The sequence below is a fragment of the Nocardia nova NBRC 15556 genome (assembly GCF_001613005.1).
GTDB classification, from domain to species: Bacteria; Actinomycetota; Actinomycetes; order Mycobacteriales; family Mycobacteriaceae; genus Nocardia; species Nocardia nova.
In genome coordinates this window covers 1-42,848 of the sequence record NZ_BDBN01000084.1, presented here as the reverse complement: position 1 = coordinate 42,848, position 42,848 = coordinate 1, and the positions used below count along the sequence as shown (strand labels likewise).

Annotated in this window: 48 protein-coding genes and 1 pseudogene; 18 read left to right on the top strand and 31 right to left on the bottom strand. The window is 69.0% G+C overall.

The genetic code is table 11. The features are described from left to right. Window positions 1-874, bottom strand: an 874-nt coding sequence (locus NN2_RS28435; RefSeq protein ID WP_169812459.1) for a phosphatase PAP2 family protein, incomplete at its 3' end; no start/stop codon positions are given. A gap of 104 nt (window positions 875-978) precedes the next feature. Between NN2_RS28435 and NN2_RS28430 the strand changes: the two genes are divergently transcribed. Further along, entirely contained in the window at window positions 979-1,680 is a 702-nt protein-coding gene (locus NN2_RS28430; RefSeq protein ID WP_169812458.1) for a TetR/AcrR family transcriptional regulator, read from the top strand. Between the two features lie 12 nt (window positions 1,681-1,692). On the opposite strand, the gene NN2_RS28425 is transcribed toward NN2_RS28430, so the two are convergent. Next, a complete protein-coding gene (locus NN2_RS28425; protein ID WP_063017459.1) occupies window positions 1,693-2,124 on the bottom strand; it encodes a hypothetical protein in 432 nt (143 codons plus the stop codon). Between the two features lie 181 nt (window positions 2,125-2,305). Here NN2_RS28425 and NN2_RS28420 point away from each other — a divergent pair, with 181 nt between their 5' ends. Next, window positions 2,306-3,829, top strand: coding sequence for an MFS transporter (locus tag NN2_RS28420; RefSeq protein ID WP_063017457.1), 1,524 nt, complete (start codon window positions 2,306-2,308; stop codon window positions 3,827-3,829). Between the two features lie 20 nt (window positions 3,830-3,849). Here the strand turns inward: NN2_RS28420 and NN2_RS28415 are convergent, their stop codons facing one another. From NN2_RS28415 to NN2_RS28405, 3 genes are read right to left on the bottom strand one after another with little or no spacing between them, the layout of a single operon-like run. Then, on the bottom strand, window positions 3,850-4,080 hold the full coding sequence (locus NN2_RS28415; protein WP_063017455.1) for a CDGSH iron-sulfur domain-containing protein: 231 nt from the start codon (window positions 4,078-4,080) through the stop codon (window positions 3,850-3,852). Further along, on the bottom strand, window positions 4,064-4,714 hold the full coding sequence (locus NN2_RS28410; protein ID WP_063017454.1) for a HemK2/MTQ2 family protein methyltransferase: 651 nt from the start codon (window positions 4,712-4,714) through the stop codon (window positions 4,064-4,066). Before NN2_RS28410 ends, NN2_RS28415 begins: the two co-directional genes overlap by 17 nt. A gap of 27 nt (window positions 4,715-4,741) precedes the next feature. Then, window positions 4,742-5,752, bottom strand: coding sequence for an iron-containing redox enzyme family protein (locus NN2_RS28405; RefSeq protein ID WP_063017485.1), 1,011 nt, complete (start codon window positions 5,750-5,752; stop codon window positions 4,742-4,744). Between the two features lie 205 nt (window positions 5,753-5,957). Between NN2_RS28405 and NN2_RS28400 the strand changes: the two genes are divergently transcribed. From NN2_RS28400 to NN2_RS28385, 4 genes are all read left to right on the top strand, one after another. Next, window positions 5,958-6,602 carry a flavodoxin family protein gene (locus tag NN2_RS28400; protein WP_051755157.1) on the top strand — a complete coding sequence of 215 codons (645 nt, stop codon included), beginning with the start codon at window positions 5,958-5,960 and terminating at the stop codon, window positions 6,600-6,602. A gap of 499 nt (window positions 6,603-7,101) precedes the next feature. Beyond that, complete coding sequence (locus NN2_RS28395) at window positions 7,102-7,365, top strand: hypothetical protein (RefSeq protein WP_063017452.1); 264 nt, start codon at window positions 7,102-7,104, stop codon at window positions 7,363-7,365. A 31-nt stretch (window positions 7,366-7,396) separates the two neighbouring features. Continuing rightward, on the top strand, window positions 7,397-7,954 hold the full coding sequence (locus NN2_RS28390; protein WP_063017451.1) for a type 1 glutamine amidotransferase domain-containing protein: 558 nt from the start codon (window positions 7,397-7,399) through the stop codon (window positions 7,952-7,954). 16 nt (window positions 7,955-7,970) lie between these two features. After that, window positions 7,971-8,597: a UdgX family uracil-DNA binding protein gene (locus NN2_RS28385; protein ID WP_063017449.1), complete on the top strand. Its 627-nt coding sequence runs from the start codon at window positions 7,971-7,973 to the stop codon at window positions 8,595-8,597. Between the two features lie 99 nt (window positions 8,598-8,696). Here the strand turns inward: NN2_RS28385 and NN2_RS28380 are convergent, their stop codons facing one another. Together NN2_RS28380 and NN2_RS28375 are read right to left on the bottom strand one after the other, a co-directional pair. Further along, the gene (locus NN2_RS28380) at window positions 8,697-9,842 is read right to left on the bottom strand and encodes an acyl-CoA dehydrogenase family protein (RefSeq protein ID WP_063017447.1); all 1,146 of its coding nucleotides are present in this window, start codon (window positions 9,840-9,842) and stop codon (window positions 8,697-8,699) included. Between the two features lie 152 nt (window positions 9,843-9,994). Then, window positions 9,995-10,801, bottom strand: a complete 807-nt coding sequence (locus tag NN2_RS28375; protein ID WP_051755243.1) for a lysophospholipid acyltransferase family protein — start codon at window positions 10,799-10,801, stop codon at window positions 9,995-9,997. On the opposite strand from NN2_RS28375, the gene NN2_RS37885 reads away from it, so the two are divergent. Further along, entirely contained in the window at window positions 10,785-11,027 is a 243-nt protein-coding gene (locus tag NN2_RS37885; protein WP_169812457.1) for a hypothetical protein, read from the top strand. The two genes, NN2_RS28375 and NN2_RS37885, sit on opposite strands and share 17 nt — an antisense overlap. A 44-nt stretch (window positions 11,028-11,071) precedes the next feature. On the opposite strand, the gene hflX is transcribed toward NN2_RS37885, so the two are convergent. The 5 genes from hflX to NN2_RS28350 all read right to left on the bottom strand — a co-directional run bounded on the left by hflX (window position 11,072) and on the right by NN2_RS28350 (window position 16,239). Next, window positions 11,072-12,673: a GTPase HflX gene (gene hflX / locus NN2_RS28370; protein WP_082857335.1), complete on the bottom strand. Its 1,602-nt coding sequence runs from the start codon at window positions 12,671-12,673 to the stop codon at window positions 11,072-11,074. A 94-nt stretch (window positions 12,674-12,767) separates the two neighbouring features. Beyond that, window positions 12,768-13,649 (bottom strand): diaminopimelate epimerase, encoded by an 882-nt coding sequence (gene dapF, locus NN2_RS28365; RefSeq protein ID WP_063017480.1) that lies wholly within the window; start codon window positions 13,647-13,649, stop codon window positions 12,768-12,770. 66 nt (window positions 13,650-13,715) lie between these two features. Continuing rightward, the gene (locus NN2_RS28360; protein ID WP_245658900.1) at window positions 13,716-14,513 is read right to left on the bottom strand and encodes a TrmH family RNA methyltransferase; all 798 of its coding nucleotides are present in this window, start codon (window positions 14,511-14,513) and stop codon (window positions 13,716-13,718) included. A 44-nt stretch (window positions 14,514-14,557) separates the two neighbouring features. Continuing rightward, entirely contained in the window at window positions 14,558-15,481 is a 924-nt protein-coding gene (gene miaA / locus NN2_RS28355) for a tRNA (adenosine(37)-N6)-dimethylallyltransferase MiaA (RefSeq protein WP_063017443.1), read from the bottom strand. Continuing rightward, the gene (locus tag NN2_RS28350; RefSeq protein WP_063017441.1) at window positions 15,478-16,239 is read right to left on the bottom strand and encodes a class III extradiol ring-cleavage dioxygenase family protein; all 762 of its coding nucleotides are present in this window, start codon (window positions 16,237-16,239) and stop codon (window positions 15,478-15,480) included. The genes miaA and NN2_RS28350 overlap by 4 nt, the downstream gene beginning before the upstream one ends. A 198-nt stretch (window positions 16,240-16,437) precedes the next feature. Between NN2_RS28350 and NN2_RS28345 the strand changes: the two genes are divergently transcribed. Together NN2_RS28345 and NN2_RS28340 are read left to right on the top strand one after the other, a co-directional pair. Further along, window positions 16,438-17,946 carry a DUF349 domain-containing protein gene (locus NN2_RS28345; RefSeq protein WP_063017439.1) on the top strand — a complete coding sequence of 503 codons (1,509 nt, stop codon included), beginning with the start codon at window positions 16,438-16,440 and terminating at the stop codon, window positions 17,944-17,946. A gap of 91 nt (window positions 17,947-18,037) precedes the next feature. Beyond that, window positions 18,038-18,439, top strand: a complete 402-nt coding sequence (locus tag NN2_RS28340) for a nitroreductase family deazaflavin-dependent oxidoreductase (RefSeq protein WP_063017479.1) — start codon at window positions 18,038-18,040, stop codon at window positions 18,437-18,439. 12 nt (window positions 18,440-18,451) lie between these two features. On the opposite strand, the gene NN2_RS28335 is transcribed toward NN2_RS28340, so the two are convergent. Both NN2_RS28335 and miaB read right to left on the bottom strand, forming a co-directional pair. Next, a complete protein-coding gene (locus tag NN2_RS28335; protein WP_063017477.1) occupies window positions 18,452-19,033 on the bottom strand; it encodes an Rv2732c family membrane protein in 582 nt (193 codons plus the stop codon). Between the two features lie 138 nt (window positions 19,034-19,171). Beyond that, window positions 19,172-20,818 (bottom strand): tRNA (N6-isopentenyl adenosine(37)-C2)-methylthiotransferase MiaB, encoded by a 1,647-nt coding sequence (gene miaB, locus NN2_RS28330; RefSeq protein WP_245658901.1) that lies wholly within the window; start codon window positions 20,816-20,818, stop codon window positions 19,172-19,174. A 297-nt stretch (window positions 20,819-21,115) separates the two neighbouring features. On the opposite strand from miaB, the gene NN2_RS28325 reads away from it, so the two are divergent. The 4 genes from NN2_RS28325 (at window position 21,116) to NN2_RS28310 (ending at window position 24,414) form a co-directional block, all read left to right on the top strand. Continuing rightward, entirely contained in the window at window positions 21,116-21,844 is a 729-nt protein-coding gene (locus NN2_RS28325) for an amino acid ABC transporter ATP-binding protein (RefSeq protein ID WP_063017471.1), read from the top strand. Window positions 21,845-21,929: 85 nt separating this feature from the next. Next, window positions 21,930-22,760, top strand: coding sequence for a glutamate ABC transporter substrate-binding protein (locus tag NN2_RS28320; protein ID WP_063017437.1), 831 nt, complete (start codon window positions 21,930-21,932; stop codon window positions 22,758-22,760). 65 nt (window positions 22,761-22,825) lie between these two features. Further along, the gene (locus tag NN2_RS28315; RefSeq protein ID WP_063017436.1) at window positions 22,826-23,512 is read left to right on the top strand and encodes an amino acid ABC transporter permease; all 687 of its coding nucleotides are present in this window, start codon (window positions 22,826-22,828) and stop codon (window positions 23,510-23,512) included. Continuing rightward, window positions 23,509-24,414, top strand: coding sequence for an amino acid ABC transporter permease (locus NN2_RS28310; RefSeq protein ID WP_063017434.1), 906 nt, complete (start codon window positions 23,509-23,511; stop codon window positions 24,412-24,414). The genes NN2_RS28315 and NN2_RS28310 overlap by 4 nt, the downstream gene beginning before the upstream one ends. Before the next feature lie 217 nt (window positions 24,415-24,631). On the opposite strand, the gene NN2_RS28305 is transcribed toward NN2_RS28310, so the two are convergent. The 6 genes and pseudogenes from NN2_RS28305 to NN2_RS28285 all read right to left on the bottom strand — a co-directional run bounded on the left by NN2_RS28305 (window position 24,632) and on the right by NN2_RS28285 (window position 29,420). After that, window positions 24,632-24,832, bottom strand: coding sequence for a DUF6186 family protein (locus NN2_RS28305; RefSeq protein ID WP_063017432.1), 201 nt, complete (start codon window positions 24,830-24,832; stop codon window positions 24,632-24,634). Further along, window positions 24,829-25,239 carry a hypothetical protein gene (locus tag NN2_RS28300; protein WP_063017430.1) on the bottom strand — a complete coding sequence of 137 codons (411 nt, stop codon included), beginning with the start codon at window positions 25,237-25,239 and terminating at the stop codon, window positions 24,829-24,831. Before NN2_RS28300 ends, NN2_RS28305 begins: the two co-directional genes overlap by 4 nt. 37 nt (window positions 25,240-25,276) lie before the next feature. Next, window positions 25,277-25,741, bottom strand: coding sequence for a RecX family transcriptional regulator (locus NN2_RS39230; protein ID WP_255404286.1), 465 nt, complete (start codon window positions 25,739-25,741; stop codon window positions 25,277-25,279). Between the two features lie 150 nt (window positions 25,742-25,891). Next, window positions 25,892-26,539: pseudogene (gene recX / locus NN2_RS39010) on the bottom strand (recombination regulator RecX); the annotation flags it as partial. A 585-nt stretch (window positions 26,540-27,124) separates the two neighbouring features. Next, the gene (gene recA, locus NN2_RS28290; RefSeq protein ID WP_025351561.1) at window positions 27,125-28,168 is read right to left on the bottom strand and encodes a recombinase RecA; all 1,044 of its coding nucleotides are present in this window, start codon (window positions 28,166-28,168) and stop codon (window positions 27,125-27,127) included. 217 nt (window positions 28,169-28,385) lie between these two features. Next, the gene (locus tag NN2_RS28285; protein ID WP_245658899.1) at window positions 28,386-29,420 is read right to left on the bottom strand and encodes an Lrp/AsnC family transcriptional regulator; all 1,035 of its coding nucleotides are present in this window, start codon (window positions 29,418-29,420) and stop codon (window positions 28,386-28,388) included. A gap of 96 nt (window positions 29,421-29,516) precedes the next feature. On the opposite strand from NN2_RS28285, the gene NN2_RS28280 reads away from it, so the two are divergent. After that, complete coding sequence (locus NN2_RS28280) at window positions 29,517-30,926, top strand: MFS transporter (protein WP_063017427.1); 1,410 nt, start codon at window positions 29,517-29,519, stop codon at window positions 30,924-30,926. Window positions 30,927-30,956: 30 nt separating this feature from the next. On the opposite strand, the gene NN2_RS28275 is transcribed toward NN2_RS28280, so the two are convergent. From NN2_RS28275 to pgsA, 10 genes are all read right to left on the bottom strand, one after another. Next, complete coding sequence (locus NN2_RS28275; protein ID WP_063017425.1) at window positions 30,957-31,430, bottom strand: nuclear transport factor 2 family protein; 474 nt, start codon at window positions 31,428-31,430, stop codon at window positions 30,957-30,959. Between the two features lie 67 nt (window positions 31,431-31,497). Beyond that, window positions 31,498-31,692 carry a DUF3046 domain-containing protein gene (locus NN2_RS28270; protein ID WP_030513212.1) on the bottom strand — a complete coding sequence of 65 codons (195 nt, stop codon included), beginning with the start codon at window positions 31,690-31,692 and terminating at the stop codon, window positions 31,498-31,500. 46 nt (window positions 31,693-31,738) lie between these two features. After that, window positions 31,739-32,902 (bottom strand): glycosyltransferase, encoded by a 1,164-nt coding sequence (locus tag NN2_RS28265; protein ID WP_063017423.1) that lies wholly within the window; start codon window positions 32,900-32,902, stop codon window positions 31,739-31,741. A gap of 108 nt (window positions 32,903-33,010) precedes the next feature. After that, window positions 33,011-33,721, bottom strand: a complete 711-nt coding sequence (locus NN2_RS28260; RefSeq protein ID WP_063017421.1) for a PIG-L deacetylase family protein — start codon at window positions 33,719-33,721, stop codon at window positions 33,011-33,013. A gap of 158 nt (window positions 33,722-33,879) precedes the next feature. Beyond that, window positions 33,880-34,053 carry a hypothetical protein gene (locus NN2_RS37880; RefSeq protein ID WP_030513209.1) on the bottom strand — a complete coding sequence of 58 codons (174 nt, stop codon included), beginning with the start codon at window positions 34,051-34,053 and terminating at the stop codon, window positions 33,880-33,882. Between the two features lie 203 nt (window positions 34,054-34,256). Beyond that, window positions 34,257-35,747, bottom strand: a complete 1,491-nt coding sequence (gene pspM, locus NN2_RS38770; protein ID WP_245658898.1) for a phage shock envelope stress response protein PspM — start codon at window positions 35,745-35,747, stop codon at window positions 34,257-34,259. A gap of 33 nt (window positions 35,748-35,780) precedes the next feature. After that, a complete protein-coding gene (gene pspA / locus NN2_RS28245) occupies window positions 35,781-36,593 on the bottom strand; it encodes a phage shock protein PspA (protein WP_030513206.1) in 813 nt (270 codons plus the stop codon). A 219-nt stretch (window positions 36,594-36,812) separates the two neighbouring features. Beyond that, window positions 36,813-37,184, bottom strand: coding sequence for a helix-turn-helix domain-containing protein (locus NN2_RS28240; protein ID WP_030513205.1), 372 nt, complete (start codon window positions 37,182-37,184; stop codon window positions 36,813-36,815). Window positions 37,185-37,331: 147 nt separating this feature from the next. Continuing rightward, window positions 37,332-37,868: a CinA family protein gene (locus NN2_RS28235; RefSeq protein ID WP_372453198.1), complete on the bottom strand. Its 537-nt coding sequence runs from the start codon at window positions 37,866-37,868 to the stop codon at window positions 37,332-37,334. Further along, window positions 37,865-38,527: a CDP-diacylglycerol--glycerol-3-phosphate 3-phosphatidyltransferase gene (pgsA, locus tag NN2_RS28230; protein ID WP_227463066.1), complete on the bottom strand. Its 663-nt coding sequence runs from the start codon at window positions 38,525-38,527 to the stop codon at window positions 37,865-37,867. The genes NN2_RS28235 and pgsA overlap by 4 nt, the downstream gene beginning before the upstream one ends. Window positions 38,528-38,646: 119 nt before the next feature. Between pgsA and NN2_RS28225 the strand changes: the two genes are divergently transcribed. From NN2_RS28225 to NN2_RS28210, 4 genes are all read left to right on the top strand, one after another. Then, window positions 38,647-39,189, top strand: a complete 543-nt coding sequence (locus tag NN2_RS28225; protein ID WP_030513202.1) for an amino-acid N-acetyltransferase — start codon at window positions 38,647-38,649, stop codon at window positions 39,187-39,189. A gap of 17 nt (window positions 39,190-39,206) precedes the next feature. Further along, window positions 39,207-39,509 carry a YciI family protein gene (locus NN2_RS28220; protein ID WP_063017419.1) on the top strand — a complete coding sequence of 101 codons (303 nt, stop codon included), beginning with the start codon at window positions 39,207-39,209 and terminating at the stop codon, window positions 39,507-39,509. Between the two features lie 64 nt (window positions 39,510-39,573). After that, the gene (locus NN2_RS28215; protein WP_063017463.1) at window positions 39,574-39,990 is read left to right on the top strand and encodes a nuclear transport factor 2 family protein; all 417 of its coding nucleotides are present in this window, start codon (window positions 39,574-39,576) and stop codon (window positions 39,988-39,990) included. A gap of 36 nt (window positions 39,991-40,026) precedes the next feature. Beyond that, window positions 40,027-40,452 carry a TIGR03668 family PPOX class F420-dependent oxidoreductase gene (locus NN2_RS28210; protein WP_063017417.1) on the top strand — a complete coding sequence of 142 codons (426 nt, stop codon included), beginning with the start codon at window positions 40,027-40,029 and terminating at the stop codon, window positions 40,450-40,452. A gap of 16 nt (window positions 40,453-40,468) precedes the next feature. Here NN2_RS28210 and NN2_RS28205 read toward each other — a convergent pair whose 3' ends face one another. Beyond that, on the bottom strand, window positions 40,469-42,847 hold the full coding sequence (locus NN2_RS28205; RefSeq protein ID WP_063910900.1) for a DNA translocase FtsK: 2,379 nt from the start codon (window positions 42,845-42,847) through the stop codon (window positions 40,469-40,471). Window position 42,848: the final 1 nt, after the last annotated feature.

Below are 42,848 nucleotides of genomic sequence, written 5' to 3'. Positions count from 1 at the left end.
CGAGTGCCGGCCCGGCGACCGCGCCCGGTGCGAAGGCGGCGACCACCGCACGACGCCGAGCGGGCCACGGCGACGTCGCGCGCACCATCGCCCACCAGACCCGGATGCCGTCCGCGGTCGCGTCGCAGAGGCGCAGATACGGCACGGCGGCGTAACCGGCGGCGAGGATCAGGACCGCACCGGCGGCGCAGTCGAGCAGATAGTGGTTCGCGGTCCCGATCACCACCAGCGTGATGAGAATCGGATAGCCGACACCGGCCCAGCGTGCGAGCGGAGTCCGGCCGAAGCGGTACAGCATCAGCCCGCACCACAGCGCCCAGCCGACGTGCAGACTCGGCATCGCGGCGAAATCGTTGGTGAGCGAATCCAATCCGCGCGGCGTGCCGGCATCACCCTGCCACCAGCCCACCGAGGCGTGCAGTGCCATCACGTCGATGAAACCGTGGGACTCTTCCAGCAGTCGCGGCGGCGCGGTGGGCAATGCCACGAATCCGATCAGGCCCGCGACGGTCGCGATGCCCAGCTGGGTGCGAGCCGCCCGGTACTGCTCGCGGTGCGCCCACCACATCCAGATCAGGATCGCCGGAGTCACGACGTAGTGCAGCGTGGCGTAGGCGAAGTCGGCCGGAATCGCGAGCCAGGCGTGGCCGACGAAGATCCGGTTCAGCCACAGTTCGGGGTCCAGCCGCAGCCAGTCCTCGATCCGCAGCAGCGCGTGCGCGTCGTGACGGGCGTGGTCGATATTGCTGCCGACCAGCAGCCGGGCGCCGTCGTAGGCGAAATACACCACGACGACCAGCACCACTTCCCGAAACCAGCCCCCGGCTCGCGCCGGAACCTGCGCGAGCGGACCCGAGATGGTTGTTGCAGCCACGACCCGACCTCCACGACGAGGGCTGACGTACAACGTACGGTACGTCGTACGTGCATACTACAATGGCGGCGAGACCGGATTACATCCCGACCGGAGACAGTGCCGTGACATCTGAGCCCGCCCGACGAACCCGAACCGGGGGCGGCCGCCGCCGAGTACCGCGCCATACGCTCAGCGCCGAGGCGATCGTGGACGCCGCGCTGCGCATGCTCGACGACACCGACTGCGAGGGCATCTCCATGCGCGCCCTCGCCGCCGAACTGGGCGTCGGCACGATGACGCTCTACACCTACTTCCGCAGCAAGGACGAACTGCTGCAGGCCGCGCGCGATCAGGTGCTCGACAGCTTCCATCCGCCGGACGTCTCCGGCGACTGGGCCGATCGGGTACGGGCGTGCTGCCAGGCGCTGTACCGGCTGCTCGTGGAACGCCCGGCGGTGCTTCGGGTACTCGCCGTGAAGCCCGACGGCGACGGCGATTTCGCCGATACCGCAACCGCCGCACTGGAATTGGTGCTCTCCCAGTTACGGGCCGCCGGTCTCGGCCGACAGGAGACCGCGCGCGGATACGTGGTGCTGCTGCAATACACCTTCGGCTCGGCGCTGCGTCATGTGTTCGCCCCGGCGCGCCGCAACGGTGAGAACATCCCCAGCCGCCTGCAGATGCTGGATCCGGTGGCCCATCCGACGATCACCGATCTGATGCCCGAACTGGTGATCACACACGGCGGCGGCGAGGAGCAGTATCTGTTCGGCCTGGATCTGATTCTCGACGGGTTGCGCAAGGCGGCCGCGGCACAGCACTAGTCGGGCGCAGTACTAGTCGATCGACAGGCGCAGGGCCAGGTCGATGATCACCGCCTCACGCGGTGCCACGACGTCGCGGCGAGGTTCGTTGACCCACAGCACCGTCTGGCCGGCGCCGTCGAAGCGGGGCAACGCCACGCAGCGCCGCGGCCCGACCACCACGACACGGTGCAGACGCAGCAGATGCAGCAGCGCCAGCGGTGGATCGGGGGCGGGTGCGGTGACGACGAAAGCCAGGCGCCGCGACCGCGGATGCCCGAGCACCGGACCGCAGATCGGCAGTGCGGCGATCATCCTGTGTCCCAGTCGGTTCGGCAGAGCGATCAGGCCGAACCGGCCACCGGTCACCAGATGCGGCCGGGGGCCGATCATCGTGACCGGCAGTCCGCGGTCGGCATACGCCGCGCGGATGCTGTCCGGGTCGTGGACGCCGGCGAACATCATGGGCCCTGCCCGTTGCCTCGCGCCACCTCACCCGTCTCCCTTGCCGGCTCCTCACCTCAACAGCCGCGACGTGGCCGGATCAGGGCCGAAAGTCCCCGCCATCGGGGACCTTGGTCATCGATCCGGGATTTGTAGGATTGCCGGAAAGTAGCAGGAGCTGCTTCGGCAATCGGGAGGCCCGATGATCGACCGGAACCGGACGGCGACACCCGTACGCGGCCGCTGGGGCATGCTGGCGGTGCTGTGCGCGAGCCTGCTGCTCGTCGCCATGGACGCCACCGTGCTCAACGTCGCGTTGCCCTCGCTGATCGAGGACCTGCAACCGGGGGCGCTCGCGCAGCTGTGGATCGTCGACATCTACGGATTGGTTCTGGGCGGCCTGCTGATCACCTTCGGCGCGGTCGGCGACCGGATCGGCCGCAAGCGGCTGTTCCTGACCGGATTCGCGCTGTTCGGCGTCGCGTCGGTGGTCGCGGCGACCGCACAGGTCACCGGTCAGCTCATCGGCGGCCGCGTGCTCCTTGCGGTGGGCGGCGCGATGGTGATGCCCTCGACGCTCTCGCTGATCCGCAACATCTTCGACGATCCGCACGAACGCACCCGGGCGATCGCGATCTGGGCGGCGATCGCCGGGGTCGGCGCGGCGGTGGGTCCGATCGTGGGTGGCGTCCTGGTCGAACACTTCGGCTGGGCCGCGGCGTTCTGGATCAACGTGCCGGTGGTCGTGCTCACGCTGGCGGCAGGGATCGGTTTGCTGCCCGAATACCGGGCCCCGTCGACCACCCCGTTCGACTGGCCGAGCGTGCCGTTGTCGGTGCTCGGTATCGTCGGATTCGTCTGGGGCGTCAAACATCTCGCGCGCGGGGAGGACATCGTGCTGAACGTGTGCCTCCTGCTGGCCGGGCTCGCCATGCTGTTCTGGTTCGCGCGCCGGCAGTTGCGGCTGACCGATCCGCTGCTCGACATCCGGCTGTTCCGGCGACCGGTCTTCCTCGCCGCGGCCCTGGCGACACTGATGGCGATGATCGCGATCGGCGCCGCCCTGTTCCTGATTTCGTTGTGGCTGCAATACATTCACGGCTACTCTCCCGCCGAGGCCGGGATCCGGACGGCGCCGGCCGCGGTCGCGACTCTGGTCGGCTCGCTGACGACACCGGCGCTGCTTCGCTGGACCGGTGTGCGCGGAGTGATGGTCACCAGCCTGCTCATCCTCGCCGCCGGCTTCGCGGTCCTGGCGACCTCGCCCGAACCCACCAGCTACGCCGTGGTCGCGCTGGTCCTGGTCTGCCTGGGTATCGGTGACGGCATCGCGGTCACCGCCGCCGCGGCGGTTCTGGTTTCCTCGGTGCCGGCCGAACGCGCCGGCCAGGGCGGCGCGGTCGAGGAGACCAGCTACGAACTGGGCAACGGCCTGGGGGTGGCGCTGCTGGGCAGTGTGCACGGCGCGCTGTTCACCCATTACATGAGCGAGGTCCCGCTGACCGGAGCCCAGGGCGAGACGGCCCGCGAATCGGCCGGCGGCGCGATCGCGGTGGCCGGCGATATCGGCGGTGAACTCGGGAGCCGCGTGCACGAGATGGCTTCGGCGGCATTCGATTCCGCACTCACGGTCACCTCGTACGCGGCCGCCGGTGTGGTGGCTGCCGTCGCGGTTCTCACCGCGATACTGATCCCGCGGCACACCAGCGTGACACCGCAGCACTGACGCGCCCGCCGACTGCGCGTTCAGCCGCCGCGTTTGCGGCGATGGCGGCGATGGGTGGTATCGCAGAGCGGATAGATCCCGGACCGGCGGCAGGTGCACACCGCGACCACGAACCGATCGCAGCGCACGACGCGTCCGTCGTCGGTCACCAACTCCACCGGCCCCTCGACGAGCACCGGACCGTCCTTGGTGAGCGTGACCCGCGTGCGGCGGGCCGGGCCGGGGGTGGGCTCGTCATTCTCGATCGGCACGGATCACCACCAACTCCTCTTGCCGTGTTCCCGGTTCGATCAGGTGCTGTCGCTCCAGCCAGTGCGCGCGCCGGTTCAGTACCGGACCGAATTCGCAGGTTTCCCGCACGACGATCGCGGCCTTGAGCCCGCCGTCGCGCAGTTGCCGTACGGTCAGATCCGGATCGCACAGCGAGGAATGCACGATCAGCGCGATTCCCTTGGTGCGCAACAGCTCCGGCATCATCCGGCACAACGGATCAAGAAGCGCCCGGCCGCGTGGTCCGCCCTCCCAGGCGCGCGCCCGGCCATGTGCCGGAATCTCGGTAGGACCCGGCACGTAGGGCGGGTTCGCCAGCACCGCGTCGAAGGTACGCCGGTGCAGCACCCGGCCGAAATCGCCGTGCAGCAATTCCAGCGGCACCCCGTGCAACCTGCTGTTGAGCCACGCCGAGGCCAGTGCGCGGCGCGAGATGTCCACCGCGGTGACCGCGGACGCACCGGCCCGCCCCGCCTGGATCGCCACGGCGCCGGTACCGGTGCACACGTCCACCACCTGGGACCCCTCCGGGATGGCGGCGGCCCCCAGCGCTCTGATCAGCAGTCCGGTATCGGCTGTCGGGGCGTAGACACCCGGTGCGCGGAACAGTCTCATGATCGCCGAATACCCGCCTTCCGATGATCAACCCGCGCGATCGCGTGGGATCGCCTCCGGGTCGCGCAGCGAGCTGCGCCCGGCCGACCAGCTGTCGAGCATGTGGCGGTCGATGGCGTTCTCCAGCAATGTCGTCGCCTGGATGCCGAAGACCATCGGTGCGATCAACTCGGGCTCGCGGACCGACAGATCACCGATGACGTCGCGGCGCATCACCTGTTCGTGCACCGCGTCGGCCTCCACGTGTTCGGCGTAGAAGCGCACACACGCCGGATGCGCGTCCAGCCGCCGCAGCGTGTCGACCATGCGACGCGCCGCGGGTGGCGACCCGATCTCGACGCTCGCGAAGTGGCCGACCAGCTCGCCCCGGAACTGCCGGTGCAGGCCGAACAGCGACATCATGTTCACCAGCGCCAGCATCGGCGCGGGGACGGCATCGAGATAGTGCAGATAGGTGTCGTCGAGGCCGGCGCCGGCCAGCAGATCGGCGAACAGCTGAGCGTGGACGTCCTCGCCCCGGCCGGCGCCGAACTCGTCGTATTCGACCGCGACCAGCGCGGCCTTCGCCTGACCGCGCAGACGGGGAATCACCCACGCGTAGGGATCGGCCTCCTTGTGGTGGTAGATCGAGCGGTGCGCGAAGTATTCGCACACCTGCCACCACTGGCCCTGTTCGTTGAGGAAGTGCCCGACGCCCGTGCCCTCGACCGGCTCGACGAGCAGATCGTCGAGTTCGCCGTCGAGGTCGTCGCCGCCGGGCACATCGCGTCGCATCGCGGCCAGGAACCGGTCCTCGAGGTGGGCGCGCATGCGCAGCAACGCCGGGTCCCACTCCCACCGCGGGTCGACGGAATCGAAACCGCGGTAATGCAACTCGTAGCACAGGTGCAACGCCAGCTGCAGATCCTCGCCGTACGGGTCGGTGTTCGCGGTGTCGAAATCGACGTGGCAGGCGGTGCCGCTGAGCAGTGCGCACAGACCGGCGGAGAGTTCGCCGCGCGGCTGCGGTAGCGGCGGCGCGCCGGTATTCGCGGTCACCGGCGCCGGGGTGGGCCGATGCCGGGACGCCGAGAGGTGCCGATGGCCGGATGTTCGGCGCACTTCGGGGTGCGGAATCTCCATAGGCGCCGCATACCCGGTGCTCGTCGCCTTCAATCGGCGCACCGGGGCAGACAGGTTCGAGCGCGGATCGGCGGGTATGCGCGAAACAGAGCATCCCGTCGCCCGTCGAAAGGAGCACCTTGTGAACGACCCGACCGGTTCCCGAGCTCCCGGGGACGACCTCACCGCTATCGCGATCAGTTGCACCCTGAAGAAGTCGCCCGATCGATCGAGCAGCGAGCTGATCGCCGAGCAAGTACTGCGCGAACTGTCGAACCACGGCGTCACCGGCAAGACCGTGCGCGCGGTCGACCTGGACATCCGACCCGGCATCACCGCGGACGAGGGTGACGGCGATCAGTGGCCCCACCTGCGCGAACAGATCAGCGCGGCGGACATCGTGCTGATCGCGACGCCCACCTGGCTGGGCCACATGTCCTCGGTCGCGCAGCGGGTGCTCGAACGCCTCGACGCCGAACTGTCGGTCACCGACGACCAGAACCGGCCCGCCATGGTGGGCAAGGTGGGGATTGCCGCCGTCGTCGGCAACGAGGACGGCGCGCACAAGATCTGCGCCGATACGTTCCAGGCACTCAACGACATCGGCTTCACCGTGCCGGCCCAGGGGTGCACCTACTGGAACGGCGAGGCCATGAGCGGCGTCGACTATCTGGACCTGGACAGCACTCCCGAGGCCGTCGCGACGACCACCGCGGGCATGGCGCGCAATGCCGCGCATCTGGCGCGGACCTTGAAGGCCGCGCCCTACCCCGCCTATCCGTCGTAGGGCCCGGGCGGATCGCACCGCGAATCTTCATGCGTTCGAGGAGCCGATATGTACACCGAAAGCGCCGGACCGCGAATACGGGCGAGCGAGACCCCGGTCCCGGAACCGGTTCCGCCACAGCCGGTTCCGGATCCCACGCCCGAACGTCCGATCCCGGCCCCGGAACCCGATCCGCGGCCGCCGTTCCCGGAGCCCGGTCCCGTTCCGGGCCGGCCGCCCGAACCCGGCCGCCCGATACCGGGACCCGCCCCGGATCCGATCCCCGGCCCTCCGCCGCCGAGCCCCGGCCGACCGGTCCCTCCGGAGCCCGTTCCGGAGCCGCCGCCCGACCCCGGCCGACCGATACCTCCGGAGCCCATTCCCGAGCCGCCGCCCGATCCTGGCCGCCCGATCCCCGGCCCAACGCCCGACCCGAACCCGTCCGTACCCGGCCGTGATCCGCGGCCACCGGTTCAGCAGGCCGGTGTTTCACCGGCCCCGCGCCGGGCACCCGCCGGACATGACATCCGATGAGCAGACCCCTGGAACGCATCCGCAGGTCACCGCCGAGGATCTGCGGATGCTGCTGGACGCGGGCAGCCCCGGCACCCGCCTGGTGCTGACCGAAGGCCGGGTCCGGCTCGCCACCGACAGTGGTGCGGACGGAATGGAGTTGATCCGGCGCCCCGAACTGGCCGACCGCATCGGCGACCACCCCGATCAGCACGAACTGGCCGAGCAGGCCGAACTACTCAACACGCTGATTCGCATGCAGGGCGCCTGAGCGCCCGCGCGAGTCCCGAGAAGGAGACGAGATGAGCCGACCCGACCGAGAGCCCACCGTCCTGGTGGTCACCTCACAGACCGGTGTGGAACGCGACGAGCTGCTGGAACCCCTGAAGCAGTTGCGCGCCAACGGAATTCGCGTCACCCACGCCGCCCCGTCCACCGATGCGGTGCAGACCTTCGTGCACGACACCGAAGCCGACACCACCGTCGACCCGGACACCGATCTGGCCTCGGTATCGGTGAGCGATTTCGACGCGCTGGTGGTGCCCGGTGGCACCGTCAACGCCGACAAGTTGCGCGCCACCAAGGAGGCCGTCGACCTGGCGCGCGGATTCGCCGACGCCGGAAAGACGATCGCCGCGATCTGCCACGGCCCGTGGCTGCTGGTGGAGGCGGATCTGATCCGCGGCAAGACCATGACCTCGTATCCGTCGCTGCAGACCGATGTGCGCAACGCGGGCGGTCAGTGGGTCGACGAGCAGGTGGTCCGGACGCAGGACGGCTGGACGCTGATCACCTCCCGCAATCCGCGCGATCTGGACGCGTTCTGTTCGGCGATCGAGACCGAAGTGGGCGCGAAGTGACGGTGACGGCACGATCATGGTGAAAGCCCCGGGTGCGGCGGAATTCGTGCCGGACACCACGGATCTCGCGCGATTGCGTGAGGCCGCGGGCGGATGTCACGGCTGCGATCTGTACCGGCATGCGAGCCGGACCGTCTTCGGCGAGGGCCCGGCGCACGCCCCGATGGTGATGATCGGCGAGCAACCCGGCGACCGTGAGGATCTGGCCGGACACCCGTTCGTCGGCCCCGCCGGGACGCTGCTGAATCGCGCCCTCGCCGATGCCGGAATCGACCGTGACGCGGTGTATCTCACGAACGCGGTGAAGCATTTCAAGTTCACCGAGCGTGGTAAGCGCCGCATCCATCAGAAGCCCGGGCGCACGGAGATCGTCGCGTGCACGCCCTGGCTGACCGCCGAGCTCGACGCGATCCGCCCGCGGTTGGTGGTCTGCCTGGGTGCGGTGGCCGCCCAGGCCGTCTTCGGTCCCGCTTTCCGGATCACCCGCGACCGCGGGCGGCTGATCGCGCACGACGATCACCGTGCGCTGGCCACCATCCATCCGGCCGCCGCGCTGCGCGCTCCCGATCGCGACGAGGCCTACGACGGGCTGGTCGCCGACCTCACCGAGGCGGCCACCGCACTGTCCGGAACGAGCTCCTAGGAGCGAAAACGCTTGCGGCACACCACGGCCGCCGCCGGTGGTCCGGCGGCGGCCGTTGCTGCCGGAGACGGGCAGCCGAAGTACGTCAGCTCGGTGTCGTCAGCTCAGCTTCAAGGAGCGGCCGATGATCTCCTTCATGATCTCGGTGGTGCCGCCGTAGATGGTCTGCACGCGCGCATCCATATACGCCTTGGCGATGGGGTACTCGCGCATGTAACCGTAACCGCCGTGCAGCTGCAGGCATTTGGTGATCAGGTCGAGCTGTTCCTCGGTGCTCCACCACTTGGCCATCGCGGCATCCTCGGCCGAGAGCGTGCCGGCGTTGAGAGCCTCGATGAAGCGGTCGACCAGCACGCGCACCGCGGTGGTCTTGGTGGCCAGCTCGGCCAGGACGAAACGCGTGTTCTGCTGGGCGCCGATGGGTTTGCCGAAGGCCTTGCGGTCGCGCACGTACTGGATGGTGGTCTCCAGGCAGCCTTCCATCGCGGCGGCGGCCATCACGGCGATCGACATCCGCTCCTGCGGCAGGTTCTGCATCAGGTGGATGAAGCCCATGCCCTCGGTGCCGAGCAGGTTTTTGGCCGGAACCCGCACGTCGGTGAAGCTGAGCTCGGCGGTGTCCTGCGCCTTGAGACCGATCTTGTCGAGGTTGCGGCCGCGCTCGAAGCCGGGCATGCCGCGCTCGACGACGAGCAGCGAGAAGCCCATCGCCCCCTTCTCGGGATCGGTCTGCGCGACCACGATCACGATGTCGGAGTTGATGCCGTTGGTGATGAAGGTCTTGGCGCCGTTGATGACCCAGTCGTCGCCGTCCTTCACCGCGCGGGTCTTGATGCCCTGCAGATCCGAACCGGTGCCCGGCTCGGTCATGGCGATGGCGGTGATGATCTCACCGGAGCAGAATCCGGGCAGCCAGCGCTGCTTCTGCTCATCGTTGGCCAGCTCCAGCAGATACGGCGCGATCACGTCGTTGTGCAGCGAGAAGCCCAGACCCGAGTACTGACCCTTGGTGGTCTCCTCGGTGATCACCGCGTTGTAGCGGAAATCCTTGACGCCGCCGCCGCCGAACTCCTCGGGCACGGCCATGCCGAGGAAACCCTGCTTACCGGCCTCCAGCCACAGCTGGCGATCCACGACGCCCGCCTGCTCCCACTCGGCATGGTGCGGCGCGACGTGCTGATCCAGAAATTTACGGTAGGACTCCCGGAACAGATCGTGTTCGGGCTCGAAAAGGGTGCGCTCCACGCCAACCTCCTAGTGACCACATCGGCAACTCGCCTGCCACATACGGTACCCGGAAGGGGAATCGCGGTTCACTTCAGATCCGAAAAAAGTCGCCCACCTGTGCGAAAAGCTTCAGCAGGTGATCCCTGCGCACCCTGAACGCGGGTAAACCTCTACAGTCCGACAGCGCCGCGGACGCGGCCCCACAGGGTGCGGCCGCGATCACGATCGCGCTCGGCCAGCAGAGCGGTGATCTCTTCCTCCAGCGCCTTGCGCACCACCTGCTGCAATTCCTCCGCGGCGGCGTCCAGATCGGTGGCGTCCTGCCACGGCGTGGTCTCGATGGGCGTGCCGATCGAGTAGTAGAACCGTTCGGGCCGGGGCACGACGGTGGGACCGATTCCGCGCATGAGCGGCGGAGTGAGATTGCCGCGGATTCCGAGCGCCTCGACGGTCCAGCGCAGCGGGCTCATCACCGGATGATCGCCGTCGAAGACCACGTCGAACACGTCGTCGGCGCCGATCATCGCGGTGGGCAGGATCGGCGCGCCGGCCTCGATCGCCATGCGGGCGAAGCCGGTACGCCCCTCCCATTTGAGGTGGTATTTCTCACCTTTGCGGCGCATCGCCTCGCGGCCACCGCCGGGGAACACGATGACGGCCTCGCCGTTGTCGAGCAGGGTGCGGCAATTGTCGCGCGAACCGCGCACGCTGCCGATCCGGTGCACGAGCTCACGCACCGGCGGCACCCGCATCAGCACGTTCTCCGCCAGGCCGCGCACCACCCGGCCGGTGCGGTGGTAGATCTCGTGCACCAGCAGCGGCGCGTCCACGCCGCCGAGCAGCGTGTGGTTGCCGACGAGCATGACCGGGCCGGTCTCGGGAATGTTGTCCAGGCCGTGGAAAACCGGACTGTTCCACAGCCGCACCGGCGTCGACAGGGCGTCGAAAACGCGAAGATCGATGGCGGGCACCGTCATTCGCAACGGTGCTCCGTCACTGAGCGTGGCGGGAACGCTCGGCATCGCGGCAGCGCTCGGCCTCGCGGAAGCGTCCGGCGACGCGGACTGCCCCGGTGTTGCCGGCGAACGCTCGGCGGTGGATTCGACAGGCATGGATTCGACAGGCATGGATTCGATGGGCATGGAATCGACAGGCATGACATCGTTCCCGGACATTTGCACCCTCCCTGCAGCCGTTCGGTGACGCGATTCTACCGAAACGACTGTGGCACACAGACTACGAAAGCTTCAGTGCGAAGGCCCCGCTGCTTCCGCACTGCCGACGGTGCCCGCGTGCGCGTACTGCGACAGGGTCGGTGCGAGCGCCCGGGGAACCCGGGCCCGCACCCGCGTACCACCCTCCTCGTGCGAGGAGCTGATGATGCGGCCGTCGGAGTGGATGCGCGCGAGCAGATCACCACGAGTGTACGGGAGCAGCACACTCACCTCGACATCGAGCCCGCCGAGGATCTCCGCCAGCCGTTCGCGCAACTGGTCGATGCCGCGGCCGGTGCGGGCCGAGACGAACACCGCGCCCGGCAGCTGCGCACGCAGATGCGCCAGCTGCGTCGCATCCAACGCGTCGATCTTGTTCACCACCAGCAACTCCGGCGGCCCGGATCCCTCGCCCTGCTCGCGCAGCACATCGGTGATCACCTCGCGCACGGCCTTGATCTGCTGATCGGGCAGCGCGTCGGAACCGTCGACCACATGCAGCAGCAGATCGGCGCCGGTGACCTCCTCGAGGGTGGACCGGAACGCTTCCACCAGCTGAGTCGGCAGATGCCGGACGAATCCGACGGTGTCGGTGAAGACGACCTCGCGGCCGTCGTCGAGCGCGGCCCGGCGAGTCGTCGGATCCAGGGTGGCGAACAGCGCGTCCTGCACCAGGATGCCCGCGCCGGTCAGGGCGTTCATCAGGCTGGATTTCCCGGCGTTGGTGTAGCCGACGATCGCCACCGCCGGAATGCCGCTGGAGGTGCGCCGCGACCGCTTGGTGTCGCGGGCGGTCTTCATCTCCTTGATCTCGCGGCGCAACTTGGCCATCCGCTCGCGGATCCGGCGGCGATCGGTTTCGATCTTGGTCTCACCGGGGCCACGGGTACCCACACCGCCGCCCGCACCACCGGCCCGGCCACCGGCCTGCCGCGACATCGATTCACCCCAGCCGCGCAGTCGCGGCAGCATGTACTCCATCTGTGCCAGCGACACCTGCGCCTTACCCTCGCGGGAGGTGGCGTGCTGGGCGAAGATGTCCAGAATCAGCGCGGTGCGGTCGATGACCTTCACCTTGACGACCTTCTCCAGCGCGTTCAGCTGCGCGGGGGTCAGCTCACCGTCGCAGATCACCGTGTCGGCGCCGGTCCCGAGCACCACCGAGCGCAATTCGTCGGCCTTACCCGAGCCGATGTAGGTGGCCGGATCGGGCTTGTCGCGGCGCTGGATCAGCGCGTCGAGCACCTGAGAGCCGGCGGTTTCGGCGAGCGCGGCCAATTCGGCCATGCTGGCGTCGGCCTGCGCGGCGTTGCCCTCGGTCCACACGCCGACCAGCACGACCCGCTCCAGTCGCAACTGCCGGTACTCGACCTCGGTGACGTCGGTGAGCTCGGTGGACAGCCCCGCGACACGGCGCAGCGCGCTGCGTTCGTCGAGTTGCAGTTCACCGACCGTGGGCGCGGCCGCCCAGCCGTTGCCGGAGTAGCCGCTGCCGTCGTCCTCGTCGGCGTCGTAATCGCTCACGCCGGTATCGGCGTCGTCATCGCCGATGCTGTAGTCCTGGTCCGCGTAGCCGTCCGTCTCCGAGTCGAGCTGCTCGATCGGGGTGAACTCGTACGTTTGTGATTTCCTCATACACCTCCATGGTCCCACGCCACAACCATCGGGCGCACTCGGATATTTCCGGCCGACGCCGGGAGCGGCCCCGGTACGGCGCAGCTCACACGGATCAGGCGCCGGCCCACCACTCACCGGCGAGGTGTCCGGAACCGACCAGCACCGAGGGGCCGCGCAACCACGCCTGCCCGTGATCGATGCCCACGGTGACGGCACCGCCGGGCACCCGGACCCGCACCTGCGCCGAATCCGCCGCCGGATCTATGCCCGCACTCGTCAGCGCCGCGGCGGCCGCGGCGACCGTGCCGGTGCCGCAGGAGCGGGTTTCGCCGACGCCGCGTTCGTAGACCCGCATATCGACCGCGCCGTCCTCGCCGAGCGCGGTCAGAATCTCCACGTTCACGCCGTGCGGGAACAACTCCGGATCGAAACCGGGTGGCACGGAGAGGTCGAGCGCGGCCAGCCCGTCGGCGGTGAGCCCGGGATCGACACAGGCCAGATGCGGATTGCCTACGTCGACCCCGACTCCGGCCAACGCGCTGCCGGCGACCGTGGCGGTGGAATCACCGAGCATCCGCACCGGGCCCATACCGACGGTGACCTCGCCGTGCACCTCGTCGAAGGAATGCACGACCACCGAGCGCGCGCCCGCCCGGGTGCCGACCACGAATTCGGTATCCCGCTGCATTCCGGTGGCGAGCAGATAGTGGGCGAACACGCGCACGCCGTTGCCGCACATCTCCGCGATCGACCCGTCGGCGTTGCGATAGTCCATGAACCAGTCCGCCGCGGCCACACCGTCGGGCAGTTCGGCCAGCTCGCCGCGCTCCACCAGCGCCCCCGCCCGGGCGACGCGCAGCACACCGTCGGCGCCGATGCCCCGGCGCCGGTCACACAGCACGGCGACGGTGTCGGGGGCCAGGCGCAGGCGGGCGTCGGCGTCGGGCAGCACCACGAAATCGTTCTGGGTCCCGTGGCCCTTGCCGAATTCGATATCGGCCGCGCCGGACACCGTCTGCACCTGCTCGCTCATCGACGTCGTTCCTCCACCCGTCCCGCACTATTCACCGGCCGCGCCGGCGTTCACCTTCGATACCGACACCCGGCGCTGCCGGGATATTTCGTACAGCACGACCGAAACGGCGCAGGGGGTGACCGGGATCGCACCCGCCGGAATCCGCACCATCTCGTCGCATGCGTCGCGCCACCGCGCGTCGAGCTCGCCGTCGTCGGCGAACACCATGATCGTCGCATCCGCGAAGGTGTGCGCATCGACCGGCTCGTCGGCGGGGTCCGCACCGACACCGACCAGCCGGGCCGGGACTCCCGCGCCCGCCCGCAATTCGGCTACGGCAGCCGGGCCGGGCACTCGCACCACCGGCACCGCGAACAACGCGCCTGCCGAGGCGCGCACACACCGCGGGTCGTATTCGTCCGCGCCGGAACCGCTGATCACCACCGCGGCGGCGCCGAAGGCGTGCGCGGTGCGCAGCACACTGCCCAGCCGCAGCGCGGAGGCCGGTCTATCGATCACGACCACCGGACGTGCCGGATCGAGGCGGACCTCCGAGCCGTCCCGGCTGCGGGTGTGCGCCAGCGCCACCAGTTCCGGTGTGCCGGTATCGGGTTCGGCGAGTTCGTCGAGGGCGTTACCGACCAGTCCGATCGCCGGCACCGCGTCGTTGTCGAGCACCTCGCGCGCCCACGCCGGCAGCGGGGCGCCGAGGCGGTACAGCACCGCCTCCAGCGGCCAGCCGTTCGCCACCGCCGCGGTGATCGGTTCGCGGCCGTGGACGAGAAAGCGGCCGTCGCGCCGGCGGCGGGCGCGGTTGCCGAGATAGGCTCGCCACTCCCCCACGGAGGCATTACGGGTCGTCGATGGGCGGGTGGTCGATGGGCGGGTCACTGCCGAATCGATTCCTGTTCGTCGAGCACATGGGCCAGTACCGCATCCGCCAGGCGCGGATCGGCGCCGTCGACCCAGTGCACGCGTGGGTCGCGGCGGAACCACGAGCGTTGCCGGCGCACGTAGCGGCGGGTGCCGATCAGCGTGCGCTCACGCGCATGGCTCAGGTCGTATTCGTTGTCGAGATGAGCCAGGACTTGTGCGTAACCGATCGCCCGGCGTGCCGTCTGGCCCCGGCGCAGGCCGCGGCCGATCAATTCGCGCACCTCGTCGACGAGACCCTGCGCGAACATCGTCTCGGTGCGGGTCTCGATGCGCGCGTCGAGCTCGGCGGTCTCGCGGTCGACGCCGATGATCGTGGTATTCCATCGGGGCGTGCCGCGTTGCGGCTGCGAGGCGGCGAACGGCCGGCCGGTGAGTTCGACGACCTCGAGCGCCCGGACGATCCGCCGCCCGTCGGTGGGCAGAATGGTCTGCGCCGCAACGGGATCGGCGGCGCGCAGGGCGGCATGGACGGCGGCGATCCCGTCGCGTTCGAGAACCGCCTCCCACTTCTCGCGGACGCGGGTGTCGGTGGCCGGGAATTCCCACTCGTCCAGCAGCGCCTGGACGTACATCATCGAACCGCCCACGATGACCGGCACCCGGCCGCGCGCGAGAATGTCCTCGACGTCGGCGGAGGCCGCGGCCTGATACGCGGCGACGGTGGCCGTTTCGGTCACCTCCAGCACGTCGAGCTGGTGGTGCGGAATGCCGCGGCGCTGCTGCGGCGGCAGTTTGGCGGTGCCGATATCCATGCCGCGATACAGCTGCATGGCGTCGATATTGACGATCTCCCCGTCCAGGCGAACCGCCAATTCCAATGCCAGATCCGACTTTCCGGTCGCGGTCGGGCCGATGACGGCGATGGGCGCACTCATCGCGCACCCGCCGGATACCAGACCGACGCGTGGTAGCCCACACCGAAAGGTGCTGCGCGATAGAGGGTTTCGACCTTCGGATCGGCGGTGTCGATACCGAACAGACCGGCCAGCACCTGAAAGCCGGGACGGCCCGCCACCTCGAGTTCGGCACACAGCCGCGGGTCCAGTGCGCCGAGTGCCGCGCGGTCACCGGCGTCGAGGGCGGCATCGATCCGCTGTTGTTCGCCCTCGGCACGGGGATCGAGGTATCCGGGCGAGGTGGTGGACAGGGTCGCGGCGCCGTCGGCCACGATCAGCACACCGTGCGCGCGCGGGTCGGCGTCCAGCTCGCCGCGCAATCGGGCCCCCAGATCCACGCAGCGGGCGGGCTCGGCGCCGGGATCGACCGGCAGCGCCCGCGCCTCGATGTCCTCGCCGTCCTCGGCCGCGATCCGTCCGCGCAGCCATGCGCCCACCAGCAGCGCGGCCGGCCAGTCGAATCGCGGCTCACCGCCGGGGTCCGTCGCCGACAACGCGACCCGGACGTCCGCGCCGAAGCCGCGGAAACTGCCCACGCCGGTCGTCGGCTCGGTGCCCGCGCCGACGATGGTCCAGTGCCGGGCCTGCCGGGCCAGCAGCCGCCCCGCCTCCAGGACGGCCTCGCGCAGTTGCGGTACCTGCGCGGCCGGGTGGGTGGCGTCGGTCAGCGGAGTCGCGCCGCCCAGTTCGGGAATCAGCACGAGCGGCGAGGGAATCAGCGCGGCGACACGAAACACCCGTCAACGGTAGCGGCCGCCGGGAAACGGCAGCCGAGGCCGCCGCTCACCCGGGGTGATCGTGTTCCCACCACCCTCAACCGTCACTCGGTCCACGCCACCGTTCGCAAGAGAGGGCAATTCTGTCTATTGGCTGGTTGAATGGGATCTGCTAGGGCGTAACCAGGCAGCCGTGACGCGCGGCAGGGATGAGGAGCGATGACCGACAACAGCGGAACCGAGAAGGCAGTGCATCCGGAAACCGGCGCGGCGCAGCAGTCCAGCAATCCCGCCGCGAAGCGTCCGACTCCGGCCGATGCCGCCCCGAAGCCCGGCGCGGCGCCACGCCCGGGAGTACCCAAGCCGGGCGCGCCCAAACCCTCCGCAGCGCAGCGAGCCGAACCGGCGGCGAAACCGGCGGCGACGCACCACGTCAAACCGGCTCCCGTCCCCGGCCCCGCCCATGAGCATCCGCATCCGGTGGTCGTGCCGACCGTCAGCGATCCCAGCGAATGGGGCCGGGTCGACGACGACGGCACCGCCTGGGTCAAAACCGGCGGCGGCGAACGCGTCGTCGGCTCGTGGCAGGCCGGTGACGCCGCCGAGGGCCTGGCGCATTTCGGGCGTCGCTTCGACGATCTGGCCACCGAGGTCGCGCTGCTCGAGGCTCGCCTCGCGGCCGGCACGGACGCCCGCAAGACCAAGGCCGCGGCCGTCGCGCTCGCCGAATCCCTGCCCACCGCGGCGGTGATCGGCGATGTGGACGGTCTGGCGCAGCGTCTGCAGGCGATCATCGAACATTCCGACGAGGCGGCCGCCCACGCCAAGGAGGAGAAGGAACGCACCCGGCACGAGCACACCGAGCGCAAGGAGGCGCTGTGCGCGGAGGCCGAGCAGATCGCCGCCGAATCCACCCAGTGGAAGGCGGCCGGTGACCGGCTGCGTGAAATCCTCGAGGAGTGGAAGTCCATCCGCGGGGTGGACCGCAAGGTCGACGACGCACTGTGGCGGCGCTTCTCCAAGGCGCGCGAGGCGTTCAACCGCCGCCGGGGCGCGCACTTCGCCGAACTCGATCGCGAACGCGCCGCCGCGAAGGCACGCAAAGAGGAACTGTGCGCGCGGGCCGAGGAGCTGTCCGATTCCACCGACTGGGTGGGCACCGCCGCGGTCTTCCGGGATCTGCTGACCGAGTGGAAGGCGGCCGGGCGCGCCCCCCGCGAGGCCGACGAGCAGTTGTGGCGGCGCTTCAAGAGCGCCCAGGACGTGTTCTTCGCCGCGCGCAACGCCGCCGCCTCCGAACGCGATGCCGAATTCGGGCAGAACGCGGTGGCCAAGGAGGAACTGCTGCGCCACTACGAGGACCGCATCCCCGAGCACATCGAACCCGATTCCGCGACACTGGATTCCGCGCGCGCCGCCCTGCGCGAACTGCAGGAGCGGTGGGATGCGGTCGGCAAGGTGCCGCGCGAGCGCATGCACGAACTCGAGGGCAAACTGCGGGCGCTGGAGAAGCGGGTACGCGAGGCGGTGGACGCCCAGTGGCGGCGTACCGACCCCGAAGCGATGGCTCGCGCGGCGCAGTTCCGCGAGCGGGTCGCCCAGTTCGAGGAGCAGGCGGCCAAGGCCGAGGCGGCGGGCCGCACGCGCGATGCCGAGAAGGCGCTCGAGCAGGCCAAGCAATGGCGTGAATGGGCGGATGCCGCCGAGGGTGCGGTCAGCCGGCGCTGAGCCGTTCGTTCGCCGGCCGGCGGTGTCGAGTTCGCCGCCGACCGGACGGTACGCGCCGCCGCCCCGCGGCAATCTCGACGAGGAGCCGACCATGGATGTCCGCGAGATCAATCGAGGCGTTATCGAGCAGTTCCGCGCCGGTGGCCCGATAGAGGGGATGCACCGGGATCGTCTGGTGCTTCTCACCACCACCGGCCGGCGGTCGGGGACGCCGCACACCACGCCGATGATGTTCCATCCCGACGGCGACCGGTTGCTCGTCGTCGCCTCGAACGTGGGCGCCCCGCAACATCCGGACTGGTATCTGAACCTCGTCGCCGATCCGGCGGTGACGGTCGAGGTCGACCGGGAGACCTATCCGGCCACCGCGGTACCGCTGCAGGGCGCCGACTACGACCGGGCGTGGACGGAGCTCACCGCGTTGTATCCGTTCTTCGCCGACCACGCGACGAAGACCGAGCGCACCATCCCCGTGGTGGCGTTGCGACGCTGAGCGCCGGACCGGCTACTTGTCGTCGCCGAACAGCCGGCGCCGGTCCTGCTCTTCCTTTTCGGCGGCCGCGATGCGCCGGCGCTCTTCGGCCTCGAGCTGGAGCGCGGTCCGGCTCCACACCACGCGGATCCAGTGGAAGGTCAGCACCACGATCCCGATCGTGGCCAGAATCAGTCCGATGCCCGGGCCGGCGCCGTGGTAGTTGCCGAGGCCGGGGGTCTGGCGGTGCCAGATCGAGAGCACCCCGAAAACGCTGCCCACCGCGGATCCGGCGACCGCGACCCAAGCCAGCGCCCAGCGGCGGGTGACCAGCGCCAGCGACGAGAACCCGATCCCGAAGATCACCACGAACCATTCGAAGACCCGCGACGGCAGCCCGATGTGCTCGGCCTGCGCGTGGTTGTCGAAGGCCAGCACATCCAGGCCGCGGGCGGCGCCGGCATGCGGCAGGACCAGCGACAGCAGCAGGACGAACACCGCGATCGCGACCACCATCGCCCGCGTCCCGGGATCGATCTCGCCGGCGATCTTGCGTTCGACGGCCTCGAGGTCGCCGCGGAACTGCTCGAAGACCTTCGACTCTGCGGGGTTCATGCTCTCCTCATTCGGCTCGGTCGCATCGTTCGGCTGCTGCGCCGGTGGCTGGTGCGGGTGCTGCGGCGCGGACGCGTCACCGGATCGCTCCGGTGTGGCGTCGCGATCGGCGTCCTCGTTCCCGCGTTCGGCCATCGGTCACGCCCCGCATCCGGTGTCACAACCGGCGGCCGCCGGCGGAGTCTCACAACCGGCGGCCGCCGGCAGAGTCTCACAACCGGCGGCCGCCGGCGGAGTCTCCGGGGCACCGATCCGCGGCAGTCCGAGGCCCACCCCGATCGGTGCGGTCTTCGGCAGTACACCGCGTTCGTGCGCATCGCCGGCGCGGGTGCGGCGGTGGGTGTGGACCGGACCGTCGGCGATGAGGTGGTGGGGCGCCGCCTCGGTGATGTCGACGGTGACGATATCGCCGGGCCGAATCGCCGCGTCGCCGGGCCGGAAGTGCACCAGCCGGCCGTCGCGCGCCCGGCCGCTCATCCGCGCGGTCGCCGCGTTCTTCTTGCCGGCGCCCTCGGCGACCAGCAGTTCGACCTCGGTGCCGATCAGCGCGCGATTGGCTTCCAGCGAGATCTGTTCCTGCAGTTCGATCAACCGGTCGTAGCGCTCCTGGACCACCGCCTTGGGCACCTGATCGGCCATGGTGGCCGCGGGCGTGCCGGGACGGATCGAATACTGGAAGGTGAAGGCGCTGGTGAACCGCGCCTGCCGGACGACGTCCAGGGTCTCCTGGAAATCCTCCTCCGTCTCGCCGGGGAAGCCGACGATGATGTCGGTGGTGATCGCGGCGTGCGGCATCGCGGCCCGCACCTTCTCGATGATGCCGAGGTAGCGATCCTTGCGGTAGGACCGGCGCATCGCCTTGAGCACCCGGTCCGAACCCGATTGCAGCGGCATGTGCAACTGCGGGCACACGTTCGGAGTCTGCGCCATCGCCTCGATGACGTCGTCGGTGAATTCCGCCGGATGCGGCGAGGTGAAACGCACCCGCTCGAGCCCGTCGATGCTGCCGCAGGCGCGCAGCAATTTCGCGAAGGCGCCGCGGTCCCGGTGTTCAGGCGCGAAGTCGGCCGGATGTCCTTGCGGCAGTGCGGGTTCGGCGAAGTTCACCCCGTAGGAGTTGACGTTCTGCCCGAGCAGCGTCACCTCGAGCACGCCCTGATCCACCAGCGCCTGCACCTCGGCCAGCACGTCGCCCGGCCGCCGGTCGACCTCTTTGCCGCGCAGCGAGGGCACGATGCAGAACGTGCAGGTGTTGTTGCAGCCCACCGAGATCGACACCCAGCCGGCGTAGGCGGATTCGCGACGAGCCGGCAGCGTGGACGGGAAGGCCTCCAGCGATTCCAGGATTTCGACCTGCGCCTGCTCGTTGTGGCGGGCGCGCTCGAGCAGCACCGGCAGCGACCCGATGTTGTGGGTGCCGAAGACGACATCGACCCAGGGCGCCTTGCGCACGACGGTGTCGCGGTCCTTCTGCGCCAGGCAGCCGCCGACCGCGATCTGCATACCGGGCCGCTCGGCCTTGATCGGGGCCAGATGTCCGAGCGTTCCGTACAGTTTGTTGTCGGCGTTCTCGCGCACCGCGCAGGTGTTGAACACCACCAGATCGGCGGTCTGCCCGCCCGTCGCCTTGGTGTATCCGGCGTCCTCGAGCAGGCCCGACAGCCGTTCGGAGTCGTGCACGTTCATCTGGCAGCCGTAGGTGCGCACCTCGTAGGTCCGCGGGGACTGCGGATCGGTGGCCGAACCGGGGGCGCGTCCCGCAGCCGAATGCGCTGCAACCTGCATGGACGAATTCACGGGTCCAGGGTAGACGCTGCGCGAAATCGGACGCCCACCCCGGTCGCCCGGGACCGGGCCGCGGTGACGCCGGTCACGCGGGCGGGTGCCCAGGTCACCACCGGGTTAAGCGCAGGCGGCGACGGCGCGACGCACGCGCCAAAAGTGCGCATTTCGCGCAGGACCGCTCTAGGGTCGACTGTCATGACCGATGCTGCCGACGCAACACCCGGCACCGCCAGCGCTGGGAACACCTCCGATCCGGTCGCGGCCGAGGCATCCGCGGGAACCGCGACCGTTCCACCGATGATCTCGATGCGCAACGTGGACAAGCATTTCGGCGATCTGCATGTGCTGCGCGATGTGAATCTGGAGGTGCCGCGGGGGCAGGTGGTGATCGTGCTCGGCCCCTCCGGGTCGGGCAAATCCACGTTGTGCCGCACCGTCAATCGGCTCGAACCGATCGATTCCGGCACCATCGCCGTCGACGGTGTCGAGCTTCCGGCCGAGGGCCGCGCACTGGCGAAGTTGCGCGCCGACGTGGGCATGGTGTTCCAGTCGTTCAATCTGTTCGCGCACAAGACGATCCTGGACAACGTCGTGCTCGGGCCGGTCAAGGTGCGCCGCATCGACAAGAAGCAGGCTCGCGCGCGGGCACTGGAACTGCTCGAGCGGGTGGGCATCGCCGATCAGGCCGACAAGTATCCGGCGCAGCTGTCGGGCGGTCAGCAGCAGCGCGTGGCCATCGCCCGGGCGTTGGCGATGAATCCGAAAGTGATGCTGTTCGACGAGCCCACCTCGGCGCTGGATCCGGAAATGGTCAACGAGGTGCTGGAGGTGATGGTCGCATTGGCCAAGGAGGGCATGACGATGCTGGTGGTCACGCACGAGATGGGATTCGCCCGCCGCGCCGGAGACCGTGTGCTGTTCATGGCCGACGGCCGGATCGTCGAGGACACGGCGCCCGAAACCTTCTTCACCGCACCCGCTTCCGAGCGTGCCAAGGATTTCCTGGGCAAAATCTTGAGCCATTGATCGCAATGCACGACCGCGGCGGGATCGATGACCGGCCCGCGCACCGCGGAGGACCCTTCACACTTCACGAGAGAGAAGGCATTCGATGAGGATCACCCGAGCGCTGCGGTTCGGCATCGGCGCGCTGGCCATCGCGGTCGTCGCGACCGGATGCGGCGGCGGCAGCAACAAGACCGCCACCGAACACGCGTCGGAAGGCAAACTCACCATCGGCATCAAATTCGATCAGCCGGGTCTGGGCCTGCGCAATCGGGACGGGTCGTTCTCCGGATTCGATGTGGATGTGGCGACCTACGTCGCCGGAAAGCTCGGCGTGAGCCCGGACAAGATCACCTTCAAGGAGGCTCCCTCCGCACAACGCGAGACGCTGATCCAGAACGGGCAGGTCGATTATGTGGTCGCCACCTATTCGATCACCGATCAGCGCAAGCAGAAGGTCGACTTCGCCGGGCCGTATTACGTTGCGGGCCAGTCCTTGCTGGTGCGCGCCGACAACGCCGATATCACCGGTCCGGAATCGCTGAAGGGCGGCAAGAAGCTCTGCTCGGTGAAGGGATCCACACCGGCGCAGAACATTCAGAAGAATTTCGCCAACGATGTGCAGTTGCAGGAATACGACACCTATTCGCTGTGCGTGGAGGCGCTGAAATCCGGGGCGGTGGACGCGGTCACCACCGACAACATCATTCTGGCCGGTTACGCCGCGCAATCTCCGGGCCAGTTGAAGGTGGTCGGGCAGCCGTTCACGACCGAGAACTACGGCATCGGCCTGAAGAAGGGCGACAAGGAGTCTCGCGACAAGATCAACGATGCGATCGAGGCGATGATCAACGACGGCTCCTGGAAAGCCTCGCTGGAGAAGAACTTCGGCAACACCTTCCCGATCCCGTCGCCGCCGCAGGTCGACCGCTACTGATTCGGCGCGGGTTCCGGCCGCCCGGAACCCTGTCCGGCACAGAGAAGTAGGAGGGCGCGTCCACCGTGTTCGACTTGATCTCCCGATACGACAATCAGCTGTGGGACGCCTTCTGGGTAACCATCGAACTGACCGTGTTCTCCGCCGTCGGGGCGCTGATCATCGGCACCCTGGTGGCGGCGATGCGAGTGTCGCCGATTCCGGTGGCGCGGTGGATCGGTACCGCGTATGTGACCGTGTTCCGCAATACCCCGCTCACGTTGATCCTGGTGTTCTGCTCACTCGGTCTCTATACGACCCTGGGCATCAAACTCGCGAGTGAGAGTTCGGGGCTGGATTTCCTGCCCACCAACAACTTTCGTTTCGCCGTCCTCGGCTTGAGTGTGTACACGGCGTCGTTCGTGTGTGAATCGCTGCGCGCGGGTATCAACACCGTGCCGCTGGGGCAGTCCGAGGCGGGACGGTCACTGGGCTTGACTTTCGGTCAGAATCTGCGACATGTGGTGTTGCCGCAGGCGTTCCGGTCGGTGATCGCGCCGCTGGGCAGCGTATTGATCGCGCTGACGAAGAATTCCACGATCGCGTCGGCGATCGGTGTGGCCGAGGCGGCGGCTCTGATGGCCTCCATGAACGAGACCGAGGCCGACATTCTCGCCATCGGCGCGATCTTCGCCCTCGGCTTCGTCATTCTCACGCTGCCCACCGGATTGCTGTTCGGCTGGCTGGCCAAGCGATTCGAGGTGAAGCGATGAGTGCGAATGCCTCGGTCCTCTACGACGTCCCCGGCCCGAAGGCGCGCCGGCGGCATGCGCTGTATTCGGTGCTGGTGCTGGCGGTCCTGGTGGTGCTCGGCTGGCTGGTGTGGCGGGCGTTCGACGAGAAGGGCCAGCTCACCGCCGAGAAGTGGAAGCCGTTCGTAGAGTCGGAGGTCTGGCAGACCTACATCCTGCCCGGCTTGCGCGGCACCCTGGTGGCCGCCGCGCTGGCGATCGTGTTCGCGATGGTGATCGGCGTGGTCTTCGGCTTGCTGCGCCTGTCCGAGCATCGCGTCGTGCGGTGGGTGGCCGGGGTGATCGTCGAGGTGGCCCGGGCCATTCCGGTGCTGATCCTGATGATCTTCCTCTACAACTGGTTCGCCAAGGACAATCTGTTCGCCTCCGACCAGCTGGCGCTGGCGGCCGTGGTGATCGCCCTGACCGTGTACAACGGGTCGGTGATCGCCGAGATCGTGCGCTCGGGCATTCGATCGCTGCCGCGCGGCCAGACCGAGGCGGCCCAGGCGCTGGGATTGCGCAAGGGGCAGATGATGCGGATCATCCTGCTGCCGCAGGCGGTGACGGCGATGCTGCCTGCGCTGATCTCGCAGATGGTCGTGGCGCTCAAGGACACCGCACTCGGCTACCAGATCACCTATCAGGAAATCGTGCGCCAGGGTCAGCAGCTGGGTGCGGCCGAGCAGAACACCGTGCCGGCGCTGATCGTGGTCGCCGTCATCATGATCGCCCTGAACTGGGCGCTGACTGTCCTCGCCACCAGAGTGGAGCAGCGGTTGCGGTCGCGGCGCCGGGGGCGGACGGTGCTGGGTGTGAATTCGGTGCTCACCGATGCCGCGCCGGGCGTGGATCTGTCGCTGAGCCGGACCGCGGCGCCGTAACCGGGCGGTTCGGCGATCGCGGCGGATTCGGGTGCGCAGCTGGGCAGGGCGACGGTGTCGACGTCCTCCGCGGACGAGTTGCGCTCGCACCGAGCACAACCCTCGCACCCGCCGGCTCGATGGTCGATCCTGAACGCGCACCACCCCGGTCGCCGGGCCACGCCACTCGCGGCGGCCGGGGATGGGTGTCCAATCGGCCGCTGTGCCTTCCCCGCGACTATCTGGCCAGGAAATGCCAGCCGAGCCACGCCCACAGGATTACCGCGACGATGCGGGCGGTTCGGGTGCGGGTCAGATAGCGCACGGTGTCGCCGAGGCCGGCGAACGATATACGGCGCCAATATGCCACCACCGCCGTGCTGATCACGATGACGGCCAGGACTGCGAATCCCGTGATCACGAGGGCGCGATCGGTCATTTCCGCACCAGCCACCATCCGGCCCCCAACCAGATCAGCCATCCGAGGAAGCGGCCCGGCCCAGCCTCCAGCGCGGGGCTGAGGAGGGTCGACAGGGTCGGATGGGCGGCGTCGGGGACGAGCAGTGCGGGCTGGGACAGCCAGGCATACAGTTCCCACGCCAGTACGGCTGCGAACAGGATCGACCACACCACCACCGCGCGCCGAACCGCCGGCGTGAGCGACATTCGCCGTGTCCCGACCCGAAGGGCAGCGACGGCGACCACGACTGCGACACCGGCGACCAGCACCGTCGCGGCGACACCGAACGGACGGGTGAACGACCCCGCCACCGCCAGCCCGACCCAGACGGCGACCGCCCCGACGTGTCGGCGCCGGCTGCCGCCGCCCCGCACGTCGGTGGTCATCAGCGCAGCATAGGGCCTGCACCGGACACCGGTCGAGTCACGCGGGCGGGTAACCCTGCGCGAGTTCGGCGCGCACGGCGGCGTAGGCGATCGACTGCCGGTATCCCTGGCGGGCGAGCATGCCGACGAGGCGATTGACCACCTTGTCCTCAGAGAGGTTTCGCGGCAGGATGCGCATTTTGCGGCGCACCAGTTCCGCTGCTCGCTCCGCGTCGTCGTGGCCGGAATCCGCCGCTACCGCATCCGTGCCGGCGCTCTCCTCGGTATCGCCGACGGAGTTCTCGGTCCGGTTCGGCTGTGCGGCAAAGGATTGCGCGGCCGCGGCCATTTCATCCTTCACCACGGCATACGCCATGGACTGTGGGTAGCCGCGGCGGGCGAGCATGCCCACCAGCCGCGCGGTTGCCTTGTCCCGCGGTACATCGCGCGACAGCGTCGCGAGCTTTTTCCGCACCAACTCCGCGGCGTGCTCGGCGTCGTCGGGCCCGGACTTCCGCGACACCGCCCCGATCCCGCCGAGCCCGGCCCCTCCGCCGCCCCGGCCGCTCGGCGAATGATGTTCCGCTACAGAAGGCCCGGCACCGTCGGCGGGTTCGTCGTCCGCGACGGGATCTGTGTGGTCGAAACCGTCGGGGCCACTGCTCGACGTGGCGGCCGCGGCGAGCTCGTCCTTGACCACGGCGTAGGCCATGGACTGGTTGTAGCCGCGGCGGGCGAGCATGCTCACCAGCCGGTTGGTCCTCTTGTCGATGGGGAGGTCCGGCGGCAGGGTGGTGAGCTTGCGGCGGACCAGTTCGGCGGCGCGGGCGCTCTCGTCGGCCGGGGTGATGGCGGCCAGCGCGGGCCCGGCGTCGGCGTCGGACACCCCTTTCCGTCGAAGTTCTTGCGCGAGAACCTTTTTCCCTTTGCCGGAGAAGGTGTGACGGGAATGCACCCACTGTTCGGCGAAGGCCGCATCGTCGATCAGCCCGACCTCGGCGAGGCGGTTCAATACCCGCTCGGCGACCTCGGGCGCGAACCCCTTGGCCGCCAGTTTGTCCGCCAGTTCGGCGCGGCTGCGCGCCCGATCGGTGAGCAGGCGCAGGCAGATGTCCTTGGCCTGCGCCTCGGTCCCCGCCTTCGGTGCAGCGGATTGCGCGGCGTCGGAACGCTTCCCGCCGTCGGTGCCGGATCGACGCCGCGAACCCCGGCGCCCTCCCCCGTCGCCGCCGTCCCCGCGTGACCGTTTTCTCGAGCCCCGGTCGTCCGGAACGAACGAGCCGTTGTCGCCACCCTTCGGCTGCCCCTCCGCCCGGTGGATGCGGTCGGACTGACGATCGCCGTCGACGCGCTCGCCCCACCCGCGCTGCAGCGCGTCGACCTCGGCCTGCAGTGCGCGCATTCGATTGCGCGCCTGGGAGGCTTGTGTCGCAGAGCCATCACCGAAACGACCGGAGATCGCGGCTTCCACACTCGACTGCGTCCGCCCTTCAGGCTCGGAACCGTCCCGCCCCTCGAGCCCACCACGACGCCCAGCGTCGGGCTCGGAACCGGACCGAATCTCCGGCTCGATGCGGGGCGGAAGCTCGGGCTCGAATACCGGCCGGTCCACGGGTTCGGATGTGCCCGTGGCATCGACCGAATCATGCTGGGGCACCGGGCCGTCATCGGAACGCCAGACACCGGTGAGCGAATCCCCCGCGTCCGGCTTCGATCGTCGACGACGGGGAGAACCGCCCTGTCGGCGAACGGGTTTCGACCACGACTCGTCGTCCGGGTCGCCACTGCGTCGGGAGCGGGAGTCGATGTCTTCCAGTTGCCGCCGCAGGCGTTCGACGGCGTCGAGCCGAGAGGCGCCAAGGTCCGGGAGGGGTGTGGACCCCGGCGCTTCCCGGTGCGGCATCGGTTAGAAGTCGACGGGCGCCTCGGCACCCGCGTCTGCGGTGACGTCGGCACCGATGCCGAGCTTCTCCTTGATCTTCTTCTCGATCTCGTCGCGCACGTCCGTGTTCTCCAACAGGAACTTGCGGGCGTTCTCCTTGCCCTGGCCGAGTTGATCGCCCTCGTAGGTGTACCAGGAGCCGGACTTGCGGATGAAGCCCTGATCGACACCCATATCGATGATCGAGCCCTCCTTGGAGATGCCGGCACCGTAGAGGATGTCGAATTCGGCCTGCTTGAACGGCGGCGACACCTTGTTCTTGACGACCTTGACGCGGGTGCGGTTACCCACCGCATCGCTGCCGTCCTTCAGCGTCTCGATGCGGCGCACATCCAGACGCACGGAGGCGTAGAACTTCAATGCCTTACCACCCGTGGTGGTTTCGGGCGAGCCGAACATCACGCCGATCTTCTCGCGCAGCTGGTTGATGAAGATGGCGGTGGTGCCGGAGTTGTTGAGCGCACTGGTCATCTTGCGCAGCGCCTGGCTCATCAGGCGGGCCTGCAGACCGACGTGGCTGTCGCCCATCTCGCCCTCGATTTCCGCACGCGGTACCAGCGCCGCGACGGAGTCGATGACGATGATGTCCAGCGCGCCGGAGCGCACGAGCATGTCGGCGATCTCCAGCGCCTGCTCACCGGTGTCGGGCTGCGACACCAGCAGGGCGTCGGTGTCGACACCGAGTTTGCGGGCGTATTCCGGATCCAGCGCGTGCTCGGCGTCGATGAAGGCCGCGAGTCCGCCGTTGGCCTGCGCGTTGGCGATGGCGTGCAGAGCGACCGTGGTCTTACCGGAGGATTCCGGACCGTAGATCTCCACGACGCGGCCACGCGGCAGACCGCCGATGCCCAGCGCCACATCCAGCGCGATCGAACCCGTCGGAATGACCGAGATGGGCTGATGCGCCTCCTCGCCCAGGCGCATGATCGCGCCCTTACCGAAGCTCTTCTCGACCTGCGCCAGAGCGAGCTCGAGCGCCTTGTCGCGGTCGTAGGCCTGTGGTGCCATCGTCTGTTCCCCTTCTGACGGGTAAGTCTCGTTGTGTGGTTAGCGCCCACGGTAGAGGGCGGCACCGACAAGTTCTGACGGCAAGCTTAGACGAACACGTGTTCGAGGCAAGCGACGCGCCCGCCGACACGCACGGCAGCCGCACAGCCGCACCCCGTTCCCGGCAATCGCCGCGCTGTCCGGCCGGTCATGCGGCCTCGATCCGGCCGTGGCCTCGTCATCGAGTTGCCGTCGGCACCACCGCGATCCGGTCGGTCTGCATCAACGCCTGCGCCTGTTTCAGCATCCGCAGCGTCGGGGTGACCTCGACGTCGACGATCCCGTCCAGAGCCCCCAGCCGCTCGGTGAGGTAGCGGTACAGGTGCGAACTGTCGCGGCAGACGATGGAGGCGACCAGATTGGTGGGCCCGGTGGTGGCCGCGACGAACGCCGTCTCCGGATGGGTGGCGATCGCCCGGCCGACGGCGTCGAGCTCGGCAGGGCGCGTCCGCACCCACAGCGAGGCCCGCACCGCGTATCCCATGCGCTCGACGGCGAAATCGAGATCGAAATACAGCACGCCCGCCGCCGCCAGCTCGGACATCCGCCGCGCGACCCGGGTCGGACTCCAGCCGGTTTCGGCCGCCAGCCGGGCATAGGAGGCGCGTCCGTCGCGGGCCAGCAGCGCGAGCATCGCCTCGTCGGCCGCGGACAGGTCCATCGGCGCGTCGGGTCCACGCTGATCGTTCATCGCGGGCCGCGGTCCCAGCTGCCGCAGCTGTTCGGCGGTCAGCAAGCGGCTGTAGCGCGGCCACTCCTCCGCCAGCGGAAACCGGTGGATGATCTCGTAGGCCATCAACCCGGTGACCTGGCTGGCCCGCGGAAGAACGTTGAGCAGCAACGCGTCTCGCTGTTCGATCGAGCGCGGACGGCTCACACAGGTGACCTCCGAACCGGTCGACAGCAGCGCCACCCAGCTCACATCCGGCAGCCGCGCCAGCGATTCGGCCAGCCGCAGCGCCTTGTCCGGGGTGGACCGCACCCGCAGCATCCAGCGCGTATTCCCCAGCGGCATGGCGTTGACCTGGCCGGAGACGTGCAGGATGCCGCGTTGGCGCATCGATCGATAGCGGCGGGCCACGGTTTGCTCGGAGACACCGAGGATCGCGCCGAGGGTGGCGAACGGGATGCGGGCATCGGTGACCAGGCCGTGCACGATCTGCTTGTCGAGCGTATCGAGAACGGAGGATTCGATTTCGTCTTCGGGGTTCACAGGCGGAATCTCACATCGACGGCCGGATAGCTGGATGGATATTCAAACATCTCGCACGCTTGGCGTCGATATCGTTCGCACTACCCGGAGGTCGCCATGCGGAAATGGCTCCCCTTGTTCGCGGCGTGCCTCGGCACGCTCATGCTGCTCATCGACGTCACGATCGTCAACGTCGCGCTCCCGGACATCGCCGCCGATCTCGGCACCGGACTGTCGGGGTTGCAATGGGTCGTCGACGGTTACGCGCTGGGCCTGGCGGCACTGCTGCTGGTGCTGGGCTCGTTCGCCGACCGGTTCGGCGCCAAACCCACCTATCTCGCGGGTCTGGCGATATTCGCGGCCGCCTCTCTGGCCTGCGGACTGGCTCAGTCCTCGGCCCTGCTGGTGGCCGCGCGGGCCGTGCAGGGAGTGGGCGGTGCGGCCATGTTCGCGACCACCCTGTCGCTGCTGCACGCCACCTACATCGGCCGCGATCGCGGCACCGCGTTCGGCGCGTGGGGTGCGGTCGCCGGGGCGGCCGCCGGCATCGGGGTGGTGCTCGGCGGGGTACTGACCGACCTGCTGTCGTGGCGGTGGATCTTCCTGGTGAACCTGCCGATCGCGGCGGTCACCATCGTGCTGTCGCTGTACGCCTTCGGCCCGTCGCCGCGCCGGCCCGGCCGTAGCGTGGACGTCGCCGGGATGGCCGCCTTCGCCGTCGCGGCGACCGCGCTGACCTACGGCATCATCCGGGGCGGGGAAGGCGGGTGGGGCGACGGCGCGGCAGTCGGCACGCTGATCCTCGGCGCGATCGCGCTCGCCGGCTTCGCTCTCGTCGAATCACGCAGCGCCACACCGATGTTCCCGCTCGCACTGCTGCGCAACCGGGAATTCACGGCCACCCTGATCGCGGCGGCGGGCTTCAATTTCGCCGCCTTCGCGAGCAGTCCCCTGATCTCGCTGTGGTTGCAGCAGCCGCTGCAGCTCAGCCCGCTGCGCGCCGGCCTGTCCATGCTGCCGATGGCGGCGACGGCGTTCGTGGTCTCGGGCGCGTTCGGGCGGTGGCTGCACGACGTGGCTCCCCGCTGGACCATCGGTGGCGGATTGGTGATCACCGGTATCGGGGCGGGCCTGCTCGGCGTGATCGACGCCGGATCCACCTGGAGCGCACTCCTTTTCGGCTACGTGGTGATCGGCATCGGCATCGGTGTGCTCGCGCCGCCGCTGGTGGCGGTCGCGATGGCCGCGGTGCCTCCGCAGCAGAGCGGCACCGCCGCCGGAGCGGTGAACACCGCCCGGCAGCTGGGCCTGGCCCTCGGTGTCGCGGTACTCGGCACGGTATTCCGCAGCTCGGCGAACGAGGACCGGATCACGGTGTCGCAGTTCGTGTCCGGGCTGGACGCCGCGGTCGCGGTGGCGGCGGGTGTGGGCATCGTTCTCGGCATCATCGCCTTCGCCCTGTTCCGCACCCGTGCCGGGACCACCGAGCCGGCGGAACCGGCTGCCGCCGAGATCCAGGTCGGCTGAATCGGCGCCGATTGCCCGGAGAAAATGCGGTCACCCTTCGGATCCGAGCCCCGCAGGCAATCGCGGCGGGGTTCCCTGAGTCCAGGTGATGCGCAGCGAGGAGGCCCGGATCCGCCAGCCGTCGGCTGTGCGGACCAATTCGGTGTCGGCATGGCCCGCAGAGATGAACACCGCCTCGGAGCCATCGGCGAGGACATGGGTGCTCAACTGGGCGCCGCGCGCCGTGGCGCGGTCGCCGTCGATCTCGATCACCGCGTTGGTTCCCAGGTGAACGGTCCGGTCGAACAGCGCCATCCCGCGCCGGATGTGCGCGAGTACGGCGTCGCGGCCGTGGACGGTGCCGATCGGCATCTCCGCGGTCGCGTCCTCGGTGTAGTAGGTGCGCGCCCACCGGTCGTCGAACACACCCTCGTCGAGCGAACGCAGATAGCGGTCCAGCAAGTCGGTTATCTCGGACCGGTCCAGTAGTTCCCGAATCCGGTTCTCGGTGATCTCGGTATCCATGCGACCACCCTGCAACCTCGAGCAAGCTCGAGGTCAAGGTCGCTGTGACGCAGCCGACGGCCGGCGCTCACCAGCGGTTCTTCGGTACGTCGAATTCCGCGCACAAGGCCCGCCAGACCTCGCGCGGGTCGATACCGTCCTCGATCGCCTGGGCGCCGGTACGGCCGTTCATCGAGGGCAGGACATGATCGGCCAGCAGCAGGTCGCCGCGGGCGACGCCGAATTCGGTATGCAAGAGTTCCTGAAATTCAGTCAACCGCACCGTGCCGAGGGTACCGGTCGCGCACGAACCGCCGGCGGGCGTGCGGTCAGCTCGCGCGAGCCCGATCCAGCGTGCGGTGACAGATGTCGATCGGATCGGCGACATCGGAGACGGTGGCCGCGGCCGCGGCGGCGGCCTTGCGATAGGACTCGTCGCCGAGAACGGTGTGCACCGCCGCGCGCAGCGATTCCGGGGTGAACGGCCGCACCAGCAGCGAACTCCCCTGGCGGACGGCACGATTGGCCAGTTCCCACTGATCCCCGCCACCGGGCACCGTCACGATCGGCACGCCGGCGAGCAGAGTTTTGGCCAGCAATCCGTGTCCCCCGCCGCCGACCACCACGGCGGCGTGGCGCAACAGCTCGTCCTGCCGCCCCAGACCCGCCGTCGCCCACGGCGGAAGATCCGCAGGGGGCGTATCGAGCATCGAAATCGCCACGCGCACAGCACTGTCCGCGAGCGCCTCCAACGCACCGGTCGCCAGATCATCGAACCCGGTCCGGGCGGTCGAGGGCGCGACCACGACCAGCGGCCGGTCGCCGGGCGGCGGCGCCAGCAGCTCCGAGGTCGGCTCCCACAACAGCGGCCCCACCACGTGCGCGTCCGCGGGCCAATCCGGCCGTTCGACCTCCAGAGCGGGCAGCGTGGCGATCAACCGCGCGTCCGGACCCGGATCCACCTCCGGCAGGCCCACACTCGCCCGGGCCGCTCCACGCTGGCGCTCACCGCGGGTAATGGCGCGCGCGGTCAGCCCGCGCAGCACCGTATCGCGCATCCGCCCACGCAGGCCCTCCCCCGGCGCGAGCCCACTGCCGATGGGAGGCAACGCTTTCGACGGCAGATACAGCGGATGCGGCGACAACTCGACCCACGGCACCCCCAGCCGCTCGGCGGCCATCCCACCGCCGGCGGTGAGCACATCCGAAACCACCAGCTCCGGCAGCATCGCACTGAGATCGGGGAGGATCTCCGAGGAGATATGCGCCGCGCGTTCGTGGATCCGCGCGCCGGCGTCGGCGTCGTCGTCCTGCGGGCGCGGCGCCAAACCCTTCAACCGCCGCACCGCGATGCCCGCGTCCCGCGCCGCATCGAACCAGCGCGGACTGGTGAACAACACCGGATCATCGCCCGCCTGAAGAAACCGCAGGCACAGCGCGATCGCCGGAAACGCATGACCCGGATCCGGACCCGCGACGACAGCCACTCGCATGCGCCCCACCCTGCCATACCCCCTCCCTGCCCGATGCCGGGCGGGCACAGCTACCCGACGGTCATGAACGGCGCCCGGGACGATCGTGGCCGCTCACAGTGCCGGTGATCAGTCGGCGAAGTGGTACAGCTCGAATCCGACCGCCCGCTCGGCATCGAAACCCGCTTGCGGTCCCGTGGCCCGATCCACGATGGCGCGGGCCTGATCCGCCACCGGCTCGTCGCTCAGCGCGCTCAGGTAGCGACTGTGCTGCATCAGCGAATCCACCGCCGCCCGAACGGTATCGGTGACATCCACCGCATGCGTCACCACCGGACCCACTACCGCCGCCCAGCGCGGCGTCCAGATCGGCAATTCGGCCAGCTCCGGGAAGATCCATTCGTTGCCCGCGTCCGAGATCGCGTCCAGCGCACTGCGCCCCACCACGCGATGATCGGCGCTGTTCGCATAACCCGGCGCCCAGGTGTCGCCGAAATTGAACAACACCACCATCTCCGGACGGTGCCGCCGGATCGCCGCGGCCAGATCGCGGCGCAAACCGAGCCCACCCTCGATCCGCCCGTCCGGATAGCCGAGAAACTCCACGTCCTCGACCCCGACCGCGCGCGCCGACGCGATCTCCTCCTGCTCCCGCACCGGACCACACTCGGCCGGCGGCAGGCCCGCGATCCCGGCCTCACCGCTGGTCGCCAGCAGATACCGGATGTGCTTACCCTGCTTCGTCCAGCGCGCCACCGCGGCCGCGGCACCGTACTCGATATCGTCGGGATGGGCGACGATCACCAGACCGCGCTCCCAATCCTCGGGTAGCTCTAACATTTGCCTCCGCTTCGCTCCGTCGGTCCACAATCGAGGCGGCCGAGAACCATGAACGTGCACCGCTCCGAAACGCTAACACGACCGGTTCCTCGGCTTCGCCGTCGCGAAACAGCAAGGGGCCGTTCGGTATTCGTACCGAACGGCCCTGGGTTGGCTCACTACAGTTTGGTGACCGTCGACTTGTTCGAGCCGGAGACGGCCTTGTACAGCAGGTACAGGCCGAAGACCACGACGCTGATCATCAGGATCGGGAACAACGCCTTGACCAGCGCGCCGATCACGATCAGCGCCAGCCACACGAGCGCGACGACGCCCAGAATCTTCCAGAACATGTCCATTCCTCCCGAAGGTTTCCGAACCGCCGTCAACGCGATCCGACTCCTCCATACTGTCAACTCGACGCCGGAAAATCACCAGGTCACAACCGATATCCGGGAAATATCAGGGTGAACCCCTAGCCGGATCAGCCGCGAGGATCGGCCCTGAACGCGGCGCCACCGGCCCCAGGGACCCGACGCCGCCCAAGTGCCCGCGCTCAGTGCCGGTCGGCCAGGTCGGTGAGGGCCTGAGCCCAGCCGTCCAGTCGGTCGGCCGCCTCGCGCAGGGTGAACATGGTCCAGCCGAATTCGTCCGCCGGGGCCGGCGCTTCGCTCGCCCCGGCCGCCAGGATCTGACCGGCCGCGGCGACAAGCTGCTCGTATTCGGTCACGCCGGATTCCAGCCGGCCGACCATCGCGCCCGATTGCTGCCGCAATCCCGCCCCGGCATGCGAGGTCGCAACCACCGCGAGCGCCTTTTCCATCGCCGCGATATCCCCGGCGAGAGCGTGCAGGGCGGCCGCGCCGGATGCCGCGGTCGCCACGGTGTCGGCGAAATCGTCGGCCGGGATTCGCCCGCTCGCCTCGATCTGACGGCCGAGGGCGTGAAAGGCGCGTTCCGCCCGGACCAGCCGGGCGATGGGCGCCCGCGCCGCGGACTGCGCTGCGGGCAGCCGCCGGGGTACGAACGCCGCGGGCGGCAAGGGGTTTCGACGCAACTCCAGGTATCGGCGGGTGCTCACCGCCGCGCCGGTCACCAGCGCGGCCGCACCGCCACCGACCACCACAACCGCCCACACGGGCGCCGAGATCGCGACCAGTCCGGCCGTTCCCAGCGCGGTCACGCCCGAGGCCGCGCTCCAGCGGAGGCTGCGTCGCCGCACCCGCCGCCGGCGGCGAAGTTCCCGCTCCCGCGGGTCGGCCCACTTCCGGACCGCATGCAAGGCGAATTCCCCGGCGTCGCGTAGCGTGCCCGGAACCCGCCCGGCGCGTGCGAGCGGCTCCTCCGCGGCCACGGTGTGGGCGATGGGATCGCGAAACGCACCTCGGCCAGGCGAACGACGGCGCTCGCGCGCATTCCCACCGGCTCCGCGTGATCCGGTGGGCGACCAAGCGGGCCCGCTGTCCGGCTCACGGATCTCGTGGTCGACGCCGTGAGCGCTCGGGTTGTCCGTGTCCGATGCGGGATCGACTATCGTCCGGCCGCCATCGGATTCGATATCGGGAGCCTTGCCACGCCGACGAGACCGACGACCGGACGGCGCTACACGACGACCGCGCAGAATCTCGCGCGCCGCGCGGCGACGGGTGTTCACGTCTCGGCCCTCGGCCCGGGAGTTCCGGTCCGCGCCCGTGTCGTCCACCGCCTCGGACGATCGACGGTGCGCACCGGCACCTTCGGGCTCGGCATACGCGGCGGATGTGGTCACGCCCGGCGGCGAGGGATCGTCGACGCCGTTCACCGCGTTCTCCTCGAAAGCCGGTGAAGGCGTGGCCGCACCGGAAACGCGATGCCGCTCAATGGATTCGGCGATCGACTGCCACGCGGCGGCGTCGGTGACGGGTGGGGAGGTCGTCAGTGGCGTCCGCGCCGCATCGGCCGACGGTGCGGCGGAGGCGGGCGGCGCGGACGCGGCGCCGCGAGCGGATCGGGACCAGGGCCGCGCACGGGTCGGCGCGGGCTCGTTACCTGCCCGCGTTCGTCCCATCTGCCCAGCCTTCCGATCGACCCGCTACGCGCCTTACTGCTGCGCGGCCTGGCCCTTGTTCACCTGCGGCTGAGCCGGGTTGGCGATGGACTGACCGGCGGAGTCACCCGAGGGCAGCGCGTCGCCACGCATGGAGGCGCGGATCTGCTCGAGGCGGTTGTGGCCGGCCATCTGCACGCTGGCCTGCTGCACCTCCATCATGCGGCCCTGCACGGTGTTCTGCGCGAGCTCGGCGGCGCCCAGCGCGTTGGCGTAGCGACGCTCGATCTTCTCGCGCACCGCGTCCAGGCTGGGGGTGCTGCCGGGAGCGGACAGCGTCGAATCCATCTGCTGCAGCGATGCGGAGACCTGCTCCTGCATCTTGGCCTGCTCGAGCTGGCTGAGCAGCTTGGTGCGCTCGGCGACCTTCTGCTGCAGCAGCATGGCGTTCTGCTCGACCGCCTTCTTGGCCTGGGCGGCGGCCTGCAGTGACTGGTCGTGCAGCACCTTCAGGTCCTCGACGGACTGTTCGGCGGTGACCAGCTGGGCCGCGAACGCCTCGGCGGCGTTGGTGTACTGGATCGCCTTGTCGGCGTCGCCGGCGGCATTGGCCTGATCGGCCAGCTGGACGGCCTGGCGCGCGTTGGCGTTGAGCTTCTCGACCTCGTCGAGCTGACGGTTGAGCTTCATCTCCAGCTGGCGCTGGTTACCGATCACCGACGCGGCCTGCTGCGACAGGGCCTGGTGTTGACGCTGGGCTTCCTCGATAGCCTGCTGAATCTGCACCTTCGGATCCGCATGCTCCTCGATCTTCGAATCGAAGAGGGCCATCAGGTACTTCCAGGCCTTCACGAACGGATTAGCCATCGATTGATCCCGCCTCCATCTGACTACGCCGCGCCCCAGCACGGCGGCGGTGCGCGACCGTCACGCACCCCTGTGTCCCTATCCTCCACGGCATCGGATCCGGGCTGCCGAACCACCCGTAACCGACGCTTACAGAGAATCTATCGGTTTCCGCTCCGTCGTACAGCCTTGCCGGCGCCGATCCGGCGCCGGCAGTTGTGATCGCCGGTTCGCGGCGAGTCACTTCGCTTGCACCAAGACCAGTTTCTCGGCCTTCGGGGCCGGAATCACGATCCGGGTGTCCTCGGCGATTCCCGCACGGGCCGACGCACTCGCGGCGGGCGCGGTGTCGGCGGTCTCCGTCGCGGGGGCCGGGGCGTCGGCGTCGGCCATGGTGGCGCTCACGTCGACCAGCACCTGCGACAACGGCACGTCCAGCGCCTGGCAGATCGCGGCCAGCAGCTCGCTCGAGGCCTCTTTCCGGCCGCGTTCGACTTCGGACAGATAGCCCAGGCTCACGCGTGCCGACGTCGACACCTCGCGCAGGGTCCGGCTCTGGGCGATCCGAGCGCGCCGCAGACTCTCGCCGATGGCCTCTCGAAGCAGCGTCATCTCGTTCTCCTCACGTTCTCGCCTCACCGGGCCGAGCGCGACCGCCGTCGAGCGTGACGCACCCCTCCGTCTACAGTGCCAACGTCGCATGCCACCCCGTTGGTTCCCGTCCGCGGGAACCGATCGGCAGCCACCGGAAAGCCGTCGTCAGCCGGTGCCGGTGCGGTCGCCGCCACCGACGCGGCGCAGCAGCTCCGCGACGGCCGTACGAACCGCGCTCATCCTGATCGTCCACCGGTCCCCGGCCAGCTGCAACCGCACCACCTCGGTCCCTTCGGGCCCGCTCAGCCCCAGGAAGACGGTGCCGACCGGGCAGCCGTTCTGCGGGTCCGGCCCGGCGACGCCGGTCAATCCGATCCCCCAGTCGGCCCCGCACACCGTGCGCGCGCCGACGGCGAGCTGTTCGGCGGTTCCCGCCGCGACCGGCCCGTCCGTGGCCAAGGTGTCCTCGCTCACGCCGGCCAGGCGATGTTTGAGGTCGGTGGCGTAGACGATCACTCCGCCGCGCAACACCACACTGGCTCCCGGCACCCCCGCGATGGTGGCCGCGAGCAAACCGGCGGTCAGGGATTCGGCGGTGGCCACGGTCTGACCGATGCGGGTCAGCGTCGCCACCAGTTCGGCGGCCTCGGGGACAGCGGCCAGCGGGTCGGCGGCGGCCACCTCGGTGCCCACCGTCGTCACCGCCGCTCGACCGGCCGCGCCCACAATCGGGCCGCCTGCACCACGTAATCCAGTCCGGTCACCACGGTCAGCACCACGGCGACATACATCAGCGCCATTCCGGCGCTCGCCCACGCGCCCGCCAGCGGCAGCAGCAGAACGGCGATCGCCACCGACTGCACCAGGGTCTTGGCCTTACCGCCGCGGCCGGCCGGAATCACGCCGCGGCGCACCACCGCCAGTCGCAGCAACGTCACGCCGATCTCGCGGGCACAGATCACGACAGTGATCCACCACGGCAGATCGCCCAGTGCCGACAACCCGATCAGGGCCGCACCGATCAACGCCTTGTCGGCGATCGGATCCGCCAATTTGCCGAAGTCGGTGACCAGTCCGTACTTGCGCGCGAGCTGTCCGTCGATGCGGTCGGTGATGGCCGCGACGCCGAACAGCGCGGCCGCGGCGATCCGCCACCCGGTGTCGTGGCCGCCGGCGGCGAACAGCGCCAGCAGGAAGATCGGCACGATCACGATGCGCAGGACCGTGAGAATGTTGGCGATGTTCATCAGTGGCACCGCGGACGGCTCGACCGTCCGCTTCGGTTGCGGCGGAACGAGATTCGCCCGCGCTCTGCCGGCCTCGGCCCAGGTCCGGTCCATGTCGTCGCTCTGCACGCTCACCGGCACCCCCGGCCGGAATGCACGCAGCCGCGGCCCCCGGCGGATCGAGGCAGGCGGGCGGACGAGATGTGCGGCACTCCACCAGACTATCGGTTAACGACCCGACTACTGTGCACCCCATGACGACGCGGGCACACCACACTGATTCGATCGGCGCCACCGGCCCCGGCACCGTGGTCGTCCGACGCGCCCGCACCTCGGATGTGCCCGAGATCAAAAGCCTCGTCGACGTCTACGCGGGCCGCATTCTGCTGGAGAAGAATCTCGTCACACTCTACGAGTCGGTCCAGGAATTCTGGGTAGCCGAGGTCGACGGGCGCCTGGTGGGATGTGGCGCATTACACGTGCTGTGGGCCGATCTGGGCGAGGTGCGTACGGTCGCGGTCCACCCCGATGCCAAAGGACAGGGCGTCGGGCGCCTGATCGTGGATCAGCTGATCGCGACCGCCCGCGAACTCCAGCTGCAGCGACTGTTCGTGCTGACTTTCGAGGTGGAGTTCTTTTCCCGGCACGGGTTCGCCGAGATCGACGGCACGCCCGTCACGGCGGAAGTGTTCGCGGAGATGTGCCGCTCCTACGACACCGGTGTGGCCGAATTCCTCGACCTCAGCTACGTCAAGCCGAATACCCTCGGCAATACTCGAATGCTGTTGACCCTCTGAATCTTTCGGGAGCTCGCGTGCCGATCTTCGCCGTCCACTACACCTATTCCGATGCCACCGCCGCCGGGCGAGACGAGCATCGGCCCCGCCATCGGGAATGGCTGTCGAATCTGGTCGACCGGGATGTGGTCCTGTCGACCGGGCCGTATGCCGACGGCTCCGGCGCGCTGCTGCTGTTCCGCGCCGACGATGCCGCGGCGTTGGAGGAGCTGCTCGCGGCCGATCCGTTCGCCCGGGAGGGGCTGATCGACGCGAAGCGATTCCTGGAATGGACCCCGGTGATGGGCGCCTTCTCGGCACAGGCGGCGCCGAACGCCTAGGCAGGCGCGGCGAAGCCCGCTACGATGCTCGGCATAGTCAACCAGTTGCATATGCGAGGTGGCGATGCAGGCATTCCGACAGGCCGTGGAGGCACGTGACAGCGCGGCGATCGAGGCGTTGCTCGCCGAGAACGTCGTGTTCACCAGCCCGGTGGCGTTCAAGCCTTATCCCGGCCGGGCCATCACCGCCGCGATTCTGCGCGGCGTCATGCGGGTCTTCGAGGACTTCCGTTACGTCCGCGAAATCACCGACGCCGACGGGCACGACTCGACGTTGATCTTCGAGGCGACGGTCGACGGTAAGCACGTCACCGGTGCGGATTTCATTCACACCGACGAGGCGGGCCGCATCGACGATCTGATGGTGATGGTCCGCCCGCTTTCGGCGGCCAATGCCCTGGCCGCGGCGATGGGTGCGCAGTTCGAGCGCATCCAGGCGGAGGCGGCCGAGCAGATCCAGCGAGAGAACGCGCCGCTGTAGGCCACACCGCGCCGTCCGGCGATCTACCGTGAACCGGTGCGATTGGATCCCGATACGGCGCTGGCGAGAGCTCGCGCGGCCCGCGTGGCCCGGCTGGGTACGACCGATCCGACCGGCCGGCCCCATCTGGTGCCCGTGACCTTCGCGCTCTCCCCGACGGGCCGCATCCTGGTCACCGCGGTCGATCAGAAGCCCAAATCGACGACGGATTTACGGCGGCTGCGCAATATCGCCGCCGAGAACCGGGTCTCGGTACTGGCCGACGAATACGACGAGGACTGGTCGCGGCTGTGGTGGGTCCGGCTCGACGGCACCGCCGCCGTCGCCACCGGCGACACCGAACGCGCGGAGGCGATCGCCTGGCTCACCGCGAAATACCCGCAGTATCGCGGCAACGCCCCGCGCGGACCGGTTATCCGGGTCGAGATCCGGACCGTCACCGGCTGGGCCTACACCGGGTGAGGCCTACGCCGGGAGCCTAGGCATCGATCGCATCGGGTTCGGCCGCCGGCTCCGCCTCTCCCCCGCCGCGGATCGAATACAGCAGCCCGTCCAGCTCATCGGGTTTGACGAGCACGTCGCGCGCCTTGGAGCCCTCGCTCGGGCCGACCACGCCGCGGGTCTCCATCAGATCCATCAGGCGGCCCGCCTTGGCGAATCCGACGCGCAATTTGCGCTGCAGCATCGAGGTGGAACCGAACTGCGAGGTGACGACCAATTCGACGGCCTGCAGGAAGACATCCAGATCATCGCCGATATCCGGGTCGACGTCCTTCTTCTCCCCGGCCTTGGCGGTGGTGACGCCTTCCTGGTACTCGGGTTCGGCCTGATTCTTGGCGAAGTCGACGACGGCCTGAATCTCCTCGTCGGAGATGAACGCGCCCTGCAATCGGGTCGGCTTGGACGCGCCCATCGGCAGGAACAGGCCGTCGCCCATACCGATCAATTTCTCCGCACCCGGCTGGTCCAGGATGACGCGGGAGTCGGTGAGCGAGGACGTCGCGAACGCCAGCCGGGAGGGGACGTTGGTCTTGATCAGGCCGGTCACCACGTCCACCGAGGGCCGCTGGGTCGCCAGCACCAGATGGATGCCGGCCGCGCGCGCCTTCTGAGTGATGCGCACGATGGCGTCCTCGACGTCGCGCGGCGCGGTCATCATCAGATCGGCCAGCTCGTCGACGATCGCCAAAATGTAGGGGTAGGGCCGGTACACGCGCTCGCTGCCCAGCGGCGTGGTGATCTGGCCCGATTTCACCTTCTTGTTGAAATCGTCGATGTGGCGGACCTTGCTGGCCTGCATGTCCTGATACCGCTGTTCCATCTCCTCCACCAGCCAGGCCAGCGCGGCGGCGGCCTTCTTGGGCTGGGTGATGATGGGCGTGATCAGATGCGGAATGCCTTCGTACGGTGTGAGTTCCACCATCTTCGGGTCGATGAGGATCATCCGGACCTCGTCTGGGGTGGCGCGGCCCAGCAGCGAGACCAGCATCGAGTTGACGAAACTCGACTTACCCGAACCGGTGGAACCGGCGACCAGCAGATGCGGCATCTTCGCCAGATTCGCGGAGACGAATTCGCCCTCGATGTTCTTGCCGAGGCCGATCACCAAGGGGTGGTGGTCGTTTCGCGTGGACGGCGCCTTGAGCACATCGGCCAGCCGGACCAGTTCGCGGTCGGCATTGGGCACCTCGATACCGACCGCCGACTTGCCCGGAATCGGTGCGAGCAAACGCACATTCTCGGTGGCCACCACATACGCGATATTGCGGGCCAGGGCGGTGATCTTCTCGACCTTCACACCGGGGCCGAGTTCGACCTCGTAGCGGGTGACCGTCGGACCGCGCACGAAACCGGTGACCGCCGCGTCGATCTTGAACTGCACCAGCACCTCGGTGATCGCTTCGATCATCGATTCGTTGGCGGCGCTGCGCTTCTTCGGCGGATCACCGTCGGTCAGCAGGGTCAGCGGCGGCAGCTGATAATCCCCGTCGACCTCGCGGTCGGTGACGAATTCCAGTTGCTGCGGAGGCTGCGGCTCGGGTGTCTGGTCGACGACCTTCGGCGGCTTGCGCGTCTTGGATTTGCTTGCGGGGGGCGGTGTTTCGTCCGGCTCGGCGATATCCTTCGCATCGCGCAACGGCGGTTCGCCGAGAACCTCGGTGACGGCGTCGGCGCCACCGAATTCGTCGGTCGGATAATTCTCCGCCGGGGTGCGGCCACGCCGCGAGGAACGGCTCTTGTGCATCGGAAAGCCGTCGGCGTCATAGTTTTCCGGGTCGTAGAGCCCGTATTGCCCGTCGTCGTCGCCGTATTCGGGATCGGGCAGGCCGAACAGTTCACGCAGCCGGTGCGGGACCTCGCGCACGGTCGTCCCGGTCACCAGCAGCAGTCCGAAGAGCATGGCCAGCAACAGCAGCGGCACCGCCAGCCACGCGGTGAGCCCGTTGCGCAGCGGCCCGCCCAGCACATAGCCGACGAAACCCGCCGCATGGGCGCGCCCGTGCGCGTCGGCCGGCGCGCCCGCGAAGATATGCCAGATTCCGAGCGCCGGCAGTCCCACCAGCAATCCGCCGAGCACCAGCCGGGGCCGGATCTCGGGCCGCGGTTCGGTGCGCATGAGCACCACCGCGATACCGGAGGCCACGAACGGCAGCACGGCCGCGGCGGATCCGGCGATCGCGCGCACCGCGGTGTCGACCCAGTGCCCCACCGGACCGCCCGCCGACATCCAGACCGCCGCCGCGATGACGACGCTGAAAGCGACCAGCGCCAACGCGATTCCGTCGCGGCGGTGACCGTGTTCGATCTCCCCGGCGCGGCTGATGGTGCGGGTGGTGGCGCCGAATCCGCGCGCCAGC

What these genes read in the sequence shown, in the direction of transcription:
- NN2_RS28425 (WP_063017459.1), bottom strand. Translation starts at nt 2,124, where the DNA reads ATGATGTTCGCCGGCGTCCACGACCCGGACAGCATCCGCGCGGCGTAT.
- NN2_RS28420 (WP_063017457.1), top strand. Translation starts at nt 2,306, where the DNA reads ATGATCGACCGGAACCGGACGGCGACACCCGTACGCGGCCGCTGGGGC.
- NN2_RS28410 (WP_063017454.1), bottom strand. Translation starts at nt 4,714, where the DNA reads ATGAGACTGTTCCGCGCACCGGGTGTCTACGCCCCGACAGCCGATACC.
- NN2_RS28395 (WP_063017452.1), top strand. Translation starts at nt 7,102, where the DNA reads ATGACATCCGATGAGCAGACCCCTGGAACGCATCCGCAGGTCACCGCC.
- NN2_RS28390 (WP_063017451.1), top strand. Translation starts at nt 7,397, where the DNA reads ATGAGCCGACCCGACCGAGAGCCCACCGTCCTGGTGGTCACCTCACAG.
- NN2_RS28385 (WP_063017449.1), top strand. Translation starts at nt 7,971, where the DNA reads ATGGTGAAAGCCCCGGGTGCGGCGGAATTCGTGCCGGACACCACGGAT.
- NN2_RS37885 (WP_169812457.1), top strand. Translation starts at nt 10,785, where the DNA reads ATGGCGGGCACCGTCATTCGCAACGGTGCTCCGTCACTGAGCGTGGCG.
- NN2_RS28375 (WP_051755243.1), bottom strand. Translation starts at nt 10,801, where the DNA reads ATGACGGTGCCCGCCATCGATCTTCGCGTTTTCGACGCCCTGTCGACG.
- hflX (WP_082857335.1), bottom strand. Translation starts at nt 12,673, where the DNA reads ATGAGGAAATCACAAACGTACGAGTTCACCCCGATCGAGCAGCTCGAC.
- miaA (WP_063017443.1), bottom strand. Translation starts at nt 15,481, where the DNA reads ATGAGTGCGCCCATCGCCGTCATCGGCCCGACCGCGACCGGAAAGTCG.
- NN2_RS28345 (WP_063017439.1), top strand. Translation starts at nt 16,438, where the DNA reads ATGACCGACAACAGCGGAACCGAGAAGGCAGTGCATCCGGAAACCGGC.
- NN2_RS28340 (WP_063017479.1), top strand. Translation starts at nt 18,038, where the DNA reads ATGGATGTCCGCGAGATCAATCGAGGCGTTATCGAGCAGTTCCGCGCC.
- NN2_RS28335 (WP_063017477.1), bottom strand. Translation starts at nt 19,033, where the DNA reads ATGAACCCCGCAGAGTCGAAGGTCTTCGAGCAGTTCCGCGGCGACCTC.
- miaB (WP_245658901.1), bottom strand. Translation starts at nt 20,818, where the DNA reads ATGCAGGTTGCAGCGCATTCGGCTGCGGGACGCGCCCCCGGTTCGGCC.
- NN2_RS28325 (WP_063017471.1), top strand. Translation starts at nt 21,116, where the DNA reads ATGATCTCGATGCGCAACGTGGACAAGCATTTCGGCGATCTGCATGTG.
- NN2_RS28320 (WP_063017437.1), top strand. Translation starts at nt 21,930, where the DNA reads ATGAGGATCACCCGAGCGCTGCGGTTCGGCATCGGCGCGCTGGCCATC.
- NN2_RS28310 (WP_063017434.1), top strand. Translation starts at nt 23,509, where the DNA reads ATGAGTGCGAATGCCTCGGTCCTCTACGACGTCCCCGGCCCGAAGGCG.
- NN2_RS28305 (WP_063017432.1), bottom strand. Translation starts at nt 24,832, where the DNA reads ATGACCGATCGCGCCCTCGTGATCACGGGATTCGCAGTCCTGGCCGTC.
- NN2_RS28300 (WP_063017430.1), bottom strand. Translation starts at nt 25,239, where the DNA reads ATGACCACCGACGTGCGGGGCGGCGGCAGCCGGCGCCGACACGTCGGG.
- recA (WP_025351561.1), bottom strand. Translation starts at nt 28,168, where the DNA reads ATGGCACCACAGGCCTACGACCGCGACAAGGCGCTCGAGCTCGCTCTG.
- NN2_RS28280 (WP_063017427.1), top strand. Translation starts at nt 29,517, where the DNA reads ATGCGGAAATGGCTCCCCTTGTTCGCGGCGTGCCTCGGCACGCTCATG.
- NN2_RS28275 (WP_063017425.1), bottom strand. Translation starts at nt 31,430, where the DNA reads ATGGATACCGAGATCACCGAGAACCGGATTCGGGAACTACTGGACCGG.
- NN2_RS28265 (WP_063017423.1), bottom strand. Translation starts at nt 32,902, where the DNA reads ATGCGAGTGGCTGTCGTCGCGGGTCCGGATCCGGGTCATGCGTTTCCG.
- NN2_RS28260 (WP_063017421.1), bottom strand. Translation starts at nt 33,721, where the DNA reads ATGTTAGAGCTACCCGAGGATTGGGAGCGCGGTCTGGTGATCGTCGCC.
- NN2_RS37880 (WP_030513209.1), bottom strand. Translation starts at nt 34,053, where the DNA reads ATGTTCTGGAAGATTCTGGGCGTCGTCGCGCTCGTGTGGCTGGCGCTG.
- pspM (WP_245658898.1), bottom strand. Translation starts at nt 35,747, where the DNA reads ATGGGACGAACGCGGGCAGGTAACGAGCCCGCGCCGACCCGTGCGCGG.
- pspA (WP_030513206.1), bottom strand. Translation starts at nt 36,593, where the DNA reads ATGGCTAATCCGTTCGTGAAGGCCTGGAAGTACCTGATGGCCCTCTTC.
- NN2_RS28240 (WP_030513205.1), bottom strand. Translation starts at nt 37,184, where the DNA reads ATGACGCTGCTTCGAGAGGCCATCGGCGAGAGTCTGCGGCGCGCTCGG.
- NN2_RS28225 (WP_030513202.1), top strand. Translation starts at nt 38,647, where the DNA reads ATGACGACGCGGGCACACCACACTGATTCGATCGGCGCCACCGGCCCC.
- NN2_RS28215 (WP_063017463.1), top strand. Translation starts at nt 39,574, where the DNA reads ATGCAGGCATTCCGACAGGCCGTGGAGGCACGTGACAGCGCGGCGATC.